Raw genomic sequence first — 57,671 nt, 5'->3', positions numbered from 1 at the left:
GCGATCTCCCCCGACGGCAGCGAGGTCGTGTACGTCCTGCGCACCACCGACCGCGAGCGGGACCGCGACCTGCGGTCGCTGTGGCGCGTAGCGGACGGCGAGCCGAGCCGGCTCACCAGGGGCGAGGCCGACGTCGCACCGGCGTTCTCACCCGACGGCGCGCGCATCGCGTTCCTGCGCGCCCAGGACGGTCCCGCCCAGCTGTGGCTGCTGCCCGCGAACGGCGGCGAGCCCGAGCAGCTCACGACCCTGCCGCTCGGTGCGGGGGCACCGGTGTGGAGCCCGGACGGCACGGCGGTCGCGTTCAGCGCACCGGTCGACGAGGGCGACGCGAAGGCACCCGTCGTGGCCGACCGGCTCGACTACAAGGCCGACGGGGCCGGGTTCCTGCGCACGGTCCGCAGCCACCTGCACGTGCTCACGCTCGCCGGCCGCGAGGTCAGGCAGCTCACCAGCGGCGACTGGCACGCAGGCCCGCCCGCGTGGTCACCGGACGGCACGCGGCTCGCCTTCGCGGCGGCCACGGACCGCGACGCCGACCTGACCTTCCGCGCGCCGGTGCACGTCGTGAGCGCCGCCGGTGGTGAGCCGAGGCTCGTCGGGCTCGCCGACGGCCAGGCCGCGACGATCACGTGGTCGCGCGACGGGTCGGCGTTGCTCGTCACCGGCCGCACCACCACCGACACCGGCCACCTCGGCCTGCTGGAGCTGCCGCTGGACGGCGGCGAGCCGCGCGACCTCGCCGCGCCGCTGGACCGCAACGTCATGCCGGGCATGGCCGGCTACCCCGGCGGTCAGCCCGCGCTCACGCCGACCGGTGTGGTGTTCTGCGCCCGCGACCGCGGCTGCACGCAGCTGTACGCGGTCGACGGTGACGACGCGCCCAGACTGCTCGTCGGCGGTGACTCCCGGGTCGTGTCCGGGCTGTCGGTCAGCGGCACCACCGCGGCGGTCGTGCTGAGCGGCGGCACCTCCTACGGCGAGATCGCCACGGTCGACCTGACCACCGGCGAGGTGACCGTCCGCACCGGGCACGACAGCGGCGCCGACCGGTTCGTGCCGCGGGAGCGCGAGTTCACGATCTCCGACGGCACCGTCGTGCACGGCTGGCTCGTCCGCGACCCGGAGCGCACCGGCCCCTCCCCGCTGCTGCTGGACATCCACGGCGGCCCGCACAACGCGTGGAACGGCTCCGCGGACCCGGTGCACCTGTACCACCAGGTGCTGGCCCGGCGCGGGTGGACGGTGCTGCTGCTCAACCCGCGCGGCAGCGACGGCTACGGCGAGGCGTTCTACCAGGCTGCGCTCGGCGCGTGGGGCAAGGCCGACGCGCGCGACTTCCTGGAGCCGCTCGACCAGCTGGTCGCCGACGGCACCGCCGACCCAGCCCGGCTCGCCGTCACCGGCTACAGCTACGGCGGCTACATGACCTGCTACCTGACCAGCCGCGACCACCGCTTCGCCGCCGCGGTCGCCGGTGGCGTGGTCAGCGACCTGACGAGCATGGCGGGCACGTCCGACGCCGGTCACGCGCTCACCGCGCTGGAGCTGGGCGGTGCGGGCGACCACCTCGCCGAGCTGTCCCCGCTGACCCGCGTCGACGACGTCCGCACGCCGACGTTGATCTACCAGGGCGCGAGCGACGACCGGTGCCCGGCCGGGCAGGCCGAGCAGTGGTTCACCGCGTTGCGCCAGAACGACGTCCCGGCCCGGCTGGTGCTCTACCCCGGTGCCTCGCACCTGTTCATCCTCAACGGCACGCCCTCGCACCGCGAGGACTTCAACCGGCGCGTGGTCGACTGGGTGCGCGAGCACACCGGTGAGGGCCGGGCCCTGGACGCGGCGCACTGGCAGCGCAGGCTGTCCGTGCTCGCGAAGAAGCACGGCGTGCCCGGTGCGGCGCTCGGCATCCTGCGCGGCGACGACGTCGCCGAGGCCTGCCACGGCGTGCTGAACACGGCCACCGGGGTGGAGGTCACCCAGGACTCGGTGTTCCAGATCGGCTCGATCGGCAAGGTGTGGACGGCGACCGTGGTGATGCGGCTGGTCGACGAGGGCCTGCTCGACCTCGACACGCCGATCGCCGACGTGCTGCCCGAGCTGAAGCTGGCCGACCCGGTGGTCGCGCAGAAGGTGACCATGCGGCACCTGCTCACGCACACCAGCGGCATCGACGGCGACGTGTTCACCGACACCGGCCGCGGCGACGACTGCCTGCGGCGCTACGTCGAGCAGCTGGTGGAGGCGGGCCAGAACCACCCGCTCGGCGCCACGTTCTCCTACTGCAACAGCGGGTTCTCCCTCGCCGGCCGGGTGGTCGAGAAGCTCACCGGGCAGACGTGGGACGCGGCCATGCGGGAGAAGCTCTTCGGCCCGCTCGGCCTGGACCGCACCGGCACGCTGCCGGAGGAGGCGCTGATGCACCGCGCCGCCGTCGGCCACATCGACGCCGACGGCGAGGCGAAGCCGGCCCCGGTGTGGCAGCTGCCGCGCTCGCTCGGCCCCGCCGGGACGATCTTCTCGACGACCGCGGACGTGCTGGAGTTCGCGAAGATGCACCTCACCGGCGGCGGGTCCGTGCTGGCGGAGGCCACCGCGGCGGCGATGACCGAGAAGCAGACCGACGTGCCCGACCCGAACGCGCTCGGCGACTCGTGGGGCCTGGGCTGGATCCGGTTCGGCTGGGACGGTCACCGGCTCATCGGCCACGACGGCAACACCATCGGCCAGTCGGCGTTCCTGCGCCTGCTGCCCGAGCAGGGCCTCGCCGTCACGCTGCTCACCAACGGCGGCAAGGCCCGCGAGCTCTACCTGGAGCTGTACCGGGAGATCTTCGCCGAGCTGGCCGGTGTCGCGATGCCGCGCCCGCTGGAGCCCGGCGACCCTGTCGAGGTGGACACCGCGCGGTACGTCGGCCGGTACGAACGGGCTTCGGCGCGCCTGGAGGTGTCCGAGGGCGAGAAGGGCCTGCGGCTGGCGATGACGGTCACCGGATCGCTGGCGGGGCTCGTGCCGGACCCGCCGGAGGTCGACCTCGTGCCGATCACCGACGAGCTGTTCGTGTGCCGGGACTCCGAGCAGGACAGCTGGACCTCGGTCGTGTTCTACACGCTGCCCACCGGCGAGCAGTACCTGCACATGGGCGTCCGCGCCACGCCTAAGGTGTCCTGACGTGCTCAAAGACATCGAACGCCTCATCAACTGCGAGTCCCCGTCCACCGACCTCGCCGCCGTCGCCCGCAGCGCGGACGTCACCGCCGAGGTGGGCACGGCCCTGCTCGGCAGCGCCCCCGACCGGATCGTGCTCGACGGCCGCACCCACCTGCGGTGGCGGCTGGGCGGTGGTCCGCGCAAGGTGCTGCTGCTGGGCCACCACGACACGGTGTGGCCCATCGGCACGCTCGACCGCATCCCGTTCTCGGTGCGGGACGGGGTGCTGCGCGGTCCCGGCTGCTTCGACATGAAGACCGGCGTGGTGATGATCTTCCACGCCGTGGCCGCGCTCGACTCCCCCGACGGCGTCACGGTGCTCATCACCGGCGACGAGGAGATCGGCTCGCCGTCCTCCCGCGGCCTCATCGAGACCGAGGCGCGCGAGCACCGGGCCGTGCTCGTCACCGAGGGGTCGGCGGACGGCGGCGCGCTCAAGACCGAGCGCAAGGGCACGTCGATGTACGAGGTGGTGCTGCACGGCCGCGCCGCGCACGCCGGGCTCGAACCCGAGCGCGGTGTCAGCGCGACGATCGAGGCGGCCCACCAGATCCTCGCCGTGGCCGCACTGTCCGATGTAGACTCGGGTACGACCGTAACGCCGACCGTGCTGTCGGCGGGGACGACCACGAACACCGTTGCCGCGCACGGCAGCTTCATGGTGGACGTGCGCGTGCGCGACCTCGACGAGCAGCTGCGCGTGGACGAGGCGATGCGGGCGCTGGAACCGGTGCTCGACGGGGCGGAGGTCGAGGTGACCGGCGGCCCGAACCGCGCGCCGCTGGAGGCCGCGATGTCCGCCGAGCTGTTCGCGCTCGCGTCCCGGCTGGGCGGACCGCTGACCCGGGCCGCGGTCGGCGGTGCCTCCGACGGCAACTTCACCGCGGGCGCAGGCGTGCCGACGCTCGACGGGCTCGGCGCCGTCGGCGGTGGCGCACACGCCGAGAACGAGCACGTGCTGGTGTCCGAGCTGGCGCCGCGCACCGCGTTGCTCTCGGCACTGGTGAGGGAGCTGACCACATGACCGAACCGCTGCTGGCCCAGGACGTCGTGGTCCGCCAGCTCACCGAGCAGTCCGAGCTCGTCGCCACCGAACGGCTCTACGCCGAGATCTGGCGGTCGAGCGGGAACACTCCCCCGGTCACCGCCGAGCTGCTGCGGGCGATGGCCAAGGCGGGCAGCTACGTGGCGGGCGCGTTCGACGGCGACGAGCTCGTCGGCGCGTGCATCGGTTTCTGCTCGCCACCGGCGGCCGGCACGCTGCACAGCCACATCGCCGGTGTCTCGGCCCGGATGCGCGGGCGCAACGTCGGCTACGCGCTCAAGCTCGACCAGCGGGCGTGGGCGCTGGCCCGCGGGCTGACCGCCGTCACCTGGACGTTCGACCCGCTGGTGCGCCGCAACGCCTACTTCAACCTGGGCAAGCTCGGCGCCGACGCGGCCGAGTACCTGCCGGACTTCTACGGCGACATGCGCGACAGCATCAACGGCGGCGTGGAGAGCGACCGGCTGCTGGTGCACTGGCGGGTGACGTCACCGGAGGTCGCCGCGGTGTGCGCGGGCACGCCGCGGGTCGTGGAGGCCAGGGGCGTGGTCGGGCTGGGCATCTCCGCCGACGGCCTGCCGGTGCCCGGCACCACCGGCGGTTCCACCGTGCTGGTCGCGGTGCCGCCGGACGTCGAGGCGCTGCGGGTGGCGAACCCGGCCGCAGCGCGGCAGTGGCGGCACGCCGTGCGGGAGGTCCTCGGCGGGCTGCTCGCGGGAGGTGCCTGCGTCACCGGGTTCGACCGGGCCGGGTGGTACGTCGTCGAGAGGAACGAGTCGTCATGAGGCTGTCCGGGGTCGAGCTCCGCTGGGTCGAGATGCCGTTGAAGAGCCCGTTCCGCACGTCGTTCGGCACGCAGACCGTGCGCACGCTGATGCTGCTGCGCGCCGTCACCGACGTGGGCGAGGGCTGGGGCGAGTGCGTGGCGATGGTGGACCCGGTCTACTCGCCCGAGTACACCGAGGGCTGCGCGGACGTGCTGCGGCGGTTCCTGGTGCCGGCGCTGACCGGTGAGGTCGACGCCGTGTCCGTCGGGCCGCGGCTCGCGAAGTTCCGCGGCCACCGGATGGCCAAGGGCGCGCTGGAGATGGCCGTGCTGGACGCCGAGCTGCGCGCGGCCGGCCGGTCGTTCGCCCGCGAGCTGGGGGCGACGCGCGAGTCCGTGCCGTGCGGCGTGTCGGTGGGGATCATGAACTCGATCCCCGAGCTGCTCGACGCCGTCACCGGGTACGTCGAACAGGGGTACGTCCGGATCAAGCTGAAGATCGAGCCGGGCTGGGACGTCGAGCCGGTGCGCGCGGTGCGGGAGCGGTTCGGCGACGTGCTGCTGCAGGTCGACGCGAACACCGCCTACACCCTGGCCGACGCCCGCCACCTCGCGAAGCTCGACCCGTTCGAGCTGCTGCTGATCGAGCAACCGCTGGACGAGGAGGAGATCCTCGCCCACGCCGAGCTCGCCAAGGTGGTGCGGACCCCGATCTGCCTGGACGAGTCGATCACCTCCGCCCGGTCGGCCGCCGACGCGATCACGCTGGGCGCGTGCCAGGTCGTGAACATCAAGCCGGGCCGGGTCGGCGGGTACCTGGAGGCGCGGCGCATCCACGACGTGTGCGCGGCGCACGGCATCGCGGTGTGGTGCGGCGGGATGCTGGAGACCGGCATCGGGCGGGCGGCGAACGTGGCGCTCGCGGCGTTGCCGGGGTGCACGCTGCCCGGTGACACCTCGGCGTCGGACCGGTACTACGCGCTGGACGTCACCGAGCCGTTCGTGCTCCGGGACGGGCACCTGCGGGTGCCCACCGGGCCAGGGCTCGGGGTCGAGCCGCTCCAGGAGGTGCTCGACGAGGTGACGGTGAAGACCGAGTGGGTTCCTCTGGCGTGAGCGCCGCGCTGACCTGCTCTCCGGTTCCGGGACCGACGTTCCGGAACCGGTGAGCTCTGGTCATTCCGGTTTTCCGGAACAGTAGGTAGCGTCGTGGTCACACAGCGCGAACTCCTGAAGGAGCGGAATGCGACGCGACGACCACACCAGCGGCGATGGCACCGATCCGACAACACGGACGGGCCGCGGCTTCAGCCGTGCGACGTTCCTGAAGGGGGCCGCCGGCGCACTGCTCGGCGGCGGGCTCGGCGGGCTCGGCGCCGGGACGGCCGGCGCAGCCGGCACCCCGCGTGCCGGCTACCTCAAGGACCTCACGGGCAACGAGACGGCCCGGTTCGGCTTCCGGGGCACCGACCTCGGGTTCACGGCACGGACCAACCACGGTTACTGCATCTCGATCTTCGGCGACACCTTCGACCAGCCGGTGCCGGTCAACGTCACCGGCTGGCGTTCGCCCGTCGGGCTGCGCCAGTCGAACACCGACCTGCAGAACGGCATCCGCTGGGACAACGCCATCGGTGGCTCACAGGCCAAGCAGTTGATCCTCTATCGGCACAACGACCCCAACTACGCCAGGAACACGCCGGGGCAGGTCGTCACCGAGATCCCCAACGACCTGATCCACCTGCCCGACGGCCGCTACATCATGAGCACGTTCGGCGTGCGGGACTGGGCGATCCCGGAGCAGGGTGGCATCCCGAGCGCCGGTGGCAGCTGGCGCACCTGGTACTCCCGGCTGTGGACGTCCACCGACACCCACGCGGAGAACTGGACCACCACGTGGAACCTGGAGACCAACCGGGAGAACATGGACTACTGGAACAGCGGCGACATGAGCCTGTTCCAGAACAACACCATGATCATGTGGCCGGGTGAGAACTTCGTCTACATCTACGGGACCAACGAGGGCCGGTGGAACGGCGGTGGCATCCACCTCATGCGGGTGCCGTGGGACAAGATGTGGAACTACAGCCAGTACCGCTTCTGGGGCGTCGACGGCTCCGGTCGCTGGGACTGGCGCCAGTACGGGCCGATCACGCCGATCATCAACGCGCCGAGTCGCACCGAGGCCATCGGCGAGTTGTCGGCACAGGTCATCGAGGGTCGGGTCGTGTTGTCGTTCCTCAACGGCGGCCGCGGCGCGGTCACCCAGACGGCGACGTACCCGACAGGCCTGTGGACCGCCCCGAAGACCCAGGTGACCTACGCGCAGGCCCAGAACATCTACGCGCCGATCGTGCATCCGTACTCGACGCTGGCGAACTCCCACATCCTGTTGTCGCAATGGGTCGGATCGGAGTACTACGGCGTCCGCCAGTGGACCGGCAACATGTACGGCACCGTCGCGGCGCGTGGCTCGGTCGGTGACACGCTGGCGGTGACGAAGGACGAGCCCGCCCTTCCCGGGCACGTCGGGCCGGTGTCGCCGCAGTGGCAGGAGCTGCCGCTGGCCGAGCAGATCGCGGTACTCGGTGACAACACCGACGACCGCGTGAGCAGGGCCGACATCGCGGCGGTGACCAGGTCTGCGGCGAGCGCCAACACCGGGGTGTCGGCGGCACGCCACCGAGCGGGGGCGATGGCGCCGACCGACTAGAACCCCGGGCCGGCCATGGGCGACACCCGGTTCAACCCTGTCCGGTGCCGGTGCTGGCCGTCATGTCGAGCGTGGCGGCAAGTCGCCTTCACAGGCCGGCCTTGGCCAAGGCAGCCAGCAGCGCCGGCTGGTGGTGCGCGGCGGTGAACTGGTCCAGGCAGTCAGCGAAGTCCAACCCGGCCCGGTGGTGCAGCACCTCGATCTCGGCCAGCACCTCACCGGCCCGCGCGTACCTGGCCTTGTCCGTACGACGGTCGATCGTGAGCTCGGCCGCCCGCACCAGGACCGGGATCGCGGCGGCCGGATGCCGGTGTGCGAGCGCACGTGCGATGTGCGCGAGCTGACGGTCGTCGAGGTCGTGTTCCCGCGCCACTCGCCACGCCTGCTCTTCGTCGCCGGCGACGAAGAGCAGGTGGACCAGTGACGTGGCGGCGTCAGCTCCGGACCGCGCCACCTGTTCGCGCAGATGCGCGAAGGCGCGGTTCTTGGCGTACTCCACCGCGTTCAGCGGTTCGGCGGCAGCCAGCAGCGACCGGTATGCTCGTTCCCGGTTCCGGTCGAAGTGGCCGTGGGGCACGCGTTCGAAGATGCTCCAGCGAACCCTGGCCGCGTCCCGGTGCCGGCCGCGCGTCCCGTACAGCTCGGCGAGCAGGTCGTCGGCGTTCTCGTCCCTTTGCCGCAGGCCTTCCAGGCAGGAGATGGCGCGGTCCGTCGCGTACTCCACGGCGTCCAGCGGTTCGGCGACGGCCAGCAGCGCGCGGTAGTGACCCGAATGGGGCAAGCGCTCGAAGATGTCCCAGCGGACCCTGGCCGCGTCCCGGTACCGGCCGCGCAGCTCGTACAGCCGCGCGAGTTCGTCGTCGCCTTCGTGGCTCCTCCGTGGCACGTCTTCGAGCCAGGCGAGGGCTTCGTCGACCCGGCCGGCGGAACGCAACGCCTTGGCGATCGACACGGCACTGCCGGGGCGTGGGTTCTCGGCGTAGAAAGCGCTCAGGACCTCGACATCCGGTTCGAACGCCAGCAGGAACTGTTCGCGGATGTAGGCGATCACACCGTGCTGGTGCACCGAGTGGTGGTCATAGGGGTCCTCGGGGGCCAGGTTCCGGTGCGCCTGGTCCAACCGCCGCCGGTAGGTGGCCAGCCCGCGCGGACCGAGCGCCTCCACCAGATCGGCGACGTCGAGGAAGTGCGCGGGTTCCTCCGCCTGCAGGTCGAAAGCCCAGACGGCCAGCTCGTCGGGGTCCGCCGGTTCGCGCACGCACGCCTGGACGAGACCCGTGGTCGCCTGCTCCACCGCGTCCGACCACAGGTGGTGGGCCTCGTGGGAGCCGAGGTTCGACCCGTTGCGCGCCAAGCGCCGCACCAGCCGTTGGTACAGCGGCCTGGTGACCGCCGGGTGGCCGATGGTCGCCTCCTCCAAGGTGAGCAGGAGCTTCTCGGCGTCATCGGCCCAGCGGTCCGGGTACGTGGCGTCCGGACGTGTCCTGCCGACCGAGTCCACCGCGGTGAGCAGCGCCTTGGCGTCCAGTGGACGTACGACGTCGACAGCCAGCACCGCGACGGCCACGCAGTGCTCGCAGAAGACACCGCCGAGCCCCGCCGGGCAGGAACACTCGCCGGTCAACCGGCCATCGGCGCCGGTCAACCGCACCTGACGGTCACGCACGACAGCGACCACCTGACCCGCCAGCACCTGGAACGGGCCGACCTGCTCGCAGAGTTCCTGGCCCAACTCGTAGCGGTCGATGTCCGCACGTGCGAACACGTCATCTTCGGTGAACCAGACCGTGCCGATGGTGCACCAGATCGCGTCTACGGGAAGCCAGACCACTCGCACATCCAACCAGCACGGAGAGCGGCGGGACGTGGATCGGCGGCACCTCCTCACGAGGTTCGGACCGCCTCGCGGGTGGACTTCACCGAGGACTTCTCCCTGGCAGAGCGTGACAGGGGCAAGGTCCGGCACCACGTCCACCTCGGTCACTCGACCGCGGCACTTGCTCGTCGGTGGACACCGCCCGCTCAACGGGCCCCAACTGTTACCAGACCAGAATTCGCAAAGCGTTCATGCAGTCGATCATCACGAGCACGCGAAGATCCTGAATGCTTTCCCCACCTGTTTCAGTATCGCCGCGCGCCTGTTCCACGCTTGCGCTTGATGACCTCATAAATCGTGCAGCCCACAGCGACGAACGGGATGAAGAAAATGCGCCTCGGGTAGTAGTAGGTTCCGCTCGTTTGAGCCGCTACGTAGAATCCGAGGACGATGCAGAAGAGGCCGCTGAAAACAGCCAGAGCCCGACTCCTGCCATTCATTCCACGAGCCACCAGCGCGAGGATCAGCACCGTGACCCCGCTCAGAACCGAGAAGACCTCGTACGCGCTCCAGTGCATGACGCCCTCCACGACATCCGTGCAGAAGCCGGCCGACGGAGATGGCTGGCCCCTGTGTGAACCGAGACGATCTCGGGAGCCCAGCGATCACCTGGTGGTGGCCGATGTGACCTCCGCTTCCACCACCTCAGTCTGGGCAGGGCGCCTTGGGCAACGCGTCGGTCGTTCACCCGACAGCCACGACTGCGGCAACTTGTTGCACGGGCGACGGCGACGCCTGACATCGCCCTGCTCGAATGTCACCCGTTCAGGGGTAGTGCTGTTCCAGGAGTAACACGCCCGCCTCGTTGTCGAAATCAACAACGACGTTGATGGGCGGTCGGGATGCTTGACGGCGAGTTCCAGCGAAGACTTTCGCGCCTCGGGGCCCGGTACGCCGTGCTCGGGAAAGCGGCCTTCATCCTCGTCGTCGCCGGGTTCGGGATGCCTGTGGCGCCTGTCCCCCTGGTGCTGCTGGTCGCCGTCGCGGGCGTCGTGCTGCTGAACGCGGTCCTGCTCCGATGGCCGTGGGCGTGGTGGCCACCGGCCCTCGAAGTCCTGCTGGCGGCACTGGCCTGCCTGACACAGCGGTGGACGGTGCCGGTGGAGGCGTTGACGAACGGTCACAGCTGGGCGCTGGTGTTCGCCTCGTTCGTCGCGGTCGCGATCCAGTGGACCTCACGTCCCGTCGCCGGAATGGTGGTCGCAGCGGGTTTGTCGGCGACGCACGTCATCGGAGCCGCAGTCCTCGGCCCCGCGGCCGTCACCGCCACGCTTCCCCTCGCCGGCTGGATCTGTGTTGAAGCCGCGTTGTCACGACTGCTCTGGTCGCTCGTGAACCGCAGCGCCGCCCAGGCTGACAACGCCGCAGCCCTGGCAGAGCGGGAGCGAACGGAGTCGGCGATCGCCCAGGCCGTCCGTGCCGACGAGCGCCGGGCAGCCGCACTGCTCCACGACACGGCCGCCACCACCTTGCTGATGGTCGCACTCGGCCAGGTCGGCCGGCACGACGAGTGGTTGAGACCCCAACTGCGCGTCGACATCGACGCCATCGATGAACACCCTCCGCACGCGGGCGGCGTCGTGGAACTGGACGACGTCCTGTGCCGCGCCGGATCGGCGTCCAGGCTGCACGTCGAGTTCCACATCGCCCCGGGCCTGGCAGTGCCCGCGGCGTTGGGAGCGACGTTCGCCCACTGCGTCCGCGAGGCGTTGACGAACGTGTCCCGGCACTCCGGAGCTGCTTCCGCCACGGTGCTGGCGCACAAGCGCGGAACAGCGGTGACCGTGGAGGTGATCGATCACGGGCGTGGTTTCGACCCGGCGACGGTCCCGGCGTCGCGCCGGGGCATCACGAGCTCGATCATCGGCCGGATGCGGGAGGCGGGCGGTCACGCATCGGTCATCTCACACCCCGGCCACGGGTCGATCGTGCGGTTGGTTCACGGCCATGGTTGACCTGCCCTCGCCCGCCTTCGCAGCACACGAGGTCCAAGACGAGTTCCTCCGCAAGCTGCGGCTGTCGACCGCGGTGATCGCCAGCGCCGTCCTGCTGCTGCTCAACGCGCCGTCGCTGTTCCCCGCCCTGCGGGACTTCGCCGTCCCCGCTGTCCAGATCGCCGCCTACCTGTACGTGTTCCTCCTCCTCGTCGTCGAATGGCTGCTCGTGCGACGGGGGCGCTCGTGGGCCGAGGCCGGCTGGCCGGTCGCCGCCACCCTCGTCCTCACACACATCGCCGCCACCGCCACCCTCGCCCCGAGCCAGGTGCTCGAACAGGCCGACTGGAGCACCGGAGTGGTCGGGTGGGTCACGCTGTGCGTGCTGTTCGGCCACCCCCTGTCCACACTGCTCCCGGTCCTGCTGGTGGAGCTGGGCATCAGCGCCGCGAGCCTGGTCACCGTGGCTCACGCCGACGAGGACAGGCTTTTCGGCGGCCTGGTGGCGCTCACGGCAATCCTGGCGTTCCAGCTCTGCGTCGGCGCGACGGCCGCAGCCCTGGTCCGCCTCGCCGCAGCCGCCGGCGCTGCCCGCAGGGCACTCGAGGAGACGACAACCGCTCATCGCGTGGCCGTCGGCCTCCACGAGGCGAGGAAGGTCAGGTGCGCGGAGCTGTCCACGTCGGCGCTGCCCCTGCTCGAAGGGCTGCTGAGCCGCGCCCTCGATCCCGCCGATCCCGACGTGCGACGACGATGCGGGATCGAGGCGGCCCGGATGCGGCGGCTGTTCGCGGAGGCCGACGACGCCGAAAACCCGTTGTTGCACGAACTGGACGCGTGCATCGACCTGGCGCAACGACGGGGCATCGAGGTCCACCTGGAGGTCAACGGACCGATTCCCCCGTTGCCACGTTCGGTGCGCCACCTGTTGACCGAGGCACCACTCGTCGTCGTCACCACGGCACGCTCCACCCTCCGCCTGGTGGTGCTCGGGACTCCGGACGCCGTGTCGGTCAGCGCCGTGGGCGACTGCCCTCCCGTCACACCACAGGAGACCAGCGACGACTCACAGGTCGTCGTGACGCACCTGGCGACTGCGGAACTGTGCTGGGTGCGCGCGGAGCACAGGATCGTCACGGCAGGTCGTCGAAGCTGACCAGCCCGTCCTCCAGCGCCCGCTTCACCAGCGTCTGCTTGGTCGTCGCGGGACGCCCCAACTCGGCGTACTTGGCCCGGACCCGTTCGATGTAGGTCTCCACCGTCTTGCGCGTGATGTGCAGCCTGGCCGCGACGAGGTCCTTGGAGGCGCATTCGAACCAGGCGGTGAGCACTTCGACCTCCCTCGGCGTGAGCCGCGCGCGACCGTCCGGCACCGCGCACACAGCGCCGCTCAGCGACGGCGAGAGGTAAAGGACGCCCTCCGCCGCGGCTCGGAGAGCGGGAACGAGGTGCTCCGGCCCCTCGGCCTTCGTCACGTAGGCCAAGGCGCCGAGGTCCAGGCAACGCATCACCGTGGCCGACGCCAAGTGCTGCGAGTAGACGACCACGCGGCGTCCAGCCTTCACCAGCGCCTCCAGCTCGGCGAACGCGGGCGGCTTGCCACCCAGCTGCAGGTCGAACACCACCACATCGGCTTCGGCGCCGCGCCCGGTCCACACCAGCGACAGGTGGTCACCCGCATCCACGACGTCGATCGGCGGATCAGCGGCTTCGCACCACACCGTCACACCCGCCACCACCGCGGGGTGGTCGTCCAGCACGACCACCCGCATGCGCCTGCCGTCCACAACGCCCTCCTCCCGCGAGCCACCACCCACTGTGTCGGACCAGCCGAGCCGAACGTGTCGGGTGAACGACCCACGCGTCACCCACAACGCCTTCCACACCATGGGGGAACGACAAAGGAGGCGCACGATGAAGACGACATTGGCCGTCGTGACGCTTGTGCTCACCGCGGCCTGCAGTCCTACGAACAACGCGACGTCGAAGTTCCACGACTTGCTCGCGCACAAGGGCATCGCACCCCACGACATGACCGAGGCCGAAACGCTGGCCAAGTCCCTCTGCGCCAAGCTCGACCAGGGATATGGGGCCGGCGACCTCATGGCCATGTACGGCGACTTCGGCAACAACATCAACGCAAAACGAGCATTCCTGAACGTCTCGGTGGCCGCGTTCTGCCCGGAGTACGGCAGCCGGTGAAGCTCACGCACCGGACAAGTTCACGCACGAAATCGCGAGTCGATTCCGGCTCCATCCCAAGGAGGAATTCACCATGCAAGCACGACGAGTGGCAGCAATAGCGGCAGGCGCGTTGATCAGCATCACGGGCGCCGTCGTGTCGACATCACCGGCGTCTGCGGCGACCGGCTCGGTGAGCATGCAGGCGGCGTGCGACAACCAGTACCCCGGGCAGGGCCGGGTGGCGAAGATCAGGACCTGGAACGTGCTCGGCTGGAGGTGCGTGACGGGCGTCGTCCCGGTGGCGGACGGGCAGATCGACGTGACGCGACAGTGCCGCACGCAGTACCGCAACCCGAACGCCTACAGCACCTACCGCAACTATAGCGACCCTTACAGCTGGTACTGCGTTTACTGACGCGGTGCTGCTCGCGCCACCTGAACAAGGCCCGACGAGATGTGGCAGTGGGCGGCGGTCATGAATCCCGCCGCCCACTGCCGCCTGTTCTGCTAGCTCGCCCTGAGCGGCACCGACCACCGCTGCTGCGGCGTGCCGACGCAGTCGTAGATCTGGATCTTCGTGCCGTTGTCGACGAGTCCCGCGTACACGTCCAGGCAGCGCGAGGCCTCGACGTTGACGAACGTGGCGTCCGGGCGAGCGGTCCACTGCTGGCTCAGGCCGTTGTGACAGGTGGCCACCACGGTCGGGGTGCCGTTGGGCAGTGCGCCGATGTCGAGGCACGCGCCCATGGACCGGATCGCGCCGTCGCCGATCGCCGCCCAGGTCTCGCCCTGCGGGCCGAAGCACTGCCACAGCCACACCGTGCCGTTGGCCGGGTTCTCCCCCTTGATGTCGGCGCACTTGCCCATGCCGACGAGGTTGCCGACCCACTGCGTCTGCGCGCTGAGCCGCCAGACCTGCGCCGGTGCCCCGGTGCAGTCCTGGATGGACTGTCCGGCGCCGTTGGCGGTGCCGGCCGCGGTCAGGCAGCGGCCGGACGCCGGGTTGACGATGGTGCCGTCCGGCCGCGACTGCCACTGCTGGTTGGGCTGGCCGTTGCAGTCGAACGGGTTCACCGCGCTGCCGGCGGTCGTGGCGGCGTTGACGATGTCGAGGCACTTGCCGCTGCTGGTGATCCGGCCGTCACCGGTGATCGCCCACTGCTGCGCGGCGTTGCCGTAGCAGTCCCACGACTGGGCCTTGTTGGTGCGCGGGTCGCCGCTCGCGATGTCCAGGCACCGACCGGACGCGGCGTTGACGAGTGCACCCTGCTGGCCGTGCTGGTCGGGCAGCCGCCAGACCTGGTCCGACCGCGCCGCGCAGTCCTGCAGCCGCAACGCAGCCGAACGGTCGGTGGTCGCCGGCGTCAGGCACCGTCCGGATCGGACGTTGACCAGTGCGCCGTCCGGGCGCACCACCCACTGCTGGGAGTACTCGCCCGGCGTGCACGCCACCAGCACGACAGCGGTTCCGGCGGCGGTGCCGTTGTTCTGCGCGCCGAGGCACTTGCCGACGTTGGTGACCAGGCCGTCGACGGTGGTGGTCCAGCGCTGGTTGGGGAAGTTGTTGCAGTCCCACATCTGCAGCTCGGCGACGTTGGGGTCGTAGCCGGGCACGTCGAGGCAGCGGTCGTTGACGCCCCTGATCTCGCCGTTGCGCACCGCGGTGTTGTTCTTGACGCGGAGGTTGCGCAGGTACGTGGTGCGGTACTCACCGTCGTTCTTGAAGCCGATGAAGCTGTTGACGTACGCCCGTCCGGCGTCGGTGACGGTGTGGCGGTTGACCTCCGCGCCGTCGATCTTGACGATGACCGTGTTCCAGGCGACCGTCACCTCGGCGGTGTGCCAGTTGCCCGGTGACGGGGCCTCGCCGCTGCGCGCCTTGCCCGGTGTGATCGAGCCGGCGCTGCCGTCGGTGCCGATCTCGACCTCCACGCCGTTGCCGCGCGGCACGGACGGGTTGGTACCGGGGTCGGGGAACATCACGAACAGGCCGGTCCGCGCCAGCGACTGGTTGCCGCGGAAGTCGAACTTCACCGTGTAGTCGTTGCCGAACGAGTGCGCGGCGTACCAGGACACGTCGTTGCCCTCGGTGGTCTGCAGCTCACACCCGTTGGCGGACAACGGGGTCGTGCCCGCGACCCGCCACGCCGACAGGTTCGTCTCCGCCCTGCCGTCGAACATGCTGGTGTACCCGGCCTCACCGACCGGCAGCGCGCACGCGCCGTCGTCGGTGAACTGCGTGCCGCCGAGGAAGTAGCCCTGGGCGTCCAGCGCGAACTGGGCGTTGCCGCGTTCGTTGCGCACGGCCACCTTGCCGCTCGCGCCCAGCGGCGTCAGCACGGTCGAGGACGACCGGCCGCGCTGCTTCACGGCCAGGTTCGTCACCGGCGACCAGCCGATCTCGGCGGGTGCCACCGACACCTCGGTGCCGAGCAGGTTCTCGGCGGCCGACGGCATCAGCACAGCGGCGGTGGCGGTGGCCGGGACTCCGGCGAGGCCGGTGACCTGGAACCGCGCGGTCTCGCCCTCGCCGAGCGGGCCGGTGCGCTGGCTGCCCGTCGCGGTGTCGGCGATGCGGGCCGGCTCGTCGAGCGGGACGTACTTGCCACCGGCACCGGCGGCGAACCAGCCGACGACGTCGAGCACGGCGTGCGCGCGGCCGGTGCTGTTGCGCAGCCGGATGTTGCCGTCCTCGCCGATGGCGACGATGGAGGCGTTGGAGCGGCGTTCGGTGCGGTTGGCGCTCAGCGCCGTGCCGCCGTTCTCCGTGCCGAACAGGCCCATCGCGGTGCCCAGGGTCGACTCGACGGCGGTGAGGTTGACCGCGACCGCCGTGGCGTTGTCCGGGACACCGTTGGCGCCACGGGCTTTCACGGTCACGACCTCGCCGGGACCGAGCGGGGTGGTGCGCGGGCCGCCGTTCAGGCCGCGGGTGTCGAGCACCCGGACCGGGCTGTGCTGGGGGAAGTAGGTCGAGGCGCTGTTCGGGCTGAAGTAGCCGAGCAGGTCGACGTTGTCGAACACCGGTCCCGCACCGGCACGCAGCCGCACGGCGCGGTCGGCGCCGAGCTTGGCGATCACCAGGGCGTTGACCCAGCCGTCACCGGGCTGCACGCGCAGCGTCGTGGCCTTGCTGGTCGAGGAGTTCTCCGGGAACACGTCAAGCCCGCTGGGCACGTCGACCGCACCCGACGCCGGGTTGGTGCGCAGTGAGATGTTGAGCGCCACCGCGGTGGTGTCGGTGGGGATGTCCGGGATCGGCAGGGTGAAGACCTCGCCGGCCGCGAACGCCCTGCCCTGGATCACCGAGACCTTCGGGAACGGCGTGTACCCGGACCCGGTCACGACCGGGACGGTGTCCGGTGTGCCCATCGCGAGAACTCCGGTGCCCCACTGGTTGTCGGACTTGCGCGGGTTGGTGCGCGTCTGCAGCGCCGTCTGGATCTGCGCGGCGTCGAGCTGAGGGTTGGCGGACTTCAGCAACGCCGCCGCACCCGCGACGTGCGCCGCTGCCGCGGAGGTGCCGCTGAGGTTCTGGCCGCCGTAGGTGGAGGTGCTGACGCCGGCGAACCCGGTGAGGTCGGGCTTGAGCCGGCCGTCGATCGTCGGGCCTTGGCCGCTGTAGTTCTCCAGGGTGCCGCTGCCGGGCCGGGTCGCGCCGACCGCCATGACGTACGGCGAGGTGGCGGGCTCGGTGACGCTGCCGGCCGGGGTGTTGTACTGCAACGGGTCGCTCGGCCCCGACACGAACAGGTCGAGCCGGGTGGTGAACTTCGCGTTGTGGTTGCGCACGTACAGGTAGTAGAACTGCGCCGCCCCGGAGGAGTTGGTGAACGTCACCTCCTCGGTCGGCCGCGCACCACCCGAGACGTCGCGCTGGTTGGTCGTCGACGCCGCCACGACCGCGGAGTCGGTGGGACCGGTCGGCGCCTTGGGCTGCGACATGACGTAGAGGTCGAGGTCCTCGTTCGTCCTGGGCCAGCCGTCCCACCGCAACGCCACGGTGGTCGTGACACCGGCCGCGACGTTGAACCCGTTGTTCTGCGCGGTGCCGTCGAACTCGACGAACCCGTTGCCGTTGGCGTCCACCGCGTTGCCGGCGAAGTGGTCGCGCGCCAGGTTGCCGGCCGCCACGGACCACGTGACACCCGCCTCGCGGGCCTTGCGGACCACGTCGGCGGGACTGCCGGCCTCGCCGGTGCCGTCACCGCGCCCGGAGCTGAGGAATCCGATGGCGGCGGTGATCACCTGGACACCCTGCTGCCGCAACCAGTTCGTGGCGTTCTCGAAGTCGAGCGGCCCGTCGACGCACGCCCCGAACAGCTGCGCGTCGGGGGCCATGTCGTGCACCACCTCGGCCACGGCGGTGCCGTGGCTCGACGACCTGGTGGCGTCGTGGCAGCCGGAGTTGTCGACGGCGACGTTCGCCGGCAGCTCACCCTCCTGCTGCGCGTCGCCGAGTCCGGCGAAGCCGACGTCGATGACGCCGACCTTGACGCCCTGCCCCTTCTTGCCCGCGTTGATCCAGCCGTCGGCCCCCGACGCCTGCACGCCTTCGGAGGTGACGGCCATCGGGATCGCCCGCTCCGGCCGCTTCACCTCCACGATGGACTGCTCCTTGCCCAGCGCCGCCACCTTGTCCTGCGGGACGGCGACCTGCGCGCGTGAACCCTGGGTGGCGGTGACCTCGCCGCCGAGCTTGGTGACCGCCGTGCGGACGGCCTTCTGGTCGCGGCCGTCGACGTAGAGCAGGACCTTGCCGTCGCGGTCCTTCGGGACCGCCTCACCGGGCCGTGGAGCGCTGATCGACTGCGGGACGTCGGCTGTGGCGGCCGTCGGAACCGTTGCCACGCCCGCCGTCCCCAGCAGCAGCGCGACACCTCCCACGACCACGCGTCTCATGCGGTTCATGCGTTTCCTTCTCGTTGTTCGGGCTCGAAGTCGGGTTCGACGCCCTGCAGGCAGGGGTCGAAGAACTCGTGGGTGAACCGGCCGGTGAGCACGTCGCGCAGGAACTCCGACGCCGTGCCGGGGTACTCGCCCCAGCCGGTGAGCTCGTCGTCGCAGAACACCGTCGGCCAGCGCGCCGGGTCCTCGTCCCCGGTGCGCCAGAAGAAGACGTGCCCCTCGGTGCTGCTGGCCCACGGCAGCAGGCCGCCGGGCGCCGGGTACGCCGGATGCGCGGTGTCCGCCGCCTCGCGCAGGACGGCCAGTGCGTCCTGCGCCTCCCACAGGAACGGCGAGTTCCCGTTGGCCAGCCGCACCGGCGAGGGCACCGTGACGAACGAGCTGAAGTACCCGGTCGGGAACCGGTTCACCAGCGCGTGGAAGTCCGGCGGCAGGCCGATGCCGAGCGTGCGTTCCACGTCCCGCACCGCCTCGTCCGCGTCGACGGTGCCCTGCCAACCGACCAGTGCGGCCAGTTCGTCAACACGTGGGTCGTGTGCCATTGAGCTTTCCCCTTGGGTAGCCGGATGCCGGGTGCGGGTTGAAGATCCTTTGGCCACAGGTGAAGCCCTTGTCCCCGACGGCGTAGATGTCGACGGCGGAGGGCACCGCGTCCTCCGGCCGGGCGTAGATCGCCTCGACGCGGTAGAAGACCCGCTGGCCGCTCCTGACCGCGTCCGCGATCTCGTTCTCCACGCCGAGCATGTCCGTCTGGTTCACGTCGGCGTCCAGCGGCACGATGTTCTCGCGTCCGCCCTTGCCGAAGAACTGGTAGCCGATCAGGTGGCTCTTGTTGTGCTGCCCGTGCACGTAGCCGACCGGCTTCTGCTCGTAGCGCGGCCCCTTGGGCTTGAGGTCGGTCAGGCACACCGTGCCCGCGGTCGCGCGCTGAGCGGGCCAGCCGCGGCTCTTGCCCGCGTAGGGTCCGGTCCAGTTCTTGATGTCCTCCATCTCGTCGTTGAACACCTCGTTGACCGCGACTCCCGGATCGCCTTCGAGACAGCCCTCCTCGTCGGGCTTGCGCTTCTCGTCGGCGCCGATCACCGCGTCGTACGGCTGGCCGATCAGGTCACCGACGATGTCGACCACGGTCGGCGTCACCTTGGTCGCGATGTCGATCAGGGTGTTCGCCAGGTCGGTGATGACGGTCAGCGGGCTGGTCGGGTCGTACGAGGTCGGCGGCCGCACGACGGTGCCGCCGGGTGGTGGCCGGAACGCGGGCTTGTGCAGGTCGGTCCACCAGCGCGGCGGGGGCGGCGGTGCGGGCCTGGAGATCGGCTTCGGCTTGCGCGCGCCGGGTCCCTTGTACCCACCGGGACCGGCCACGCACGTCTTCTTCTGCCGGCAGTTGGGTGGCGGAGGCGGCGCGACCTTCTGCCCACCCCGGTTGCACCCGCCGATGTAGTACCTGCAGTTGCGGCCCACCGGGATCGGGTCCTCGTCACCACCGGCCTTGGCGTTGTAGCAGCCGTACCGGGGGCATTCCCCGTTCGCCAGCCGCCCGGCGCAGTCGGAGTCGAAGAGCGTGTGCTTGATCGGTTCCCAGAACGCGTCCCACGGGGTCTTCACGTCCTTGCCCACGTTGTACAGGCACTGCGCCATGTCGTGGCCCGATTCGTCCACTCCGGACAGCGGGCTGCTGTTGCCGTAGGCGTACCGGTTGGCGGCCGAGGACGGCGTCGGGTCGAGCGTCCAGCCGTCCCTGCTGGCGAACCGGCCGGTCTCCGGCAGGTACCAGCGCGCCGACATGTTCACCGCGCCGGTGCCGGAGTCGGTCCAGTCGCCCTGGAAGCCGACGGAGGCCGTGTCACCCGACGACGAGGTCACCGCACCGAACGGGTCGAAGGACCGCCTGCCGTCCACGGTGTTGCTCAGGTACCGGCCCACCACGTCGCCGTGGCTGTCGGCGTAGAGCATCCGCGCGGTACCGGTGCCCTTGTCGGAGAACGCCGACCCGTCCGGCAACCGGCTGATCGTCCGCGCACCGTCGGACACCACCTCGTTGGTCTGTCCGAGGTAGCGGAACCCGGTGCCGTTGCGCGCGGCCACCCGGTCCAGCGAGTCGTAGGTGTAGCGGGCCGCACCCATCGCGGTGAGCCGGTCGAAGGCGTCGAACGACGAGCCGTTCACCACGCCGTCACGGGTCTGCGAGGACAGCGTGCCGCGCGCCGTGTAGTCGTAGGTGACCCCGTCGCCGGAGGTCAGCCGGTTCTGGGCGTCGAAGGCGAACGTCCGGTCGCCCGCGGACGTCCGGTTGCCGGCGTCGTCCCAGCCGTAGGCGGTGGCCTTGCCGGCCTGGTCGGTCCACGACGTCAGGCGGCCGGCGCCGTCGTAGCCGTAGGTGTCGGCGTTCTTGGCCGTCACCTGGTTGTCGCGGTCGTAGCCGTACGTGGTGCCGAGCAGCACCCGCGGCGGCACCCCGACGTCGATGGTCTGCTGCACCTGGTCGGAGACGAGCCGGCCGAGCTCGTCGTAGGCCATGCGCCGCACGGTGTAGCCGCCGAGCGCGCGGTCCGCGACCGAGGCGGTGCGGCCTGCCTTGTCGTAGCCGTAGTCGGCGGTGCGGCCGGTCAGGGCATCGGCCGCCGACGTCAGCCGGCCGGCCTTGTCGTAACCGAACGCGGCCGTGCCGGAGGCGTCGGTGCGGCTCGCGACGGTGCCGTCGCCGTTGTAGGTGTAGGTGGTGTCACCGCCGGGGCCGCGCGCGGTCAGCAGGTTGCCGCGGTCGTCGTAGCGGTAGAGGTCCGATCCGGCGGAGGCGAGCCTGCCCGCGGCGTCGTAGCCGAAGGTGCGGTCGGCGGTCTCGGACTCGGCACCGGAGCCCTTCTCCAGCGTCACCCTGCCCTGCGCGTCGAACGTGCGGGTCACCTCGACGCCACCGGGCTTCGCCAGCCGGACCGCCTGTCCCCCGGCGTCGTAGGACGACGTCCAGGTGGCACCACCGGGTTCGACGACCGACTCGGGCAGGCCCCACGGCGTGAAGGTGTAGGTGGTGGCGTTGCCGCGACCGTCGACGAACCGGCTGCGGTTGCCCAGCGCGTCGTACCCGGTGGTCGTGACGACCTGCTTGGTCGCGGAGACGTGTTCGGTCTGCCGGACGACGCGGTCGAGCGCGTCGTAGCCGTAGGTGACGAGCCGGTCCTCGGCACTGCGGGTCGCGGTCACGTTGCCGTTGGGGTCGTAGTCGGTGACCGAGGCGCGCTTCTCCTGCCCGGCGACGGACTGCGCGGTCCGCACCGCCCGGCCCAGCAGGTCGAACGACGTCGTGGTGGTGAGCCCGGTCGCGTCGGTGACGGAGCTCCGCCGGCCGGCGATGTCGTAGCCGTAGCTGATCGCACGGGACGTGGCGTCGGTGCTGGAGGTCACCTCGCCCGCCGCGTTGTGGGCCGCCGTGGAGACGTTGCCCTGCGGCGTCTCCACGGACACCGCGTTGCCGGCGTCGTCGTAGCCCGTGCGGGTCGTGTAGTAGAGGGTTCCCGACGGCGTGCGGTCCGCCTGCGTCACGGTGACCCGGCGACCGAGCTCGTCGTAGGTGAACGACGTCTGCGCACCGCCGGCGTCCGTGCTGAGCAGCAGCTCGCCGTTCTTGGAGTACCGCGACGACAGCACGCTCGGCGAGGAGCCGACCTGCGGCAGCGTCACGGTCGACACGCGGCCGTACGGGTCGAACGTCCGCGAGGCGGTGCGCTGCAACGCATCGGTCGTCTTGACCGGGTTGCCGGCGTGGTCGTACTCGGTGCGCGTGCCGGCACCCTTGATCGGCTGCCCGCCCGCCGGTGTGTAGTCCGGCAGCGCACCCGACACCGCACGACCCATCAGGTCGCGCTCGGTCGTGGTCACGTTCCCGGCGCCGTCCCGCGTTTGCGTGACCTCGCCGAAGGCGTTGTGGCCCAGCACCTCCGCACGGCTGAAGCCGGTCGTGCGGACACCCGCGACCCACGCGTCGGCCGCGGGGTGCGTCGTGCGCACCAGCTGACCGGCGAGGTCGTAGTCGTAGAACGTGGTGATGCCGCGCCGGTCCGTCGAGCTGCGGACCAGACCGCGCTCGTCGCGGTCCACCGACGCCGAGACGGTGGTGGAACCGTCGAGGAACGCGTCCTCGCGCACCTGCAGACCCGCGGCGTCGTAACCGAAGACCGTCGTCTCGACCCGCGTGGGGTCTGCCGCGCCCCGCAGCTCGGTGCGCGTGACGTTGCCGCCGAGGTCGTACTGGTTGGTGGTGACGCGGTTCAGCCCGGCCGGGTCGAACGCGGCCGTCACGACGTTGCCCGCCGCGTCGTGGGTGAACGTCGTCCTGCGCCCGCCCGCCGTGGTCTGCTCGGTCAGCTGGCCGGCCGGGTCGTAGGCCCGTTCGTCGAGGGTGACGCTGCGGCCCTGGACGGTGCGGCGCACGTTCGCGAGGAGGTCGTCGTCGTAGTAGCTGTAGGAGGTCAGCCGGCCCATGGCGTCCGTGACCGAGGCCAGCCGGCCGGCCGGGTCGTAGGCCCGCGCCTCCAGTGTCATCGAGGTGGCGGCCGGGTCCTCCGGGTTCACACCGGGACCGGAGGCGGCGCGGGACAGCAGCCGGCCGCGTTCGTCGTAGCGGTCGGACCACGACGTTCCGCGCACGTCCTTCACGACCTGGGTCAGGCCGTTGTCGGGGTACGACCGCTCCTCGACCCCACCGTCGGCGAACTCGATGCGGGACAGGCGGTCCGCCGCGTCGTAGCCGTACTTCGTCGACCGCGCCGGATCGCCGCCGGTGCTGTCGGACAGGGTGGTCTCGACCAGGTTCCCGTTGCCGTCGAAGCGGTGCGCCGTCACCGCGGTGTGCGTGACGCCGGTGACCTCGTTGCGGACGCCCGGTGCGGTCACCTTCACGACCTCGGAGCGCGGCGAGTACTCGTAGGTGGTCGTGCCCAGGGCACCGTCGCCGCTGTTGACCAGCGACTCGGTGGTCTGGCGGCCGAACTGGTCGTAGCCGTAGCGCGTGCGCAGCCCGGTCGGTCCGGTCAGCTCGTCGAGGTCGCCGTTGGCGCGGTAGACCCGCCTGGTCAGCTCGCCGCGCGGCCCGGTGCTGGTCAGCAGCAGGCCGGCGGGCACCTTGCCGCCGCCCGCGGCGTCCTCCGCGCCGGTCGTGTACGTCGTCGACTCGGTCGGCGCGGTCGTGTGCCCGGCCGGGACCGGGCGGGTGACCCGCAGTGGCCGACCGGCGGTGTCATAGGTGTACGAGGTCCGGTACTGGGTGTCGGCCGGCCCGGACGAGCGGGCGTCCGAAGAGGACTCCAGCTTGTCGCGGCGCGGGTCCAGCACCACGTCGGACTTGACGTAGGTGAAGTACTCCGTGTTGCACGAACCGGCGGTGCGGCAGGTCTTGCGGCTCAGCACGTTGCCGCGTTCGTCGGTGGTCTGCTCGGTGCGGAACCCGTTCTCGTCGACGGACGCGGACGGGAACCCGGCGGTGTTGTACTCGTAGCGCGAGACCTCCCCGTCGTGGGTCCGCGAGGTGAGCCGGCCGCCGTTGTCGACGTCGAACGCGTAGGTCCAGTCGCCGTAGCCGGACGGGCCGCGCGTCGTGACGGTCCGGACGGCGTCGAGCACCACCGGGGTGTCGAGCGTCCACAGGCGGCCGCCGTGGTCGGTGAGCGTGCGCACCCGGTCGAAGACGTCGTCGTAGGTCAGGGCCGCGAACCGGCGTTGGTCCTGCGGCAGCTCGACCTTGCTCAGCTGCTCGGCCGGCCCGCCCGCGCGGAAGTGCGTGGCGGCCGCGAGCGAGCCGATGGTGTGCTGGTAAAGCGCCACCTCGTCGATGGCACCGGAGAAGTAGAAGTCGCCGCCGTTGGTGGCGGGCCAGCCCTTGGCGTTACCCGCGCCGAGCGTCAACCGGCCCTGTCCGCGGTGGTCGACGAACCCGAGCAGCTCCTGGCCCACCGCGACGCCGTCGACGTACATGACCTGCCGGTCGATCGCCGCGGACAGCACCACGTGGTGCCACCTGTCGTCGTCGACCTGCCGGGTGCTCACGATCTGACGCGGCCCGCCGGTGTCGCGCAACGAGAAACCGCCGTACAGCAGGCCGTCCGTGCCCACGTACAGGATGGGCGTGGACTTGCCGCCGGCGGGGAACGCCTGGTCGGAGTAGCTCAGCAGGGTGCCCTGGCCGCCGGTCTTGAACCACAGCTCGACCGCGAGCGACATGGTCGAGGTGGTGAGCTGCTCGGGCAGCGTGACGTAGCTGCTGTTGCCGTCGAACGTACCGGCCTTGTCCGCCGTGCCGCCGAGCGCTCCGGTACCGCCGAACAGCACACCGTGCTGCTTGCCCGCGTCCGCGCCGTCGCGGCGGGCCACGGCGTTGCCGACGGTGTCACCGCCGGTCTCGCCCAGCCGCCAGTACGCGCGGGGCTTGTTGTCGAGCACGGTGCTGCGGTAGTGCGAACCCTGCTGGTAGCCGTAGGTGGTGCAGTTCGGCGCCGCTCCCGGCGCGCACGCCTTGGTCAGCTTGTCGCCGTCGTAGGTGTAGGTCCAGGTCTGGTCGCCGCCCGCGGTGACGGCCGTGACGTGCGTGCCCTGCCAGGTCATGCGCAGAGCGCGTTTGCTGACGTCGTTGGTGATCACCGAGACCCGGTCGGAGGTGTCGTAGGACAGCGTCTCGGTGAGCCCCGCCGGGTCGGTGATGGTGATCAGCCGGCCGAGCTGGTCGAACGTCCAGCGGCTGCCGGAGACGTCGCGCATCGTGTAGGTGCCGGTGTCCGTGCGGTGCACCAGGTCCACGTTCTGGCCGAGCGGGGAGGCGTAGCCGCCGTCGGGGTTGCGGCCGAAGCGCACCTGCCGCCCGGTCGGGAACGTCAGCACCTCGTTGCCGGACCGGTCGTCGTCGTGGCGCAGCCGCATGTCGAGCCGTGACGCCCACCCGGCGCCGAACGCGGTGTCACGGCGCGGGTCGAGGCTGTTGTAGGTGCGGGTGATCGTCAGGTCGGGGCCGACCGTGGCCACGGACGCGTCGGTGACGACGGTCGAGTAGTTGCCGATCTGCGGGTCCAGGCCCGGTCCCTCGTTGCCGTCCGGGCTGCCCGCGAGGTGCGAGGTGATCTCCGGCTGGTGCACGCGGGTGGTGAACGACAGCCGCACGCCGTCCTTGACGCTCACCCAGAACGGCGTCTCGTTGACGGTGTCGAAGACCTTGACGCCCCAGAAGTAGGTGCGGCCCCAGAACAGGTTCGGCGGCGCCCACGACTGGGCGGTCCAGCCCGACTCCTGGCAGTCGCGCGTGAGATCGGGATCGGAGCAGACGCGGTACCGGTAGGTGAGCCCCTTGCCCGGCCAGCCGTCCGGGTCGGTGCCTTCCGCGTACAGCGTCGGGGTGAGCGTCTCCACGACGGCGCCGGCGCCGGGCTGCTGCAGGTTCGACGTGGGCGCGACGTTGTTCACCTTCAGCGCGAACTCGCCGTACGGGACCTCGTGGGCGACGAAGAAGTCGTTGCCCTGCGGGGTGAACATCGTGAGGAAGACCCGGTAGTCACCGGGGGTCAGCGGGTCGATCGGCACCTCGAAGGTGTTCGTCTGCCCCGGCGCGACGGTGGCCTTCCAGCCGCGCGCGGTCCGGATCTTCGCGCCGTTCTGCTGGATGATGTAGCCGAACTCGAAACCGTTGGTGGGCGTCCACGTCGTGGTGCCCAGGTTCGTGACCTTCGCGGTGAGCTTGCCCGCGGTCGCGGCGGTGGGCAGCGTGATCGCGGGAACCTCGAACCCGGCGCCCTCCGGTGAGTAGCGCACGTCCAGGAACGGTTTCTTCGGCGAGTTGGCCGAGCCGAAGCGCATGCCGTTGGGGTCAGCCTCGTCGGACGCCCGCAGCCCGAACCCGTGCGGCACCGCCGTGCCGTGGGTCCACCTGGTCATCAGCTCGTAGTTGAGGGGGAACGCCTCCCAGGCCGACCCGCCGCACGCGGCGCCGTGGGCGAAGGACCTGGTGGACAGCACCTCACCGACGTCGGCGCCCGGCCAGGTCGTGCTCGCGTCCCACGGCCTCGTCACCTCGAACACCGAGACCGACCGCGGCGCACAGGTGGTGGACTCGACGGCGAACACGTTCAGCGAGGCGCCGAGGACGAACTGGTTGCGCAGTGTGCCCAGGGCGTCGGAAAAACGCAGGTAGGACCGTGCCGGACCACCGGAAAGGCGGCCCGTGCGCAGCTCCTCCGCCCCGGCACCGGGGTTCAGGCCCTTCTGGACGTACAGGTCGTCCGCGTTGGCGTTGAACTGCGCGGCCGACGGATCGACGACGACCGGGTAGGCGCGGGCCGGGTCGTGCAGCCAGGCCTGGTCCAGGCCGACCTCCAGCCGCCAGCCCTTGTCCACTGTGGACAGGCGGTAGCGGACGCCGGTCGAGCGCGCGCCCGCGGCGTCGTCCATGAAGCCGGCCGGGATGACACCGATGACCTGGTCACCGTCGCGCAGCTCGATGGCGCCGCTGCCGGTCAGGCGGGGTTCGAGGTTGGTGAGGCGCAACGTGAACGTGTAGGTGGTGGCGGCGTCGGCGCGGTCGAGGACCAGTTCTTCCTTCAGGCCGGTGTGCTGGGCGGTCAGGCGCAGGCCGACGCCGGGGCGGACCTGCGGGTAGGTGATCGACGCGCCGGTGACCTGGCCGGGTGAGGCCGCGGCGTCGTCGAGGGTGAACTCCATGCGGTGGCGCTCGTCGAACGCGATGGCCGTGGCGCCGGTGGCGGTGCGGGCGAAGGCGGTGCCGACCGCGCCGGCCTTGGGCTCCCACCGGTCGCCGCGCGGGGTGAGCGTGAGGTCGACGGGCTGCCAGGTGCCGTCGGGCTGCCGGACGTTGGCCGGTGTGCCGTGCAGGCGCAGCGTGCGGGTGCCGTCGGGGTTGTCGAACGTCTCGGTGGTGGCGGTGCGGTCGCCGGGGCGTTCCTTCGCGGCGGGGTCGATGCCCGGTAGGGCTGGACCACGGGTCAGCTGTGGTGTGACCTGCTGCGGCGCGGCCACGTCGGGGTGAGCGTCGCCTTTGGACAGTTCTGTCCGGTCCGCCACGGCGCCCGGCGGTCGCGGCTGTTCGCGTCGGGGGCCGGTCAGCGCGGCCGCGGCGCTGGGGGCCTCGTGCGCCACGCCGTCCGCTGTCCCGCTGACCTGCTGCGGCGCCTCGGTCGACGCGCCCGCAGGCAATGCTCCGGACAAAATGGACACTGGAATCGAACCGGTCGAACCGGATGCGATGAGCAACAACACGACCACAACAGCGAGAAAACGGCGCGCGACAACGACACGTCTGTGCATGACAAAGCCCCCAGTGCCACCGGATGCCTCCCTCTGACACCCGAGCCGGGGCGAACATTGCTCGGCCGACCTTGCACGGACCTGTCACGGGTCTGATAGACACGAACTCACTGGGGGGAGGGCATCGGTGGAAGCACGGTTTCAACTGCTGGGGGAAGTCGGCGTCACGGTGGCCGGTGAGCCGGTTCCGATCAAGCACGCACGTGTGCGGTGCGTCCTCGCGGCGCTGCTCGTCGACGCGAACCGGACGGTGTCGGCCGACGCGCTGGTCGAACGGGTGTGGAGCGAGCGGTTGCCGCGGCAGCCCCGCGACGCCGTCTACAGCTACCTGTCACGGCTGCGCGTCGTGCTGGCCGGGGCGCGGGACGTGGAGCTCGCGCGGCGTTCGGGCGGGTACGTGCTGCGGACCGATCCGGCGTGCATCGACCTGCACCGGTTCCGCGCGCTGGTGGCGGACTCGGCCGGGCAGCCGGACCAGGTGCGGGCCGATCTGCTGGCGCAGGCGCTCGGGCTGTGGAGCGGTGAGGCGCTGACCGGCGTGGACTCGGCGTGGGCGACGGCGGTGCGCGAGGCGCTGGAGGGGGAACGGCTGGCGGTGCGGCTGGACGACCACGACGTCCGGTTGCGGCTCGGGCGGCACGCCGAGCTGGTGGCGCCGTTGAGCACGCTCGCCGCGGCCAGGCCGCTGGACGAACGGGTCGCACACCAGCTGATCGAGGCGCTCGCCAGCAGCGGCCGGCAGGCACAGGCGCTGGCGCACTACGAGACCCTGCGCCGGCACCTGGTCGACGAGCTCGGCGTGGACCCGAGCCAGGAACTGCGGGAGCTGCACCGGCGGCTGCTGTCACCGGCGGAGGCACCGTCGCGGGACGTGCCGCGGCAGCTCCCGCTGGCACCGGCGCACTTCCAGGGCCGGGTGCACGAGCTGGACGCGTTGTCGGCCGGGCACACCGTGCTGATCACGGCGATCCGGGGCGCGGGCGGGATCGGCAAGACGTGGCTGGCGCTGCACTGGGCGCACGGGCACGCCGGCGAGTTCCCCGACGGGCAGCTCTACGTGAACCTGCGCGGTTTCGACCCGACGGCGGCGCCGACCGCGCCCGCCATGGTGCTGCGCGGGTTCCTCACGTCGCTGGGCACCGCGCCGGACAGCCTGCCCGACGACGTGGACACGCTCGCCGCGATGTACCGCAGCGCGGTCGCGGACCGCAGGATGCTGGTGGTGCTGGACAACGCGGCCGACACCGCCCAGGTCGAGCCGCTGCTGCCGGGCACGGCGTCGTGCCGCACGCTGGTCACGAGCCGGCAGCCGTTGACCGGGCTGGTGGCCACGCACGGCGCGGTGCCGATGCCGCTGGACGTGCTGACCGACGACGAGGCGTTCGAGCTGCTCACGGCCCGGCTGGGCGCGCGTGAGCCGGAGGCGATGGCCGACATCGTGCGGCACTGCGGTGGTCTGCCGCTGGCGCTGGGCATCGTGGCTGCGCGTGCCGCGGTGCGCACGAACCTCCGCCTGGCCGAGATCGCCGCCGAGCTGCGGTCGGCCCGGCTGGACGCGCTGGACACCGGTGACCTGAGCCTGCGGGCCACGATCTCCTGGTCGCACCGGGCGTTGAGCACGCCGGCGTCCGTCCTCTTCGGACTGGTGGGGCTGGCGCCCGCCGTGGACCTGAGCGTCGCCGCGCTGGACGCACTGGCCGCGGCGGACTCCTCGGCCGCGGTGGCGGAGCTGGAGGCCGCGCACCTGGTCGTGCGCACCGGTCCCGGCCACTACCGCATGCACGACCTGATCCACCTCTACGCCAGCGAACAGCCCGTGTCCGACGGGGAGGCCGCGCTGACCCGGCTGGTCGACCTCTACCTGCACACCGCGCACATCGGCGAACGGCTGCTGGAACCCGACCGCCCGCCCTACGACCTGCCCGACCCGGCACCGGGTGTGGTGCCGGTCCCGCTGGCGGACAAGCAGTCCGCGCTCGCGTGGTTCGACGCCGAGCACGCCATGGTCCTCGCGGTGCAGCGCATCGCGGCCGACCACGGCTGGCACCGCCGGGTGTGGGCGCTGGCCTCCACCACCACGTCCTACCACTGGCAGCAGGGCCACCGCGCCGAGCCGCTGCAGGTGCTGCGCCTCGCCGTCGCCGCCGCGAAGAGCGCCGGGGAGCAGTCGATCACGGCCCGCCTGCTGCACACCCTCGGTCACATGTGCGCCCGCGCCGGCCTGAACACCGAGGCCCTCGCCCACCTGGAGGAGTCGGCGGCGACCAGCGCCGCCCTCGGCGACCCCCTCTCCGAGGGCCACGCCCAGCTGGTGCTCGCCCGCGTCTGGGGCCAGCAGGGCGACTACCGGCGGGCCAAGCAGCACGCGCGCACCGGCCTGGAGCTCTACCGGGCCTCCGGCGAGCCGGGCGTGGAGGCCTTGGCGTTGAACAACCTCGGCTGGATCTGCGCCAACCTCGGCGAGTACGAGGAGGCGCTCGCCCACTGCGCGGCTGCCGTGCCGATCCACCGCGCGGCCGGCCGCTGGGCGGGCGTCGGCGAGACCCTCGACAGCATCGGCTACATCCACGAGCAGCGCGGCGCACCCGCCGAGGCCGCCGTCGCCTACTGGGAGTCCGCGGACATGTTCTGGAAGGTCGGCCACCACTTCGAGGCGGCGGTCACGCTGGAACGCCTCGGCGGCGTGCTCGCCGCCGAGGGCGACCGGACGGGGGCGCGGCAGGCGTGGACGCAGGCGCTGGAGGTGTTCCGCGGGCGCGGGCTCGCGGAGGCCGACGCGCTGGAGCAGCGGCTCGCGTCGCTGTGACCGCACCGGGCACTTGCAGCAGCGTGCCCTGGTGCGCAGCGGGTTCGAGCAGTTCCCAGCGGCGGACCGTGTCGGCGTCGGTGCCGGTTGCGGGACCTTGACAACGAAAAGGACGAAACCGCGGATCGCGGTCCGGCCCCATCGGCGATCCGAGCAAGAAGGGCAACGGAACGAGCACAGAGGGGTAGCAAGACAAGACTTCGCTGGCGACCGCCCGGAACTTTGAAATAGTCGAAAGACGGACACCGGGCAGCAGCCTGGACTCCCGCAAGCACGGAGTCATGATTGAACACCGCAGCACGCGAGCCGGCATCAGTACGCAGGATCATCGAGACTTACGGGTCATCAAGTTCACCGGGACCGGAGCCGCATTGCCGTGTGCCGGACCAACGGGGCCGATCGGGCGCGGACATCGCACCGGAACTCCAAGACCAGGTGATCAAGTACGGTCCGCCGAACACCGCGCTCGGCAGCCGCGTTGTCGCTCAAGGCGAGTGGATTCTACGACACAGCAATCAAGCCCTGCCGAAGGTTCACGGTGTTTTCCGGAACAACGCGCGGTGGGGGTACACCATGGACCGGCTCGACACGGTCCCCCTTGAGCTGCTCGACGGCAGGAAGCTTGCGACGTCCATCATCCAGCTGCTGCAAACCAGTTTGTGGCACCGGACTCCAGAGGCTGAGTTCGACGAGGCGGCACATGCCGATCGCCTGTCCCCCATCACGGCACCGCTGACCGGGCGCAGGAGAGACGTGTTCAACCAGCTTCGCGACCGAATAGAATGGGATCGACTGTCCCGGGGTCTCACCCATGGCGATCCGATCTTCGACAACGTTCTTTTCGCTCGCGACGGTTCGATGGTCTTGACCGATCCGATCCCGTCGACCCCGGGCCTTCCCGACGTGGTCGCCCTGGACGTCGGCCGAATTTTCCAGTCCTGCGTGGGATACGAGCGGGTGACCTACGAACTGCCGGCGCCCGACGACGTCCCGCTCGACGTGGTCATTTCGATGGCGGAACTGTCGCACGACGACCTGACCGCCGCTCTGTACTTCGGAATCGTGCACCTCCTCCGTTCGATGGTGTACGTCTCGGCCCGGAAGGCGAAGCACCTCCTGGAGGAATGCGTGGACAGCTTGATCGGAGCGGCGACATGTCGGCTGTAGCGGTGTTCGACATCGACGGGGTGCTGGTCGACACCCAGGAGATCGTGCGGCGAGCCTATGCCGAGGTCGGCATCGAGCTGCCCGACCGGCTCTGGGGCAGTTCATGGCGCATTTGGCTTCCCGAGCTCTGCGGAGGAGACCTCCTGCGCGCCCAGGCTGTCCACGACCAGAAAACCCAGGCCCACCTCGACCTGCTCAGCGAGACCAGGGTCGCCACGCTCGCGGGCGCTGAAGCCGCCCGCGCGTTGCACTCCCGCGGATGGACCGTCAAGTTCATCACCTCCGGCACCCGCGAAGTCGTGCGGAGGACGCTCGACTCCGCCGATCCGTCGTTGAGCGGGTTCCTGGCCGGAACCGATCTGGACAGCACGGGCAAACGGAGAGCGCTCGACGGGATTTCCCCTGCGGGTGGCGTGTACGTCGACGACAACCACGACCTGGGCGTCAAGGTCACCGGAGGAAGCACGTGGAAACTGGTGCACTTCCGCGACCAGACCGAGGCAGAGTTGATCAAGGAGATCAGCACGGCATGGATGTCGTGATCCTCGCCGCCGGACGCGGCAGCAGACTCAAGGACATCACACCGCCCTATTTCAAGCCGTTGGTCATCGTTGATGGCGAACCCCTCATCCGCCGGCTCGTCCGGACGGCGTTGCGCATCTCAAGTGGGCGGACCGTGATCGTCGCCGCCCCGGAGAACGCGCTGCTCCTCTGCCAGGTGCTGGGCGACCTCCCGGCGGAGATCGTCCTCCAGCGTCAGCCGAACGGACCAGGAGACGCGCTCCTCACGGGTCTTCGACTTGTCGCCTCGCCCGAGGTCCAGGTCCTCCTCGGCGACAACGTGGTGTCCGTCCGGGACGCGGAGAAGGTCGCGCAGGCCGCCGCTCCGGCAGTCGGTGTCGTGCTGATGCGTCCTGCCGAAGCCGAGCGGTTCACGTACCTGACCCCGAGCGGCAGCTGGGTCGAAAAACTCCCTTGCGACGAAGCCGAGCCCGAGCAGCTCCTGCCCTGCTGGGTCGGCCCGTTGAAGCTGAGGACCGACGAGATCAAGGCCGCCATCGAGCGCCGGATCCGGAGCACGCGAACCGAGGCGGACGCGGCGGAGCAGGAAGTCCCCATCGGGCCACTGCTCAACGAGCAGGGTCCGGCCACTCTCGTTCCAGTGTCCTCTGTGGACATCGGCGTTCCCGCCGCATGGCTTCCGGCAAGCACACCCATCGAGGAATGACGTCATGAGCAGCAGTTCTTCCGCCAAGGGAAAGTGGATTCCCGAGGCCGAGTACGACGAGATCACCAAGAAGATCCCGATCCTGTGCGTCGACGTGCTGCCGATCCACCCCGGGCCGGAGCGCTTGGTGGGGTTGATGCTCCGCGACACCTTCTGGGGCCGCCGTCGGTGGTGCCTCGTGGGCGGCGGGGTCCAGCACGGCGAACCGCTGCCGAACGCCGTCGAGAGGGTCTTCGACTGGGCGCTGGGTGACCGGGTCTCACTCGACCTCGACACCCTGGAGCTGAAGGAAGTGGTGGAGTACTTCCCCGATCCGGACACCGGCGAGTTCTTCGACCCCCGCAAGCACGCCGTCGCCCTCACCTACACCTGTGTCATGTCGGGTGACCCGCGTCCTCGCGGGAAGGCCATCGACTTCCGCTGGTTCTCGCCCGACGCGATCCCCGATCGTGACTCCCTCGGTTTCGGGCAAGAACTCCTCGTACCGCGCCTCCTGGCTGCTCACCCGGCGTAACGACGCGTGGAGCGATCACCTCATCGCAGCGATGACCTGGGCGAGCAGGTCCGAGTCGTCCGTGGTGACGGTGAGGTGGGTGGCTCCTGCCTCTTTCCAGGAACGTGCCTGCGTTCTCCAGTCCGGGGACCGTTCGGGGAGGAGGCGGGCTTCCACGCCGAAGGCCAATGGATCGCGACCCACCGCGCTGAGTGCTCCGCGGAGGGCTTCGACCACTCGTGAGCCGCGTTCGACCCTGTTGGCCAGGAGCCTCGACATCGTGAAGCCGTCAGCGTGCCTTGCTGTTCGGAGGAGCACCTCCTGGCCGGGTCGTCCTGCCGTGCGAAGAGAGCCTCCGCCCAGCCACAGCGGGATGTGGTGGGTCGGGCGAGGGGTGAGGGTGACCGGGCCGAAGGTCACGTGGGCACCTTCGGCACTCACCTCGTCGCCGGTCCACAAACGGCGCAGGGCCGCCAGTTGTTCGCCGAACAGGGCAGCGCGGATGGCGGGGGCGAGACCCAGCGCGGCTGACTCCGCGGGGTCGCCGCCTGCGGCCACGCCCAGGCGGAGCCGGCCCTCGGCCAGGTCCGAGAGCTGGGCGGCCTGTTTGGCCGCCAGGACCACCGGCCGGTGGGGCAGGATCAGCATGCACGTGCACAGTTCGATCCTGGTGGTCACCGCGGCGAGGTGGGCCACGAGAGTCGCCGACTCGTACGCCGGTGTGTGCGACGACAGGTGTTCCGCCACCGACAGGTGGTCGTACCCCAACGACTCCGCTTTCCGCGCGAACTCGCGCAGCTCCCTGCCGGAAAGCCCTTCCGGGACGGTGACGCCCAGGCGGAGGCTCATTTTCGGAGAGCGGAGGGGTCGGCGGGCCGCACGTGGACCGAACGGGGACGTTCGGCCGGCAGGAGGAGTGAGTTGAGGGTTCGGAGGGCTGTGCGTTCCGCACCGGGCGCGGGGTCGGTCATCCCCAGGTGCACGTCGAGGACCGGGGTGCCGTCGTCGCCCTGGATCACCGACGGGGTGCAGCTGACCACGCCGGGGATGGCGAAGGCCGCTTGGCGAACCGTCGCCAGGGAGACCTTCTCGCCCTTGAGCACCACGAAGTCCGACAGCCTGCCCTTGAACCTGAGGTAGCCGTCGACGACGGAGAAGGCGTCCCCGGTGGCTATCACACCCGGCGCCACCAGGCCCCTGGCCGCTCGCGGGCCGACTCGGCGGATCAGTGCGGTGTCCGAGGTGACCAGCAGTTCGCCCACCCCGTCCCGCACGTCGCGCAACGACACCTGGACACCCGGCAGCGGCAGGCCGACCGAGTCGTGACGGTGCGCCGGTTCCGCGTGTGCGGCGAGCGTGGACACCCTGGGGCCTGCCTCGGTCAGACCGTAGGTCAGGTACAGCTCCCCGTGAGGTCTGGCGGCCAGCAGGGAGGCCACCTCCGCCGGGGCCAGCCGATCCCCGCCGACGGCCAGTGCCCTGACCGGCGGCAGACCCGCTCCGTCCGCGAGGAGCTGCCGGACCACGGTCGGGGTGAGCGCCGAGTGGGTGACCCCGTGCTTCGACACCGCGTCGCGGTAGCCGGCGGGAGAGAAGGGCGGACCCGAGATCACCAGCCGTGCTCCCGCGCAGTACGCCGCGAGGACCTGGGCGACCATCGCGTAGGAGTAGTAGAGCGGCAGGTTCGCCAGCACCGCGTCCGATGAGGTGAGTCCCGTCGCCCCGGCGTGACGGACGGCGTTGCGCAACAGGGAGGGGACGCGGTGGACGCACGCGCTGAACATGCCCGAGGTGCCAGAGGTCGAGAGCAGCACCTCGCCCGGCTCGTACCGGATGCCCGCCGCCCCGGTGGACAGCGCGGTGGCTCCGCCGACCGGCCTGCCCCCGCCGGAGCCCACCAGCCGGGTCGTCACGGCGACCCGCGCGCCCACGTGTCCGGCCAGCGCTTGCACGCGTTCCCACGGGGTTCCCGGTGACACCGCCAGCGGAACCAGGCCCAGCAGCAGTGTCGCCAGGTGGACCCGCACCAGGTCGACACCGTTGGTCATCGCCAGCAGGACGGCGTCACCCGGCGCCAGGCCGAGGCCGCCGAGGTCCCCGAGCACCTCGGCCAGTCCCGGGCCGGAGCGACCGCCGACGTCCCGGGTGCGGTCGATGAACTCCGCGACGCCCTCGAACGTCAACTCGGGCACGGTGGCACCTCCTCGGTGCTGAGCACCAGGCACCGGCAGAGGTGGCCGCCCGGTTCGGTTTGCAGTCCTATCAGCAGCACGTGCCGCGCCTGGCCGGTGCGCAGCCAGCCGTCGGCCACGGTGAACGCCACGCCCGCTGCCGCGTCCGGGTGTGCGGCCAGCAGCAGCGACGGGCCGCGCAGGCCCCAGCGCAGGCACGGCAGGCCCGCCAGCACACCGGGGTTGGCACCCGCGAAGCGCAGCGGTGAGACCCTCGGCAGCGAACGGGCGATGGCGCGCAGCGTGTCGCGGCTGCCGTTCGCGCTCATGACCAGCACACCGGTGTCCTCGGCTCCGGCCAGGACGTCGGCGGGCGAGTCCGTCAGCGCCCGGTGCGCCGTGGCGGCGACCAGCCAGGCCGCGGGGTCGGCGTAGAACGAGGGCTTGTTGGCGGTGTGCTCGGCGAGGTCACCGGTGGTGATGGTGGCCGAGCCGACCACCGTCGTCCCGGCGGGAAGCGTGGTCACACCGCCTCCCCGGTGAAGAGCAGGCACGTGTCGAAGCCCCCGAAGCCGAGGGTGGTGCTCACCGCCGCGCCCGCGGTGACGGGTGCCGCCGACCCCACCGGGAAGGTCAGCGAGGAGGCGGGCTCGCGGAGGCCGAAGATCGGGGGAACCACCCGCTTGCGCAGGGCCAGGATCGTCGCCACCGCCTCGATCGCCCCGCTGGCGCCGAGGCTGTGGCCCAGTGCTCCCTTGGTGGCGAAGATCGTCGGGCTGCGCTCACCGAAGACCTCGCGCAGACCGGTCACCTCCACCTCGTCGTTGAGGGCGGTGCCGGTGCCGTGCGCGTTCACCACCGCCACCTCGGCGGGGCCGAGGCCGGCCGAGGCCAGGCAGCGACGCAGGGCCAGGACCACGCTGCGGCCCGTCGGATCCGGAGCGGTGAGGCCGGTGGCGTCGTTCGCCGCTCCCACGCCGGCCAGGGTCGCGCGCACCCGCACGCCGCGTTCCCGTGCGGAGTCCGGGTGTTCCAGGACGAGGAACGCGGCGCCCTCGCCGAGGACCATGCCGTCACGGGTCTTGTCGAAGGCGCGGGAACCGGTGGGGCTCATCGTGCCCAACGCGCTGTGGCCCAGGCGTTTCGCCTCCGTCACCACGTCCACCCCGCCCGCGACGCAGATCCGCCGCGCACCTGACGACACCAGCGCGTGCGCCACGGCGATGGCGTCCGATCCCGCCGAGCACGCGGTGGCCACGCACACCGGGGCGACCGGGTGCCCGATCGCCGCGACGGCGTCGTCGGCCCAGGCGTGCAGCGACTCCTCCTCCTCGTCGAGGGCCGCGCCGAAACTCGTGCCCAGCACGAGGCCCACCCCGGAGTCCGCCGGGGACAGGCCGGCGTCGGCGAACGCGGCCAGGAGCACTCGTGCGGCCAATGCGCGCTGCCGCTCGCCGGGTGTGCCGTCGTAGGGCAGGTCGTCGACCAGAGCCGCCTCGGCGTTGCGCAGCGGGTGCGCGGAGGGCACCGGTGCCACTCCCGACTCCCCCGCGCACAGACGCGTCCACACCCCGTCCAGCGAGTCACCCAGCGGTGTGTCCCAGGCCATGCCGGTGACGACCGGGTTCACCACAGGTGCCCGCCGGACGGGTCGACCTTCGCCCTGCTCATCGCACCGCGGAAGCCCGCCACCGACCGCCCCTGCACCTTCGCGGTGGCGGAGAAGGTGAACGTGGACCCGGACAGGCGGTCGGCGCGCACGTCCAGCACCACCTGGTCACCCGGCACCACCGGGGCGAGGAAGCGGGACTTGACCGTGCCGACCAGGGTGACCTCGTCCTCCTGCAGGGGTGAGCTGCTGAGCTGGTAGAGCAGCACCCCCGACTGTGCGAACGCCTGCATCGTGTGGCTGCCCGGCAGGATCACCCCCGGGACCAGGCCGCGCTCGGGCAGATGTCCCGAGAGGGCACCCATCTCCGCCGACACGGCGAACATGCTGTGCAGGAACTCACCCGGTTCGTGGTCGAGGACCCGGTCGATGAACAGCCTCGGGTGCCGTCCGCGCACCAGGCGGCTGATCTCGGAGATGCCCAGCGGTCGCGCCGTGCGCGCCGGTGCCGGGAGCTGCGTGGAGTTGCGCATCCGCGTGCAGTCCTTTCAGGATGGCTCGGATCGGGGGTGGGAGCGGGACGGGGTGGCGGGTCGCGGGATCGACCGCGCCGAAGGTCAGCTCGCCGGACACCAGCGGGGTGCGGGCGCCGCCGGGCTCCTCGCGCGACAGGGTCACCGCCAGGCGCAGCCGGGCCGCGCCGGCCTGCGCCACCCTGGCCTCACCGACGATCCGGTCCCGGTGGACGGCACTGGCGAGGTAGCGCACCCGCAGGTCGGTGAGGACCACGTCGATCCCCGTCGCGGTGAACGCGGTCAGCCCGGCGCCGTGCTCCTCCAGGTACTCGGTGCCCGCGGTCTCCATGAGCGAGGTGTAGCGGGAGAAGTGCACGATCCCGGTCGCGTCGGTGTCGACGTGCTCGATGCGGGTCCGCAGCGACGGGTTCACCACGCCGCCAGCAGCGCCTCGGTGCCCGCGGCCAGCCGGGCGGCGATCTCGTCGGCGTCGGCGCGACCGGTGATCAGCGGTGGCGCGACCCGCATCGTCGGGTGCACGTACCGCAGTCCGCCGGACCGCCTGCCCGCTCCCGCCATGAACTCCACGTAGACGCCGGCGTCCAGCAGCGCCCGGCGCAGCGCGCCGATCCGGGTGCCCGCTTCCGCGGTGAGCTCCACGCCCAGCATCACGCCCGTGCCGCGCACCTCGGTGAACACGCGGGGGAACCGTTCGACCAGGTCCCGGTGCAGCCGTTCCGCCAGGTGCGCGCCCACCTCCGCCGAAGCCGGCAGCAGGCCCTCCGCCACCACGTGCTCGACCCCGTCGCGGATCACCGCGCAGGTCAGCGGGCGCAGGTCGGACGTGGCCACCGCACCGGACGCGCGCACGGTCAGGTCGCGCCGGGCGATCACCATCGAGGTCGAGACCGCCCCCATGCCCAGGTACTTGCCGATCACCGTCACGTCGGTGGGCACCGGGCCCGCGTCGTCGCGCATGGCGAACCAGTCGCCGGTCTTGGCGAAGGTGAGCACCTCGTCGGCGACCAGCAGCACGCCCTCCGCCCGGCACAGCTCGGACAGCCCGCGCAGGTAGCCCGGCGGCGGCCGGAGCACGCCCGCGTCACCCTGCACCGGCTCGACCACCACGGCCAGCAACCGGTCGGCGTGGGCGGCGAAGTACCCGGTCAGTGCCTCGGTGGAGCCGAAGGGGAGGTGCTCGACGCGCACCCCGCCGTGTTCGGGCGGTGCCTGTCCCGGCAGACCGGCCTGGTAGTGGCGGCGGTTGAGCAGTGGCACGAGCCCGTCGGTCCACCCGTGCCAGGCGCCTTCGAAGGCGAGGACGGTGTCCCGGTGCTCCTTGCCGGGGCGGCGGCGCAGCCGGCGTGGGTCGTACCGCGACTCCAGCACCAGCCGCAGCGCCAGCTCGTTGCCCTCCGACCCGGAGTTGCGCCCGCTGACGTGGTACTCGCCGGTGGGGAAGTGGCCGGTCCACAGCCCGCCAGGGCCGAACAGCCGGTCGAGCAGCTCCGCGCGTTCCAGCGAACCGAGCTCGTCGGTCGCACTGCCTGCTCCGGTCACCCCGCGCGCCAGCGCCCGGAGCACCACCTCGTGGCCGACGCCCAGCGCGGCGCTGGCGTACCCGCCGCTGGCGTCGAGCAACCGCATCCGCCTGCCCCGGTGTTCCGGGGTGAGGTCGATGACGTCGAGTTCGAGACCACGTCCGCCGGTGCAGGCGAACGGCAACCGGGGCGCACCGTAGTGGTTCAGGTGCAGCTCGGTGCCGCGCAGCAGACGCGCCGTGACCTCGTCGGTCCGGGGATGATCAACAGGTGCGGCCACTGGTCGCCCTTTCGTGTCGTGGTCCAGGGCGGGTCAGGCGCCCGCGGTCGAGTGCTGCGCCCTGGTCAGCCGCTCGACCAGGGCGAGGACGTCACCGAGCGTCATCAGCCCGGCGAGTGCCCCGTCCTCGATCTCCACGCCGAAGACCTCTTCGCAGCGCACGCGCAGCTCCACGAACCCGAGCGAGTCCATGCCGTAGCCCTCGCGGAGCTGGTCGTCGAGACCCATCCGGTCCTCGGGGATCTCGACCAGCACGTCGGCGGACAGGATGCGCTTGATCGTCTGCAACGAATTCATGAGCAGTTTCCCTACTTCTTCCGGGGGTTTCACCCAATTCCGGGAGGGGTTGTGTCGTCGTGCGTGCGAGTTGTCAGACCCCAGGCTCGATGAGGTGGAATAAGCCGGTAATGGTCGCGCGCAGCTCGATGTCCTGAAGCTACGCATCGACTTCGCCGACGGTCAACGCCCAGTGGGGTGTACTAGGAGTTTTCATAGTTCAATCGGTCTCATATATGATCCGAACGGGTGTTTTTCGGGTTTCGTAGCTCCTTTGTGGACTCGATATTTGCGCACGTAGAAGCCCTGATTACTGCTGAGCAGTGGATTCTGTTGCCGTTAAAAGTGTTCGTGGTTGATGTTGCGGCTATCGGCGACTCGTGCCAGCCTGATCGAGGCCGAGGCCTTGTGGACAACGAAGGCCGTGACAGGCGATCCGCAATTGCGGTCCCCGCGGCCACGCTCTCGCGCCTCACCCACCAATGCCCGAACGGGCAATTCAGTGCCCACATCTTCTGTCAACCGGATCGCGATACCCGCCGACTCCCGCGGCCCGGCATCGCGAAACCCGAAGGAGCTGCCGGAATGGTTCCCCCTTCGCGCCCGCTGACGGGCGCCACCGTGTTCGTCGGCGGTCCGATCCAGCACGCGCTGGTGCCGGGCGGCATGCTCGGCGCGGTCAGCGACCGGCTGCACGCGGCCATCGACCAGGTGGAGCGGGCGGGCGGCGCGGTGTTGTCCGCGCACGTCGCCGAGCGCTTCGGCGTCACCACCGCGGACTTCACCCCGGACCAGGTGTCCGAACGCGACTTCGGCTGGATGCGCGCGTGCGACGTGTTCGTGCCGGTGCTGCCGGTGCTCGCCGACGGCACCCTGCTGCGCACCGACGGCACGCACATCGAGCTGGGCTGGGCCAGCGCTCTGGGCCGCCCGATCGTCGGGATCACCGAGCAGCCCTTCGCCGACTCGGCCAGCCACCTGCTCAAAGGCCTGGCACGGGTCGCCGACGCCGTCTTCCTGTCCGCGGCCGAGTTCGCGGAGGCGCCCGGCCTGCTGGTGGACGGCGTGCTCGCCGCCCTCGGCCGGGCCAGGACGGCGGCCTGAGGTGGGCACCACCGTGCTCGGCATCGACGTGACGTCGCCGGTGCTGGTCGGCTCGGGACTGCTCACCGACCAGGAACGCACCCTGCGCAGGATGCTGGACGCGGGCGCGGGCGCGGTGGTCACCAAGACCATCCACCCCAGCCCGCCGGCGGGCCTCGACGAGCGCATCATCCGGCTGCCCACCGGCATGATGAACAGCACCACCTACTCCAAGCGCCCTGTCGGGCACTGGCTTTCCGTGCTGCGCGGGATGGCGGCCGACGGCCTGCCGGTGATCGCCTCGCTGCACGCCGACAGCCCCGGGGAGCTCGCCGAGCTGGCCGCCGAGGTCGAGGGCACCGGCTGCCGCGCCCTGGAGCTGGGCATTTCGTGCCTCAACGAGGAGGACGGCCTGGAGGACACCCCGGAACGCGTCCACGCCTACACCGCGGCGGCCCGTGCCGCGACCACGATCCCGTTCGCCGTCAAGCTCGCCAGCGGCGAAGGGCTGCCGGCCAGGGCGGCGGCCGCCGAGGCCGCGGGCGCGGACGCGCTGACGCTCAGCGACACCCTGCCCGCCGCGGCCGTCGATCCCGACACCGGCCTGCTGCGCCTCGGTGGCACGTTCGGGTACTCCGGCCCCGGCATCAAACCGCTGGTGCTCGCCTCGATCTGGCGCCTGCGGCGTGCGGGTTTCACCCTGCCGGTGCTCGGTTCCGGCGGTGTCGAGTGCGGCCGGGACGTGCACGACTACCTGCGGGTCGGCGCGTGCGCCGCCCAGGTCTACACCGCGCTGCACACCGACCTCTACCCGACGCTGACCAGGATCGTCGCCGAGACCGAGGTGCTCGACCGGACCCGGCGGGTGCCGTCGTGACGCCCCGGTCGACCGGGCCCCGGCTCTGCGACGTCAGCAGCGCCGAGGTGGTCGAGGCCACCGCGGGGCGCACGGTCGTGTGGCCGATCGGCTCGATCGAGCAGCACGGGCCGCACCTGCCGCTGTCCGTCGACTTCGTGCTGGCAGAGGCGTTCGCCCAGCAGATCGCCTACGAGCTCACCGCGCTCACGCTGCCGGTGCAGTCCATCGCGGCCCGGTCGCTACCGCAGAGCGGTGGCGGGCTGTCCTTCCCCGGCACCGTCCACGTGCGCGGGCGGTCGTTGCTGGACTTCCTGGTGGACGCGCTGGAATCGCTGTGCGCGTTGCCGTTCAAGAGGTTGCTGGTCGTCAACGGGCACTTCGAGAACGAGCCCTTCGTGTTCGAGGCGCTCGACGACGTCGCCAGGCGCCCGGCCGCCCACGGCAAGGAGTTCATGGCGCTGAGCTGGTGGAGCCTGGTCGACGACAGCTGGCTGGCCGAGCGCGTCCCCGCCTTCCCCGGCTGGCACGCCGAGCACGCCGGGCTCACCGAGACCAGCCTGATGCTGTTCCTGCGCCCCGACCTCGTGTCCGGGCTGCGCCTGGACCACGACCACCCACCACGCGCAGGCGTCTACCTCCACCCCGCGGACGTGACCACCACGACCACCCGCGGCATCCTCTCCAGCACCTCCGGCGCCTCCGCGTCGTTCGGTGAGGAGCTGTTCTGGCACGTGGTGTCGTCCGCGGTCGACCTGGTGTCCCGAGGAGACGGACTGCTGCGCACACCGACCGAGGAGGAACCGTGACCGACCAGCACGTGCCCACCGTCTGCGTGTGCAACGCCGTGGACACCTTGCGCGACTTCGCGATCCGCGCGGACGACGTCGACGCGCTGCTCGCCGAGTGCTACGCCCAGCAGGACCAGGCACTGTTCTGGGGCCCGCTGGACAAGGTGCTCGTCACCTACGAACCGATCGGCGACCTGGCCTGGCACCAGGAGTTCCTGGAGCTCCCGGGGGTGGTGAACCTGTGGCCGTCGCGGTCGACGGGCTCGCTGTTCGCCGACATGATCGCCGATCCGGCGTTGACGGCCGCGCTCGCGGACCACGCCGGCCCCGGTCGCCGGATCCGGATCATCCCGCACACCACCACCGCCGACCTGTGGCTGTTCGCCGAGGTGATGCGGGAACGGCACGGGGTCACCGCCGAGCTGCCGGAGAGCACTCCCGACCAGTCCCTGCGCGACCTGGCCGACACCAAGACCGGGCTGCGCGACCTCGCCGCGGACCTCGGCATGCTCGAAGGCCCGTTCCGCGTTCCGGCGGGTGAGCACCACGTCGGCCAGGAGGCGGTCACGGCCGCTGTGACGGCGATGCTCGCCGCGGGGACGCCGTGCATCGTGAAGGCCGACCGGGGCGAGGCGAGTCTCGGGCTGCTCATCTTCCAGCCGGGCGACACCGCCGAGCACGTGGCGCGCACGCTGGCCGGCAGCCAGTTCTACGCGGACGAACCGGTCGTGGTCGAGGAGTTCCTCGACGGCGACGTCGAGTTCCCGTCCGTGGAGTACGTGGTGCCCGAAACCGCGGAACCACGCCTTTGCTACACCACCGAGATGCTGTTCGAGGGTGCCACGCACCTGCGCGGCAACGTCACCTCGCGGGAGCTGCGCACGCGCTGGTGGTACCGGGCACTGGTCGACGGCGGGATGCGGCTGGCGCGGGAGCTCCAGCGGCGCGGTTACCGAGGCCACTTCGGCATCGACGCGATCGCCCGCGACGGCGTCGTGCACGCCCACGACCTCAACGCCCGCCGGACCGGGTCCACGCACGTGCACGAGTTCGGGCACGAGCTGATCGGGCCGGACTACCTGGAAACGACGACCGTCGCGAACTACGACTTCTACGGTCTGCCGACCGGCTTGACGCTGCCGGAACTGCTGCGGCAGCTCGGAAACCTGGTCGCCTCGCCCAGGCACGCCGGCCGCGGGGTGGTTCCGGCTGAGTTGACCGACCTCGGCTGCGGCAGACTGAGCTGCATGTTCTTCGCCCCCGGCATCGCCGAGCTGCACGACCTCATCGCGAAGACCAGGACGGCCCTGGGACTCTTCCGGTGACGTCGGCGACCGGTGTCGGCGCTGCCAGGCGGTGGCTGGTGCTCGCGGTGGTCCTGCTCTGCTTCCTCCCCGCCGCCGTCGACGTCACGATCCTGACCATCGCGGTGCCCACGCTCGCCGAGGCGCTCGACGCCTCCACCACTGAACTGCTGTGGGTGGTGGACGTCTACTCGTTGCTGATGATCGGCCTGGTCCTGGTCACCGGGCCGCTGGGAGACCGCATCGGTCATCGGCGGCTGCTGCTGATCGGGCTGGGTGTGTTCGGGGTGGCTTCCGCGTTCTCCTCACTGGCCGGCACGCCGCTCGCGCTCGTCGCCGGCCGGGCGTTGCTGGCGGTGGGAGCGGCGATGATCATCCCGGCGACGCTGGCGGTGATCCGGCAGACGTTCTCCGATCCGCGCGAGCACGCCGTCGCGATCGGCGGGTGGAGCGCGGTGGCGGCGGGGGCGTCGGCACTGGGGCCGGTGGCCGGCGGGTTCCTGCTGCACCACTTCTGGTGGGGCTCGACGTTCCTGGTCAACCTGCCGGTCGTGGCGGTGGCGGTACCGGCGGTGCTGCTGGTGCTGCGCAACAACCCGGAACCGGAGCCGCGGCCGTGGGAGGCGTTGTCGCCGGTGCTGGCGGTGATCGGTTCGGTGGGGACCGCCTACGCGGTCATCGCTCTCACCCACGACGGGGTGGGGGTGGCGGAGGTGGTCGTACCGGGCGCGGCCGGAGTCCTGGCGATCGTGGTGTTCCTGCGCCGGCAGCGCGTGCTGGAGCACCCTCTGCTCGACCTGTCGCTGTTCCGGCTGCCACCGTTGCGGGCCGGGGTCGTCATCTCGGTGCTGCCGGTGCTGGTGATGGTCGGGTTCGAGCTGCAACTGGTGCAGTACCTGCAACTGGCGCTCGGTCTGTCGCCGGCCGAGGCGGCGTGGCGGCTGCTGCCCATGCCGGTGGCGGCGGTGCTCGCGGGCCCGATCGGGGGATGGCTCCTGCCGCGGCTGGGCGCACGCCTGGCGGTACCGGGTGGCCTGGCCCTCGCCGCGGTGGGCTACGCGCTGGTGGCATCGGACGTGGTGCTCGCCGCAGGACTCGTACTGGTCGGGTTCGGCCACGGCCTGGTCCAGATGATCGCGTCCGACCTGGTCATGACGACCGCGCCGGAGCAGCAGGCCGGGGCGGCCGCGGGGATCGAGTCCGTGTCGTACGAGACCGGCGCGGCGGTGGGCATCGCCGTCCTCGGCACCGTGACCGCGGTGTTCTACCGCGAGGGGGCCGGAGGATCGGCCTCGTTGCTGGACGCCCGGAGCTCCGCCGCCGCGGCCGAGGCGCTCACCGGGGCCTTTCGCGGCATCACCTGGGTCGCGGCCGCCCTGGTCCTGTCGACCATCGCCGTCGTCGCTCGCTGGAGCGCCGGGCGTGCCGTGCGGTGAGGCAGCGGACGTCGGACGCGCAAGGGATTCCTCTGTAGACGGTTCCCGTGGCACGGTGGCGGGGTGAGCAACCGAACCGGCCTCGCCCGCGTGCTCGACGACCTCGGCACGACGCTGATCGACCTGGTCCGCGGCGACCCCGCGCGGGCCGGTGGCATCGGCGGCGTGGTGATCGACGACCCGCACGACGACCAGGTGCTGCCGCCGCGCGCGCTGGTGCTCGGCGTCGGCGTGCGGGAACCGGCGGACGTGCGAGCCCGCCTCGACGAGCTGGGCGTGCTCGGCGCGGCCGGGCTCGTCGTGCGCGGTCCGGTCGTGCTGACCGACGAGGTCGCCGCGGCGGCCGACCGCTCCGGTGTGGCGCTGCTCGGGCTCGCGCCGGGGGCGTCGTGGACACAGCTGGCCGCGCTGCTGCGGTCGTTGCTGGCCGAGGGCGAGGTCACCGACTCGGAGACACTGGGCGGCACCCCGGCCGGTGACCTGTTCGCGCTGGCCAACGCCGTCGCGTCGCTGATCAGCGCGCCGGTGACGATCGAGGACCGCAGCTCGCGGGTGCTCGCGTTCTCCGGGCGGCAGGAGCAGGCGGACGCCTCACGCGTGCAGACGATCCTGGGGCGGCAGGTGCCCGCGCGGTACTCGCAGCTGCTGGAGGCACGCGGGGTGTTCCGCCGGCTCTACCGCAGCGACCAGCCCGTCTACATCTCGGACCTGCCCGACGACGACGGGGGTGTGTGCCTGCCGAGGGTCGCGGTCGCGGTGCGGGCGGGCGACGAGGTGCTCGGCTCGATCTGGGCGGCCGTGCGGGCGCCGCTGCCCGCGGACCGCGAGCTGGCGTTCTGCGACGCGGCCAAGCTCGTGGCGCTGCACCTGATGCGGCAGCGTGCGGGTGCCGACGTCGAACGCCGGTTGCGCGCGGACCTGGTCAGCACCGCGGTCGAGGGCGGTGCGGGTGCGGCGGAGGCGGTGCGCCGGCTCGGGCTGACCGACCAGGAGTGCGTGGTGCTCGTCCTCGCGCTCGCCGACTCGCACGTGGACGACCCGGCGGAGCACGCCCGGCTGCTGGCCGAACGCCAGCAGGTCGCGGACGCGTTCGCCATGCACCTCACGGCCGTCCACCCGCGTGCGGCCGCCGCGCTCGTCGGTGACGTCGCCTACGCGATCCTGCCCACCGAGTCCGAGGACCGGGCGCTGCGGATCGCCACTGACTTCCGCACCCGCATCGGCGACCGGGTCGTCGTCGGCGTCGGGCCGGTGGCCGACGGGCTGACCCTCGCCCGGTCCAAGGCGGGCGCCGACCTGGCGTTGCGGGTGCTGCGCGCCGGCCGGTCGCAGCGCGCGGTCGCACGGGTGTCCGACGTGCACAGCGAGGGCCTGCTGCTGGAGCTGGCCGACCTGATCGCCGAACGCGGCGACACCCTCACCGGCCCGGTGGCACGACTGATCGACTACGACCTCCGGCACAACGGCAACCTCGTGGAGACGCTCAGCGCGTGGCTGGACGCCTTCGGCGACGTCGCCGCCGCCTCGGCCGCCGTCTTCGTGCACCCCAACACGTTCCGCTACCGGCTGCGGCGCCTGGCCGAGGTGGGCGAGCTCGACCTGACCGACCCGGACGCCCGGTTCGCGGCGATGCTGCAGCTGCGGCTGTGGCGTCCCGTGTGACGGACCGGGCCGGTCAGCACGCGTAGTGGAACGTCGTGACGATGCCGTGCCCGGTGAACTGGTGCAGTGCCATGCCCGGCGGGTGCTCGCGGTTCGCGGTCGGGTGGTCGCCGTCGAGGTTCGCCGCGGAGACGATGCCGGGCGCCACGAGCACGGGCACGCCCGCGAACTGCGCCACGCACGCGGTGTGGACGTGTCCGCAGAGGATCGCCGTGACGGTGCCGATGCGGTCGACGAGCGCGGCCAGCGCGTCCGCGTTCAGCAGCCGCATCGGGTCGACGTAGGTGTGGCCGATCTCCATCGGGGGCTGGTGGAACGCGAGCACCGTCCGCTCGGCGCCCGCGGCGAGCGCGGCCACCCGATCGGCCTCCTCCTCCCGCAGCACTCCGTGGTTCTCCCCCGGTACGACCACGTCGACGCCGATCACCCGCAGCTCGCCCACGTCGAGCACCGGCACGGACGGCACCAGCGCGGGCACGTCGTGGTTGCCCGGCACCGCGAGCCACGGCAGCCGGCCCTCCATCACCGCGCTGAACTGCTCGTACTCGGGCTCGACGCCGTTGTCGGCGATGTCCCCGGTGAGCACGACCGCGTCCGGCTGCCGGTTCGCGGGCAGCAGGTCGAGCACCGCGCGGAGCCGGTCCGCCCGCTCCGGTGACCCGTCGAGGTGGCAGTCGCTGAGGTGCAGGAGAGTCGTCACCCGAGCTAGGCTAACGGTAAATCTGCATTTACCGTTAGCGGAGGCTTGGTGTTCACACTGCCGGACGGCACCGACGGCGTGACGGCGCTGGCGTTGGTCAGCACCATCGCCGACGACGGCAACGGCGGCGTGGCCGACCACCTCGCCACCGACGCGGAGGTGCACAACTGGGTCGCGAACCGCTTCCCCGGCGCGCTCGTGGTGCCGGACCGCGTGCGCACCCTGCGGTTCGCCGCGCGCTCGGCGTTCGCCGCCTCCGTGTTCCCGCACCCGCCGAGCCGGGTCGAGCGGACGCGGCGGATGAGCGACACCGAGGCCGCCGCCGTCCTGCACAACGCCGTCAACGCGCTGCGAGCCGAGACCGTCGTGACGATCGAGGACGGCGTCCGGCGCCGGCTGCAGACCGCGGCACGGGGTCCCGCGCTCGTCGAGGGCGCACTGGCCCTCGCGGTCGTCGAGTTCCTCACCGGCCCGCTCGCACCCCGCCTGCGTTCGTGCCAGGCCCCCAGGTGCGTGCGGTACTTCGTGCAGCAGCACGGCCGCCAGCAGTGGTGCAAAGCGTCGTGCGGCAACCGTGCGCGCGTAGCGAGGTTCACGAGCCAACAGCAAGATCGTGGTTGACTCGGTCGCATGCTTCCGTGGGAGGGCGAACTCGCCGGCCGGCTCGACCGGCACACCGTCGAATCCGAGCTGCTGCGCGGCAACCCGCTCGGCGACCCGCACGAGCGCCCGCTGTGGGTGTACGTGCCGCCGGGCTACGACTCGTCCGACGAGCGCTACCCGGCCGTGTACGTGATCCAGGGCTACACCGGCCACCTGGGCATGTGGGCCAACCGCACGCCGTTCCGCCAGCCGTTCGTCGAGACCGCGGACGCCGTGTTCGCGAACGGCGCCCCGCCGTGCGTCGTCGTCTACGTCGACGCCTGGACCACCTACGGCGGCTCGCAGTTCGTCGACTCCCCCGGCACCGGCCGTTACCACTCTTACCTGTGCGACGAGATCGTGCCGTGGGTCGACGCGCACTACCGCACGATCCCGGCCCCGCAGTCCCGTGCCATCGCCGGCAAGTCCTCCGGCGGCTTCGGCGCGATGATCACCCCGATGCTGCGCCCCGACCTCTTCGGCGCACTGGCCACGCACGCGGGCGACACGCTTTACGAGTACTGCTACCTGCCCGACTTCGCCAAGGCCGTGCGTTTCCTACGCGCCTATGACCACGACATCCGCGCGTGGTGGGCCGATTTCCAGGGTCGTCCGGCCTTCACCAAGCCCGCGGACGCCACCCTCCTGAGCACCCTCGGCGTCGCGGCCTGCTTCTCCGCCCTCGACGACGGCACCCCGGAGCTGCCGTTCGACCCGGTGACCGGCGTCCTGCGCCCCGACGTGTGGCAGCGCTGGCTCGACCGGGACCCGGTCCGCATGGTCGCGACCCACGCCGGCGCGGTGCGCTCGTTGCACGCGGTGTGGATCGACGCGGGCCGCAGCGACGAGTACCACCTCGACCTGGGCGCCGAGGCGTTCCGCGCCGAGCTGGCCGCGGTGGGCGTGCCGGACGAGCGCGTCCACTTCGAGCTGTTCGACGCCGGTCACGCCGCCATCGACTACCGCTACCCGCTCTCGCTGGCCTGGCTGGCTGACCGGCTGGCACGACTTTCGTAGGGTTTCTGAACTCCGCGCGTCCCTGACGCCTGCGATGCTCCTCTTCAGCTCGTGACGGGCCCCTGCGCCCCGCGCACACTGCGCGGGGACAGCCCGCGAGAGTGTTGGAGGAATCGTGTTCGTGCGTACAAGAACACGCCTGCGTGCCGCGGTCATCGCCGCGGTCGTGGGCGCCGGGGTCCTGGCGGCGGCAACCCCGGCAGTGGCGGCACCCGCGGCGGGCAACCGGTCGTACCTGGTCATCACCGCACCCGGTGACACGGCGGGCGCCAAGTCCGCGGTCGCGAGCAACAGCGGCACGGTCTGGGCCTCCTACGACGCGATCGGCGTCGTCGTCGCCCACTCCGGCTCCGCGGACTTCGCGACCCGGATGCGGTCGGTGAGCGGCGTGCAGAAGGTCGGCGCGACCCGCACCTCCGACGTGCCCGCCGAGGCGGCGAACCCGGCCGTCCCGGCCGCCCCGGCGCAGGCCACGCCCGCCGCCGGTGAGCCGGTGCGCACGGACATGAGCCAGATCGGCGCCGACCGCGCGTGGGCGGTCAACCAGGGCTCGCCCACCGTCACCGTCGGTGTGCTCGACACCGGTGTCGACGACCAGCACGCCGACCTCAAGGCCAACTTCGACGCGGCCAACTCGGCGTCGTGCGCCTACGGCAAGCTCGACACGCGCACGGGCTCGTGGCGTGACACGGACACGCACGGCACGCACGTCGCGGGCACGATCGCGGCCGCCAAGAACGGCGTGGGCGTGGTCGGCGTGGCGCCGGGCGTGAAGATCGCATCGGTGCGCATCGCGGAGAAGCCGAGCGGGTTGTTCTTCGCGGAGAACACCATCTGCGCCATGGTCTTCTCCGGTGACCGCGGCTTCGAGGTGACCAACAACAGCTACTACACCGATCCCTGGTTGTTCAACTGCCCGAGCAACGCCGACCAGGACGCGATCCTGGAGGGCGTGAAGCGCGCCGTCGCCTACGCCGAGGGCAAGGGCGTGCTCACCGTAGCCGCCGCCGGCAACGAGAACTACAACCTGGCGGCCAAGTCCACGGACACGACCAGCCCCAACGACTCCACGCCCGCGACCCGCACGATCAGCAACGCCTGCCTGAGCGTGCCCGGTGAGCTCTCCGGCGTCGTCAGCGTCTCGTCGATCACCTCCTCGAACGCCAAGTCGTCGTTCTCGAACTTCGGCACCGACAAGATCCACGTCGCCGCCCCCGGTGACAGCGTCTACTCGACCGTCCCCGGCGGCCGGTTCGGTTCGAAGTCCGGCACGTCGATGGCCTCCCCGCACGTCGCGGGCGTCGCCGCACTCCTGAAGTCGGTCAACCCGACGGCCACCCCCGCGCAGCTGCGCACGCTGCTCGCGACCCAGGCCGACGACCTGTCCTGCTCCGACACCCGGTGCAGCGGCACCACCGCCAAGAACAACTTCTTCGGCGAGGGCCGCGTCGACGCGTTCGCCGCGGTCGACACCGGCACCACCCCGCCCGGCCAGACCTTCGAGAACACCGCCGACGTCGCCATCCCCGACGCCGGCTCGGCCGTGACCAGCTCGATCACCGTCTCCGGCCTCACCGGCAACGCCCCGGCCACGCTCAAGGTCGGCGTCGACGTCGTGCACACCTACCGCGGCGACCTGGTGATCGACCTCATCGCCCCGGACGGCACGGCGTACCGCCTGAAGGACTCCAGCACCTCCGACTCCGCGGACAACGTGGTGGAGACCTACACGACCAACGCCTCCAGCGAGGTCGCGAACGGCGTGTGGAAGCTGCAGGTGCGGGACACGTACCGCAGCGACACCGGCTACATCAACGCCTGGAAGCTGACCTTCTAGGCACAGCCGGGGGTGGGCCCGCGGCCACGGGCCCACCTCTCGCCGTCAGAAGCAGTAGCTCGCCTGCCGCCAACCGACCGGGCCGTTGATCGACTGGTAGGCGAGCTCCCCGTAGGCTCACACGACCTGGTTGGAGCTCCCGTTGAGCTGCCCGGAGAAGGCGGACGACGCGTAGCAGGGGCCTGGGTCGCAGACGGGGTTGCAGGCGTGGCCCCACGTGCTGGTGCCGTCGCCGGGCGCACCGCCCACACCCGGATGCCGAGCGAGGGCACGGCATACGCGGCACCGGAGTTCATCCGCACCCTGGCCCAGTTGGTCTGGCAGCCGGTGCTCCACCGCAGGTCCACCCAGCCGAGGACGTTGCCGCTGATCTCCGGGTGGAGGATCGGCACGGTGCTCGCCGTGCCGTTCGCGGGACCACCGCTGCCGGCACAGCCACACCGCGGACAAGACTTCTCATCGTCGGTCCTTTCCTCCGTCAGTGGAATCGCTGGCCCGTCCGGGTGTTGCGCGTAATGCGCCGCGCTGTCGGACATGTGGACCAGTGAAGGGAATCGCCATTCAGGTGTAAGCGCGGACCGGGTTGGCCAACACGACGTCCAGGCGTGGACAACAGGTCCGGACAACCGGAGGGATGCGCATGCCTCGTCCCGAACGGCCGATCGACGGGTCCACCGGTCCGGCCCAGCTGTTCGCCGCCGAGCTCAGGAAGCTGAGGGACGCGGCCGGTGGCGAGTCCTGCCGCTCCATGGCGGCCAGGGTCCACTTCTCCAAAGCGACCCCGTCGTCCGCTGCCAGCGGTCACCGCCTCCCCACCTGGGACGTCACGAAGGCGTACGTCCAGGCGTGCGGCGGTGAGGTGGACGAGTGGCGGCGCCGCTGGGTCCAGGCCCGCGCGGACCTCGGCCTGCCGCCGGACGAACCGGCCCCGGCCGCTCCCCGCGAACCCGAGCGGGCCGCCGGGAAGGCCGGCGCCGGACCGGCCATCGCCGCGGTGGTCGCCGTCCTGGTCGCGGCGGCGTTCGGAACCGCCCGGTGGTGGGGCGCGAACCGCACTCCACCGGAGACCTCGCCCCCGTCGGCGGACACGACGCCGAGGTTCGCCGGAACCGCGGCTCCGGTCGCCGACGGCGCCGACCCGAAGGAGTCCGGGTGCGCCTACGACCCGGAGGTCACCACGCTGGACAGCGTCGAGATCAACACCGCCCAGCGCAACTTCCTGGGCACCGCCGAGCTGCGCTACTCCCCGCGCTGCCGGGTCGCGTGGGGCCGGTTCACGCCGAGCGACCGGGTCACGTTCCTGAGGAGCGCGACCGTCACGATCGCGGCCGAGCGTCCGCGGACGACGACGAAGGGACTGCCATACAGCACCGAGTTCGACGGGCAGGCCGTGTTCGGCAACATCCTGCTGACCGCGGACGGCTGCGTGCAGGTCACCGTCACCGTGGCCGCACCGTCCGGGGGTGGCGCCAGCACGACCGGGTGCCGGCCTACCTGACGTCCTCGAACGTCTCGTGCCCGAGCACGCCCAGCAGCTGAATCTTGTCGAACGCCTCCGTGCGCGGCGGTGCGGTCAGCACCAGCAGCGCCTGCGACTGGTCCTCGGTGAACAGCGCCTGGCAGTCGACCTCGATCTCGCCCAGTTGCGGGTGCACCAGCACCTTGTGGTCCTCGAACCGCTTCGCGACCTCGTGGCGTTCCCACAGTTCCGCGAACTCGGCACTCTCTCGCGACAGCACACGCACCAGCTCGCCTGCACGCGAACGTGCGCCCATAGCGCCGTAGGCAGCTCGTAGGTTCGCGACTTGGGCGCGGGACTGGCGGTCGCGGTCGTGCTCGGGGTAGATCAGGCGTTCGTCCGGGTCGGTGAACCAGCGGTAGATGCCGCTGCGCGCCAGGCCGGTGAACTTCGACGAGTCGCCGTAGAGGGCGGCCGCGTGCCGGTTCTGCAGCAGCACCTCGCCGAGGTTGGAGAGGATCAACGCCGGGGTGTCGGTGAGGCGGTCCAGCACGCGTTGCAGCGCGGGGGCGACGTGGGTGCTGGTGACCGACGGGGACGGGGCGTTGCGTCCGGCGATGCGGAACAGGTAGTCGCGGGCGTCGTCGGTCAGGCGCAGCGCGCGGGCCAGTGCCGCCAGCATCTGCTCGCTCGGTTGCGGGCCGCGTTGTTGTTCAAGGCGCGTGTAGTAGTCCGTGGACATCGCGGCTAGTGCTGCGACCTCCTCGCGCCTGAGGCCCGCCGCTCGCCGACGTGCGCCCACGGGCAGACCGACGTCCTCCGGCCGGAGCTCTTCGCGTCGGCGGCGGAGGAAGGCTGCGAGTTCCACACGGTCCATGGCTTCAGTATCGGCGTGTGTGCGCCGTGAGCCAGGGATCGCCGATCCCCCGATAAGCGCTCTCTGCCGCGTGCGACGGCAACGGCAGAAGCTTTCACTCATGGACATCACCGGAAACACCGTCTTCATCCCCGGCGCCACCAGCGGCATCGGCCTGGCGCTCGCGCTGGCCCTGCACGAACGCGGCAACACCGTGGTCGTCGGTGGCCGCCGCACCGAGCTGCTGGAGCGCATCGCGGCCGAGCACCCCGGTGTCGAGACCGTGCGGATCGACACGGCCGACGCGGACAGCGTCAAGGACGCGGCCAAGGACGTGCTGGCGCGCTTCCCCGAGCTGAACGTCCTCATCACCATGGCGGGTGTCATGCGCGTGGAGGACTGGCGCCGGCCGGAGACCTTCCTGGAGTCGGCGGAGACGACCGTGACGACGAACCTCCTCGGGCCGATCCGCCTCATCGCGGCGTTCGTGGAGCACCTGCAGACGCGACCGGACGCCACCATCATGACCGTGTCGTCCGGGCTCGCGTTCGCGCCGCTCAAGGTGACGCCCAGCTACAACGCCACCAAGGCCGCGATCCACATGCTCAGCGAGACGCTGCGGCTGCAGCTGGCCGGCACCTCCGTGCAGGTGACCGAGCTGGAGCCGCCGTCGGTGCAGACGGACCTGCTGCCGGGCCAGGCCGACAACGACCACGCCATGCCGCTCGACGAGTACGTCGCCGAGGTCATGGGGATCATCGAGGCCCGGCCCGACGTGCGGGAGATCCAGGTGGAGCGGGTCAAGTTCTTGCGCTACGGCGAGGCCCGCGGCGACTACGACCAGGTCGTGGCCGCCCTCAACGCCGAGGACCCGCACGGCGACTGAACCAGGGGACTACCCGCGCAGGTAGGTGATGTAGGAGTCGGCGGCGGCGCGGGCCCGCTCGCGCAGTCCCTGCGGATCGGTCTTGGCCACCGCCTCGAACCCGTCGCAGGACTCCGAGAGCGTGGTCGCGCTCAGCGTCGCCGCCGCGATGTCGGGCAGCTCGGACTTGATGCACCGCACGGCCCGGCCCACCGCGTCCGGGCTGCAGAAGTCCTGCGGCGAGTAGCACTTCTCCACCAGGCCGTCGAGGACCGGCTTGGACCGCTCGAAGATCAGCTTCATGCCGGCGAGGTTGTTGATCGCCTGCGGGATCACGACCTCCCGCAGCTGTGTCACGTCCTGGCGCTCTGCTCCCGGTTGCAGCTGCGCCTGGCAGACGGGCTTGATGAACTCGTCGCGCACGATCGTGGCCATGGTCCCGACCGAGCTGGAGAGGTTGTCGTAGCAGGCGATCGCACTCGACGCGGTGGGCGCGAGCATGAGGGGAACCGTCGCGAACACTGCGGCCAAAGCGGTCTTGTTCATCATCGCCGTCCTTTGTGGAGTGTGCAGACGGCCGTCAGGTACCCGTTTCTCAGGAGGGGACGCCGGTTTCCGGCAACGGCGACCTCATCGGGTGATCCTCGGTCACTCCGCGTCGACGACGGCGCTGCCACAGCCCGGCGAGACAGGCCACGAAAGCGGCACCGGTGAACACGACGTGCAACGCGCCGCCGAACCTGGTGGCGATCGTCAGGGACGAGCGCAACGGCACGGTGTCCACCAGCAGGTCGTCGGTGAACATCCCGGTCGACCGCACGACGCTGCCGTCCGGGCGCACGACCGCGCTCACGCCGCTGATGGCCGCGACCACGACCGCACGGCCGTGCTCGACCGCCCGCAGCCGGGCCATGCCGAGCTGCTGGTAGGTCATCTCGCCGCGGCCGTACCAGGCGTTGTTCGTCGGCACGACCAGCAGCTGCGCGCCCTCGGCCGCGGACTCGCGCAGCACGTAGTCGTAGGCCACCTCGTAGCAGATGCCGACGCCCACGCGGGTGCCCGCGACGTCCAGCAGGCCGGGTTCGCTGCCCGCCTTCAGGTCCTGCTGGTCGGCGAACGGCGTGACCAGCCGGGCGAGCGGGCGCAGCGGGATGTGCTCCGCGAACGGCACCAGCTCCTGCTTCGCGTAGGACTCCCCCCGGCCGCTGCCGGGACGCCACGCGATCACCGAGTTCTCGCCGTTCTTCAACGCGCTCACGAGCACCGGCACGCCGAGGTCGTCGACCATCCGGTCGAGCACCGGGTCGCGGTCGCCGGTGCGGGTCGCGCTCTCCGGCCACACCACCAGGTCGGGCTTCGGTCCCGGTCGTGCGGCCAGCTCCGCGGTCTTGCGCAGGTGGTTGGCGCGCAGCTCGGCGCCGGCGTCGAGCAGGCCGAGGCCGATGTCGGGTGCGTTGCCCTGCACGACGGCGACGGTGCGGGTGCCGTTCTCGGCGGCGACGGGCACGGTGACCAGCAGCGCGGCCAGCACCGGCAGCAGCGCCCACGACCGGCGCCACTCACGCGGCCGGCGCAGCCATGCGCCCAGCCCGAACCCGGTCACCACCACGGCGAACGTCACCAGCGGCGCACCACCGAGGGACGCCAGCCGCCCGAACGGCCCGTCGACCTGGCCGAACGCGACCCGGCCCCACGGGAAGCCGTTGAACGGGATGAGCCCGCGCGCTGTCTCCTGGAGCACGAACAGCAGCGCCGCCCACACCGGTGCTCCCGGCAGCCGGGCGACCAGCGGGTACAGCGCGAACGCGGCCGAGACGAACAGCGCCATCAACGCCGAGAGCACGAGCCACGGCCACGGGCCGAACTCGGTGCCGAGGAAGTGCTGGATCCACCACAGGTGGGGCAGGAAGAACGCCAGCCCGAAGACGAAGCCCAGGCGGCCGGGACGCCCGTTCCGCAGGGTCAGCCACAGCACGAGGAACGCGGGCACCGCCAGCCACCACAGGGTGCGCGGCGGGAAGCTCGACGCCAGTGCGCCGCCGGCCAGTGCCGCGACGCCGTACCGGCCCAGGTCAGCCCCGCGCACCGGGCACCCGGCTCGCGACGAGGCGGTGCAGGACGAGGAACGCGCAGGCCACGAGCGCGAGGCCGGCGCCGTAGCCGACCACCAGCTCGCCCACCCGGCCGGTGAAGTCCCCGGCCAGCGGCGGCACGAGCAGGGCGAACATCGTCACGGCCGCGGTGAGGCCGGTCCGCCACAACCCCGCGGCCGCGAGCGGCACCACCGCCCACAGCAGGTACCACGGCTGCACCACCGGGCCCAGCACCACGATCACGCCCATCACCAGCCCCAGCGCCCTCACCTCGGAGATCCCGCCGCGCAGCTGGCGCGTCAGCACCACCGCGACGCCGCACAGGACCAGCACGAGCCCCGCGACCCGTCCCGCGGAGATCATCGCCTGACCACTCTCCGCACCGGACACCGCACCGGCCAGGAAGCCCGGCCAGTTGCTCGGCGCCATCCAGCTGGGCACCTTCGACGGCGTCCCGAGGGCCTGCACCCAGCCGAATCCGGCCCGACCGGCCAGTGAGGTCGCCACGGACACCAGGACGGCGGCGGCGACCATGGCGGCACCACTGAGCGTGAACCTCAGCAGCCCGCCGCCGAACCGGCGGGCCAGCGCCGTGCCGACGATCGCGAGCGCGGCCAGTGCCGGCAGCTTGACCTGCGCACCGAGCGCGATGAGCACGATCCCGGCCGTGACCGACCACCAGCGGGCGTCGTCGAGTGCGTCGAGCGCGACCACGGTGCCCGCGAGCATGAGACCGAGCATCAGGGCGTCGTTGTGCATGCCGCCGATGAGGTGCCACAGCACCAATGGGTTCAGCACGCCCAGCCACAACGCCGTGCGCTGCGACGCGCCCGCACGCGCGGCCAGCCGCGGCACCGCCCACACGACGAGCAGCAGGCCCAGCACCGCGGCGAGCCGGTGCAGGACGATGCCCGCGACCGGATCTCCGCCGGTGATCTCGGCGATGCCGCGCTCGACCGTGCCGAACAGCGGCCCGTACGGAGACGGCGTCTCCCGCCAGTGGCCGCTGACCCGTGCGACGGCCTCGGCGCTCGCACCGGCCGCGGGG

At 71.4% G+C, this 57,671-nt stretch carries 44 protein-coding genes (2 of these 44 running past the window's edge); 25 read left to right on the top strand and 19 right to left on the bottom strand.

The genetic code is table 11. The annotated features are described in order from the left end of the window. The 5 genes from ACZ7CF_RS23455 to ACZ7CF_RS23435 all read left to right on the top strand — a co-directional run. On the top strand, positions 1-3,171 hold the 3' portion of the coding sequence (locus ACZ7CF_RS23455; protein ID WP_470370583.1) for a serine hydrolase. It extends 48 nt beyond the left edge of the window; 3,171 of the gene's 3,219 nt are visible here — the last part of the coding sequence; the start codon falls outside the window, past its left edge; its stop codon occupies positions 3,169-3,171. Between the two features lies 1 nt (position 3,172). Further along, entirely contained in the window at positions 3,173-4,234 is a 1,062-nt protein-coding gene (locus ACZ7CF_RS23450) for a M20 family metallopeptidase (RefSeq protein ID WP_360388759.1), read from the top strand. Then, positions 4,231-5,040, top strand: coding sequence for a GNAT family N-acetyltransferase (locus ACZ7CF_RS23445; protein ID WP_470370582.1), 810 nt, complete (start codon positions 4,231-4,233; stop codon positions 5,038-5,040). Before ACZ7CF_RS23450 ends, ACZ7CF_RS23445 begins: the two co-directional genes overlap by 4 nt. Further along, on the top strand, positions 5,037-6,137 hold the full coding sequence (gene menC, locus ACZ7CF_RS23440; protein WP_360388764.1) for an o-succinylbenzoate synthase: 1,101 nt from the start codon (positions 5,037-5,039) through the stop codon (positions 6,135-6,137). Before ACZ7CF_RS23445 ends, menC begins: the two co-directional genes overlap by 4 nt. Before the next feature lie 127 nt (positions 6,138-6,264). After that, positions 6,265-7,734 carry a DUF4185 domain-containing protein gene (locus tag ACZ7CF_RS23435; protein ID WP_360388767.1) on the top strand — a complete coding sequence of 490 codons (1,470 nt, stop codon included), beginning with the start codon at positions 6,265-6,267 and terminating at the stop codon, positions 7,732-7,734. Between the two features lie 88 nt (positions 7,735-7,822). On the opposite strand, the gene ACZ7CF_RS23430 is transcribed toward ACZ7CF_RS23435, so the two are convergent. Next, positions 7,823-9,499, bottom strand: coding sequence for a tetratricopeptide repeat protein (locus tag ACZ7CF_RS23430; RefSeq protein WP_470370581.1), 1,677 nt, complete (start codon positions 9,497-9,499; stop codon positions 7,823-7,825). A 356-nt stretch (positions 9,500-9,855) separates the two neighbouring features. Then, the gene (locus ACZ7CF_RS23425; protein WP_470370580.1) at positions 9,856-10,128 is read right to left on the bottom strand and encodes a hypothetical protein; all 273 of its coding nucleotides are present in this window, start codon (positions 10,126-10,128) and stop codon (positions 9,856-9,858) included. Between the two features lie 429 nt (positions 10,129-10,557). Here ACZ7CF_RS23425 and ACZ7CF_RS23420 point away from each other — a divergent pair, with 429 nt between their 5' ends. Both ACZ7CF_RS23420 and ACZ7CF_RS23415 read left to right on the top strand, forming a co-directional pair. Next, positions 10,558-11,565: a sensor histidine kinase gene (locus tag ACZ7CF_RS23420; protein WP_470370579.1), complete on the top strand. Its 1,008-nt coding sequence runs from the start codon at positions 10,558-10,560 to the stop codon at positions 11,563-11,565. Continuing rightward, positions 11,558-12,700, top strand: coding sequence for a hypothetical protein (locus ACZ7CF_RS23415; RefSeq protein WP_470370578.1), 1,143 nt, complete (start codon positions 11,558-11,560; stop codon positions 12,698-12,700). The genes ACZ7CF_RS23420 and ACZ7CF_RS23415 overlap by 8 nt, the downstream gene beginning before the upstream one ends. On the opposite strand, the gene ACZ7CF_RS23410 is transcribed toward ACZ7CF_RS23415, so the two are convergent. Then, positions 12,678-13,331, bottom strand: a complete 654-nt coding sequence (locus tag ACZ7CF_RS23410; protein ID WP_470370577.1) for a response regulator — start codon at positions 13,329-13,331, stop codon at positions 12,678-12,680. The genes ACZ7CF_RS23415 and ACZ7CF_RS23410 overlap by 23 nt on opposite strands. A gap of 127 nt (positions 13,332-13,458) precedes the next feature. On the opposite strand from ACZ7CF_RS23410, the gene ACZ7CF_RS23405 reads away from it, so the two are divergent. Both ACZ7CF_RS23405 and ACZ7CF_RS23400 read left to right on the top strand, forming a co-directional pair. Next, on the top strand, positions 13,459-13,746 hold the full coding sequence (locus tag ACZ7CF_RS23405; RefSeq protein ID WP_360388783.1) for a DUF732 domain-containing protein: 288 nt from the start codon (positions 13,459-13,461) through the stop codon (positions 13,744-13,746). 88 nt (positions 13,747-13,834) lie between these two features. Then, complete coding sequence (locus tag ACZ7CF_RS23400; protein ID WP_470370576.1) at positions 13,835-14,143, top strand: hypothetical protein; 309 nt, start codon at positions 13,835-13,837, stop codon at positions 14,141-14,143. A 92-nt stretch (positions 14,144-14,235) separates the two neighbouring features. Here the strand turns inward: ACZ7CF_RS23400 and ACZ7CF_RS23395 are convergent, their stop codons facing one another. From ACZ7CF_RS23395 to ACZ7CF_RS23385, 3 genes are read right to left on the bottom strand one after another with little or no spacing between them, the layout of a single operon-like run. Next, complete coding sequence (locus ACZ7CF_RS23395) at positions 14,236-18,639, bottom strand: ricin-type beta-trefoil lectin domain protein (protein WP_470370575.1); 4,404 nt, start codon at positions 18,637-18,639, stop codon at positions 14,236-14,238. Next, entirely contained in the window at positions 18,636-19,178 is a 543-nt protein-coding gene (locus ACZ7CF_RS23390; RefSeq protein ID WP_360388792.1) for an SMI1/KNR4 family protein, read from the bottom strand. Before ACZ7CF_RS23390 ends, ACZ7CF_RS23395 begins: the two co-directional genes overlap by 4 nt. Next, positions 19,156-27,837 carry a LamG-like jellyroll fold domain-containing protein gene (locus ACZ7CF_RS23385; RefSeq protein WP_470370574.1) on the bottom strand — a complete coding sequence of 2,894 codons (8,682 nt, stop codon included), beginning with the start codon at positions 27,835-27,837 and terminating at the stop codon, positions 19,156-19,158. The genes ACZ7CF_RS23390 and ACZ7CF_RS23385 overlap by 23 nt, the downstream gene beginning before the upstream one ends. A gap of 226 nt (positions 27,838-28,063) precedes the next feature. On the opposite strand from ACZ7CF_RS23385, the gene ACZ7CF_RS23380 reads away from it, so the two are divergent. The 5 genes from ACZ7CF_RS23380 to ACZ7CF_RS23360 all read left to right on the top strand — a co-directional run bounded on the left by ACZ7CF_RS23380 (position 28,064) and on the right by ACZ7CF_RS23360 (position 33,651). After that, positions 28,064-30,742 carry an AfsR/SARP family transcriptional regulator gene (locus ACZ7CF_RS23380; protein WP_470370573.1) on the top strand — a complete coding sequence of 893 codons (2,679 nt, stop codon included), beginning with the start codon at positions 28,064-28,066 and terminating at the stop codon, positions 30,740-30,742. 285 nt (positions 30,743-31,027) lie between these two features. Further along, positions 31,028-31,909: a phosphotransferase family protein gene (locus ACZ7CF_RS23375; protein WP_470370572.1), complete on the top strand. Its 882-nt coding sequence runs from the start codon at positions 31,028-31,030 to the stop codon at positions 31,907-31,909. A 2-nt stretch (positions 31,910-31,911) separates the two neighbouring features. Continuing rightward, positions 31,912-32,451, top strand: a complete 540-nt coding sequence (locus ACZ7CF_RS23370; RefSeq protein ID WP_470370571.1) for an HAD family hydrolase — start codon at positions 31,912-31,914, stop codon at positions 32,449-32,451. Continuing rightward, positions 32,439-33,137: an NTP transferase domain-containing protein gene (locus ACZ7CF_RS23365; RefSeq protein ID WP_470370570.1), complete on the top strand. Its 699-nt coding sequence runs from the start codon at positions 32,439-32,441 to the stop codon at positions 33,135-33,137. The genes ACZ7CF_RS23370 and ACZ7CF_RS23365 overlap by 13 nt, the downstream gene beginning before the upstream one ends. Before the next feature lie 4 nt (positions 33,138-33,141). After that, the gene (locus tag ACZ7CF_RS23360) at positions 33,142-33,651 is read left to right on the top strand and encodes a DUF4916 domain-containing protein (RefSeq protein ID WP_360388808.1); all 510 of its coding nucleotides are present in this window, start codon (positions 33,142-33,144) and stop codon (positions 33,649-33,651) included. Positions 33,652-33,666: 15 nt separating this feature from the next. Here the strand turns inward: ACZ7CF_RS23360 and ACZ7CF_RS23355 are convergent, their stop codons facing one another. From ACZ7CF_RS23355 to ACZ7CF_RS23320, 8 genes are read right to left on the bottom strand one after another with little or no spacing between them, the layout of a single operon-like run. Then, positions 33,667-34,479 (bottom strand): LLM class flavin-dependent oxidoreductase, encoded by an 813-nt coding sequence (locus ACZ7CF_RS23355; RefSeq protein ID WP_470370569.1) that lies wholly within the window; start codon positions 34,477-34,479, stop codon positions 33,667-33,669. Continuing rightward, entirely contained in the window at positions 34,476-35,822 is a 1,347-nt protein-coding gene (locus ACZ7CF_RS23350) for a class I adenylate-forming enzyme family protein (protein WP_470370568.1), read from the bottom strand. Before ACZ7CF_RS23350 ends, ACZ7CF_RS23355 begins: the two co-directional genes overlap by 4 nt. Next, positions 35,810-36,328 (bottom strand): beta-ketoacyl synthase N-terminal-like domain-containing protein, encoded by a 519-nt coding sequence (locus tag ACZ7CF_RS23345; RefSeq protein WP_360388816.1) that lies wholly within the window; start codon positions 36,326-36,328, stop codon positions 35,810-35,812. Before ACZ7CF_RS23345 ends, ACZ7CF_RS23350 begins: the two co-directional genes overlap by 13 nt. Continuing rightward, positions 36,325-37,431 (bottom strand): beta-ketoacyl synthase N-terminal-like domain-containing protein, encoded by a 1,107-nt coding sequence (locus ACZ7CF_RS23340; protein WP_470370567.1) that lies wholly within the window; start codon positions 37,429-37,431, stop codon positions 36,325-36,327. Before ACZ7CF_RS23340 ends, ACZ7CF_RS23345 begins: the two co-directional genes overlap by 4 nt. Further along, on the bottom strand, positions 37,428-37,868 hold the full coding sequence (locus tag ACZ7CF_RS23335; RefSeq protein WP_470370566.1) for a 3-hydroxyacyl-ACP dehydratase FabZ family protein: 441 nt from the start codon (positions 37,866-37,868) through the stop codon (positions 37,428-37,430). Before ACZ7CF_RS23335 ends, ACZ7CF_RS23340 begins: the two co-directional genes overlap by 4 nt. Then, positions 37,810-38,361, bottom strand: coding sequence for an acyl-CoA thioesterase (locus ACZ7CF_RS23330; RefSeq protein ID WP_360388824.1), 552 nt, complete (start codon positions 38,359-38,361; stop codon positions 37,810-37,812). The genes ACZ7CF_RS23335 and ACZ7CF_RS23330 overlap by 59 nt, the downstream gene beginning before the upstream one ends. Next, entirely contained in the window at positions 38,355-39,746 is a 1,392-nt protein-coding gene (locus ACZ7CF_RS23325) for an aminotransferase class III-fold pyridoxal phosphate-dependent enzyme (protein WP_470370565.1), read from the bottom strand. The genes ACZ7CF_RS23330 and ACZ7CF_RS23325 overlap by 7 nt, the downstream gene beginning before the upstream one ends. 33 nt (positions 39,747-39,779) lie before the next feature. Further along, positions 39,780-40,043, bottom strand: coding sequence for an acyl carrier protein (locus tag ACZ7CF_RS23320; protein ID WP_360388830.1), 264 nt, complete (start codon positions 40,041-40,043; stop codon positions 39,780-39,782). 564 nt (positions 40,044-40,607) lie between these two features. Between ACZ7CF_RS23320 and ACZ7CF_RS23315 the strand changes: the two genes are divergently transcribed. The 6 genes from ACZ7CF_RS23315 to ACZ7CF_RS23290 all read left to right on the top strand — a co-directional run bounded on the left by ACZ7CF_RS23315 (position 40,608) and on the right by ACZ7CF_RS23290 (position 47,154). Continuing rightward, the gene (locus ACZ7CF_RS23315; protein WP_360388833.1) at positions 40,608-41,126 is read left to right on the top strand and encodes a hypothetical protein; all 519 of its coding nucleotides are present in this window, start codon (positions 40,608-40,610) and stop codon (positions 41,124-41,126) included. A gap of 1 nt (position 41,127) precedes the next feature. Continuing rightward, positions 41,128-41,982 (top strand): beta/alpha barrel domain-containing protein, encoded by an 855-nt coding sequence (locus ACZ7CF_RS23310; protein ID WP_470370564.1) that lies wholly within the window; start codon positions 41,128-41,130, stop codon positions 41,980-41,982. Further along, positions 41,979-42,770 (top strand): creatininase family protein, encoded by a 792-nt coding sequence (locus ACZ7CF_RS23305; RefSeq protein ID WP_470370563.1) that lies wholly within the window; start codon positions 41,979-41,981, stop codon positions 42,768-42,770. The genes ACZ7CF_RS23310 and ACZ7CF_RS23305 overlap by 4 nt, the downstream gene beginning before the upstream one ends. After that, the gene (locus ACZ7CF_RS23300) at positions 42,767-44,077 is read left to right on the top strand and encodes an ATP-grasp domain-containing protein (protein ID WP_470370562.1); all 1,311 of its coding nucleotides are present in this window, start codon (positions 42,767-42,769) and stop codon (positions 44,075-44,077) included. The genes ACZ7CF_RS23305 and ACZ7CF_RS23300 overlap by 4 nt, the downstream gene beginning before the upstream one ends. Further along, positions 44,074-45,492: an MFS transporter gene (locus ACZ7CF_RS23295; RefSeq protein WP_470370561.1), complete on the top strand. Its 1,419-nt coding sequence runs from the start codon at positions 44,074-44,076 to the stop codon at positions 45,490-45,492. Before ACZ7CF_RS23300 ends, ACZ7CF_RS23295 begins: the two co-directional genes overlap by 4 nt. A 63-nt stretch (positions 45,493-45,555) precedes the next feature. Continuing rightward, positions 45,556-47,154: a PucR family transcriptional regulator gene (locus tag ACZ7CF_RS23290; protein ID WP_470370560.1), complete on the top strand. Its 1,599-nt coding sequence runs from the start codon at positions 45,556-45,558 to the stop codon at positions 47,152-47,154. Between the two features lie 13 nt (positions 47,155-47,167). Here ACZ7CF_RS23290 and ACZ7CF_RS23285 read toward each other — a convergent pair whose 3' ends face one another. Continuing rightward, the gene (locus ACZ7CF_RS23285; protein ID WP_360388849.1) at positions 47,168-47,854 is read right to left on the bottom strand and encodes a metallophosphoesterase family protein; all 687 of its coding nucleotides are present in this window, start codon (positions 47,852-47,854) and stop codon (positions 47,168-47,170) included. Between the two features lie 48 nt (positions 47,855-47,902). On the opposite strand from ACZ7CF_RS23285, the gene ACZ7CF_RS23280 reads away from it, so the two are divergent. The 4 genes from ACZ7CF_RS23280 to ACZ7CF_RS23265 all read left to right on the top strand — a co-directional run bounded on the left by ACZ7CF_RS23280 (position 47,903) and on the right by ACZ7CF_RS23265 (position 52,848). After that, complete coding sequence (locus ACZ7CF_RS23280; RefSeq protein ID WP_470370559.1) at positions 47,903-48,475, top strand: CGNR zinc finger domain-containing protein; 573 nt, start codon at positions 47,903-47,905, stop codon at positions 48,473-48,475. A 9-nt stretch (positions 48,476-48,484) separates the two neighbouring features. After that, positions 48,485-49,513, top strand: coding sequence for an alpha/beta hydrolase-fold protein (locus tag ACZ7CF_RS23275; RefSeq protein ID WP_360388855.1), 1,029 nt, complete (start codon positions 48,485-48,487; stop codon positions 49,511-49,513). 121 nt (positions 49,514-49,634) lie between these two features. After that, the gene (locus ACZ7CF_RS23270) at positions 49,635-51,350 is read left to right on the top strand and encodes a S8 family peptidase (RefSeq protein ID WP_470370558.1); all 1,716 of its coding nucleotides are present in this window, start codon (positions 49,635-49,637) and stop codon (positions 51,348-51,350) included. Between the two features lie 640 nt (positions 51,351-51,990). After that, a complete protein-coding gene (locus tag ACZ7CF_RS23265; RefSeq protein ID WP_470370557.1) occupies positions 51,991-52,848 on the top strand; it encodes a DUF2690 domain-containing protein in 858 nt (285 codons plus the stop codon). On the opposite strand, the gene ACZ7CF_RS23260 is transcribed toward ACZ7CF_RS23265, so the two are convergent. Next, the gene (locus ACZ7CF_RS23260) at positions 52,841-53,686 is read right to left on the bottom strand and encodes an MmyB family transcriptional regulator (RefSeq protein ID WP_360388864.1); all 846 of its coding nucleotides are present in this window, start codon (positions 53,684-53,686) and stop codon (positions 52,841-52,843) included. The two genes, ACZ7CF_RS23265 and ACZ7CF_RS23260, sit on opposite strands and share 8 nt — an antisense overlap. A 100-nt stretch (positions 53,687-53,786) precedes the next feature. Between ACZ7CF_RS23260 and ACZ7CF_RS23255 the strand changes: the two genes are divergently transcribed. Continuing rightward, a complete protein-coding gene (locus tag ACZ7CF_RS23255; protein ID WP_458431962.1) occupies positions 53,787-54,551 on the top strand; it encodes an SDR family oxidoreductase in 765 nt (254 codons plus the stop codon). Between the two features lie 9 nt (positions 54,552-54,560). On the opposite strand, the gene ACZ7CF_RS23250 is transcribed toward ACZ7CF_RS23255, so the two are convergent. The 3 genes in view from ACZ7CF_RS23250 to mptB are tightly spaced (at most 49 nt apart) and all read right to left on the bottom strand, a layout consistent with a single transcriptional unit that may run on beyond the window. Then, a complete protein-coding gene (locus ACZ7CF_RS23250; protein ID WP_458431961.1) occupies positions 54,561-55,076 on the bottom strand; it encodes a hypothetical protein in 516 nt (171 codons plus the stop codon). A 49-nt stretch (positions 55,077-55,125) separates the two neighbouring features. Then, on the bottom strand, positions 55,126-56,616 hold the full coding sequence (lnt, locus tag ACZ7CF_RS23245) for an apolipoprotein N-acyltransferase (RefSeq protein ID WP_470370556.1): 1,491 nt from the start codon (positions 56,614-56,616) through the stop codon (positions 55,126-55,128). Further along, a protein-coding gene (gene mptB, locus ACZ7CF_RS23240; RefSeq protein WP_470370555.1) for a polyprenol phosphomannose-dependent alpha 1,6 mannosyltransferase MptB crosses the window boundary here: on the bottom strand, positions 56,603-57,671 show its 3' portion. Its footprint extends 350 nt past the window's final position; the window shows 1,069 of its 1,419 coding nt (coding positions 351-1,419); its start codon lies beyond the right edge, outside the window — the gene reads right to left on this strand; its stop codon occupies positions 56,603-56,605. The genes lnt and mptB overlap by 14 nt, the downstream gene beginning before the upstream one ends.

Source organism: Lentzea sp. NPDC036955, from assembly GCF_055608005.1.
Note: the sequence above shows the minus strand (reverse complement) of the source record. Positions and strands in the feature narration are given on the sequence as shown.

Excerpts from the sequence above, each read along its gene's own strand:
- ACZ7CF_RS23405 (WP_360388783.1), top strand. The coding sequence starts at position 13,459 with ATGAAGACGACATTGGCCGTCGTGACGCTTGTGCTCACCGCGGCCTGC.
- ACZ7CF_RS23320 (WP_360388830.1), bottom strand. The coding sequence starts at position 40,043 with ATGAATTCGTTGCAGACGATCAAGCGCATCCTGTCCGCCGACGTGCTG.
- ACZ7CF_RS23360 (WP_360388808.1), top strand. The coding sequence starts at position 33,142 with ATGAGCAGCAGTTCTTCCGCCAAGGGAAAGTGGATTCCCGAGGCCGAG.
- ACZ7CF_RS23255 (WP_458431962.1), top strand. The coding sequence starts at position 53,787 with ATGGACATCACCGGAAACACCGTCTTCATCCCCGGCGCCACCAGCGGC.
- ACZ7CF_RS23415 (WP_470370578.1), top strand. The coding sequence starts at position 11,558 with ATGGTTGACCTGCCCTCGCCCGCCTTCGCAGCACACGAGGTCCAAGAC.
- ACZ7CF_RS23395 (WP_470370575.1), bottom strand. The coding sequence starts at position 18,639 with ATGAACCGCATGAGACGCGTGGTCGTGGGAGGTGTCGCGCTGCTGCTG.
- ACZ7CF_RS23260 (WP_360388864.1), bottom strand. The coding sequence starts at position 53,686 with ATGGACCGTGTGGAACTCGCAGCCTTCCTCCGCCGCCGACGCGAAGAG.
- ACZ7CF_RS23390 (WP_360388792.1), bottom strand. The coding sequence starts at position 19,178 with ATGGCACACGACCCACGTGTTGACGAACTGGCCGCACTGGTCGGTTGG.
- ACZ7CF_RS23365 (WP_470370570.1), top strand. The coding sequence starts at position 32,439 with ATGGATGTCGTGATCCTCGCCGCCGGACGCGGCAGCAGACTCAAGGAC.
- menC (WP_360388764.1), top strand. The coding sequence starts at position 5,037 with ATGAGGCTGTCCGGGGTCGAGCTCCGCTGGGTCGAGATGCCGTTGAAG.
- ACZ7CF_RS23355 (WP_470370569.1), bottom strand. The coding sequence starts at position 34,479 with ATGAGCCTCCGCCTGGGCGTCACCGTCCCGGAAGGGCTTTCCGGCAGG.
- ACZ7CF_RS23265 (WP_470370557.1), top strand. The coding sequence starts at position 51,991 with ATGCCTCGTCCCGAACGGCCGATCGACGGGTCCACCGGTCCGGCCCAG.
- ACZ7CF_RS23275 (WP_360388855.1), top strand. The coding sequence starts at position 48,485 with ATGCTTCCGTGGGAGGGCGAACTCGCCGGCCGGCTCGACCGGCACACC.
- ACZ7CF_RS23250 (WP_458431961.1), bottom strand. The coding sequence starts at position 55,076 with ATGAACAAGACCGCTTTGGCCGCAGTGTTCGCGACGGTTCCCCTCATG.
- ACZ7CF_RS23425 (WP_470370580.1), bottom strand. The coding sequence starts at position 10,128 with ATGCACTGGAGCGCGTACGAGGTCTTCTCGGTTCTGAGCGGGGTCACG.
- ACZ7CF_RS23445 (WP_470370582.1), top strand. The coding sequence starts at position 4,231 with ATGACCGAACCGCTGCTGGCCCAGGACGTCGTGGTCCGCCAGCTCACC.
- ACZ7CF_RS23435 (WP_360388767.1), top strand. The coding sequence starts at position 6,265 with ATGCGACGCGACGACCACACCAGCGGCGATGGCACCGATCCGACAACA.
- ACZ7CF_RS23315 (WP_360388833.1), top strand. The coding sequence starts at position 40,608 with ATGGTTCCCCCTTCGCGCCCGCTGACGGGCGCCACCGTGTTCGTCGGC.